The sequence below is a fragment of the Acinetobacter sp. YH01005 genome (assembly GCF_013420465.1).
Taxonomy (GTDB): domain Bacteria; phylum Pseudomonadota; class Gammaproteobacteria; order Pseudomonadales; family Moraxellaceae; genus Acinetobacter; species Acinetobacter amyesii.
The window spans coordinates 1-57,671 of record NZ_VOYA01000004.1; the positions used below are offsets into that span (position 1 = coordinate 1).

At 41.5% G+C, this 57,671-nt stretch carries 51 protein-coding genes and 2 rRNA genes; 42 read left to right on the top strand and 11 right to left on the bottom strand.

Annotated elements, in window-relative coordinates; genetic code table 11:
• The 9 genes from FTT72_RS02825 to hisC all read left to right on the top strand — a co-directional run.
• Positions 1-116, top strand: a 23S ribosomal RNA gene (locus tag FTT72_RS02825); the annotation flags it as partial.
• Between the two features lie 196 nt (positions 117-312).
• Positions 313-427 (top strand): 5S ribosomal RNA (gene rrf, locus FTT72_RS02830).
• Between the two features lie 286 nt (positions 428-713).
• Positions 714-2,168, top strand: coding sequence for an RNA polymerase factor sigma-54 (locus tag FTT72_RS02835; protein ID WP_180177830.1), 1,455 nt, complete (start codon positions 714-716; stop codon positions 2,166-2,168).
• Positions 2,169-2,336: 168 nt separating this feature from the next.
• Positions 2,337-2,669: a ribosome hibernation-promoting factor, HPF/YfiA family gene (gene hpf / locus FTT72_RS02840; RefSeq protein ID WP_078191195.1), complete on the top strand. Its 333-nt coding sequence runs from the start codon at positions 2,337-2,339 to the stop codon at positions 2,667-2,669.
• Between the two features lie 135 nt (positions 2,670-2,804).
• Positions 2,805-3,056, top strand: a complete 252-nt coding sequence (gene ibaG, locus FTT72_RS02845; RefSeq protein ID WP_078191194.1) for a BolA family iron metabolism protein IbaG — start codon at positions 2,805-2,807, stop codon at positions 3,054-3,056.
• Positions 3,057-3,062: 6 nt separating this feature from the next.
• Entirely contained in the window at positions 3,063-4,319 is a 1,257-nt protein-coding gene (murA, locus tag FTT72_RS02850) for a UDP-N-acetylglucosamine 1-carboxyvinyltransferase (protein WP_180177831.1), read from the top strand.
• A complete protein-coding gene (gene hisG, locus FTT72_RS02855; protein WP_180021457.1) occupies positions 4,319-5,020 on the top strand; it encodes an ATP phosphoribosyltransferase in 702 nt (233 codons plus the stop codon). Before murA ends, hisG begins: the two co-directional genes overlap by 1 nt.
• A 203-nt stretch (positions 5,021-5,223) precedes the next feature.
• Entirely contained in the window at positions 5,224-6,525 is a 1,302-nt protein-coding gene (gene hisD, locus FTT72_RS02860) for a histidinol dehydrogenase (RefSeq protein WP_180064984.1), read from the top strand.
• Positions 6,526-6,706: 181 nt separating this feature from the next.
• Positions 6,707-7,804, top strand: a complete 1,098-nt coding sequence (hisC, locus tag FTT72_RS02865) for a histidinol-phosphate transaminase (protein ID WP_180177832.1) — start codon at positions 6,707-6,709, stop codon at positions 7,802-7,804.
• Between the two features lie 118 nt (positions 7,805-7,922).
• Here the strand turns inward: hisC and pabB are convergent, their stop codons facing one another.
• Entirely contained in the window at positions 7,923-9,263 is a 1,341-nt protein-coding gene (gene pabB, locus FTT72_RS02870; protein ID WP_180177833.1) for an aminodeoxychorismate synthase component I, read from the bottom strand.
• A 255-nt stretch (positions 9,264-9,518) separates the two neighbouring features.
• On the opposite strand from pabB, the gene FTT72_RS02875 reads away from it, so the two are divergent.
• The 6 genes from FTT72_RS02875 to FTT72_RS02900 all read left to right on the top strand — a co-directional run bounded on the left by FTT72_RS02875 (position 9,519) and on the right by FTT72_RS02900 (position 17,849).
• Complete coding sequence (locus tag FTT72_RS02875; RefSeq protein ID WP_180177834.1) at positions 9,519-10,475, top strand: DUF6160 family protein; 957 nt, start codon at positions 9,519-9,521, stop codon at positions 10,473-10,475.
• A gap of 198 nt (positions 10,476-10,673) precedes the next feature.
• Entirely contained in the window at positions 10,674-11,507 is an 834-nt protein-coding gene (locus tag FTT72_RS02880) for a C39 family peptidase (protein ID WP_180059832.1), read from the top strand.
• A gap of 60 nt (positions 11,508-11,567) precedes the next feature.
• A complete protein-coding gene (locus FTT72_RS02885; RefSeq protein ID WP_180177835.1) occupies positions 11,568-12,767 on the top strand; it encodes a hypothetical protein in 1,200 nt (399 codons plus the stop codon).
• A gap of 12 nt (positions 12,768-12,779) precedes the next feature.
• Positions 12,780-14,444 carry an OmpP1/FadL family transporter gene (locus tag FTT72_RS02890; protein ID WP_180177836.1) on the top strand — a complete coding sequence of 555 codons (1,665 nt, stop codon included), beginning with the start codon at positions 12,780-12,782 and terminating at the stop codon, positions 14,442-14,444.
• 14 nt (positions 14,445-14,458) lie between these two features.
• Positions 14,459-15,811: a putative pilus assembly protein FilE gene (gene filE / locus FTT72_RS02895; protein WP_180177837.1), complete on the top strand. Its 1,353-nt coding sequence runs from the start codon at positions 14,459-14,461 to the stop codon at positions 15,809-15,811.
• A gap of 22 nt (positions 15,812-15,833) precedes the next feature.
• Complete coding sequence (locus FTT72_RS02900; protein WP_180177838.1) at positions 15,834-17,849, top strand: hypothetical protein; 2,016 nt, start codon at positions 15,834-15,836, stop codon at positions 17,847-17,849.
• A 67-nt stretch (positions 17,850-17,916) separates the two neighbouring features.
• On the opposite strand, the gene FTT72_RS02905 is transcribed toward FTT72_RS02900, so the two are convergent.
• Positions 17,917-18,465, bottom strand: coding sequence for an NUDIX hydrolase (locus FTT72_RS02905; RefSeq protein WP_078192366.1), 549 nt, complete (start codon positions 18,463-18,465; stop codon positions 17,917-17,919).
• 126 nt (positions 18,466-18,591) lie between these two features.
• Between FTT72_RS02905 and FTT72_RS02910 the strand changes: the two genes are divergently transcribed.
• From FTT72_RS02910 to FTT72_RS02950, 9 genes are all read left to right on the top strand, one after another.
• A complete protein-coding gene (locus tag FTT72_RS02910; protein ID WP_078192365.1) occupies positions 18,592-19,200 on the top strand; it encodes a CoA pyrophosphatase in 609 nt (202 codons plus the stop codon).
• 35 nt (positions 19,201-19,235) lie between these two features.
• Positions 19,236-19,766, top strand: coding sequence for a gamma carbonic anhydrase family protein (locus FTT72_RS02915; protein WP_078191181.1), 531 nt, complete (start codon positions 19,236-19,238; stop codon positions 19,764-19,766).
• A 162-nt stretch (positions 19,767-19,928) separates the two neighbouring features.
• Complete coding sequence (tsaB, locus tag FTT72_RS02920) at positions 19,929-20,594, top strand: tRNA (adenosine(37)-N6)-threonylcarbamoyltransferase complex dimerization subunit type 1 TsaB (RefSeq protein WP_180177839.1); 666 nt, start codon at positions 19,929-19,931, stop codon at positions 20,592-20,594.
• Positions 20,595-20,606: 12 nt separating this feature from the next.
• Positions 20,607-21,431, top strand: coding sequence for an undecaprenyl-diphosphate phosphatase (locus FTT72_RS02925; protein WP_078191179.1), 825 nt, complete (start codon positions 20,607-20,609; stop codon positions 21,429-21,431).
• Positions 21,425-22,243, top strand: coding sequence for a class I SAM-dependent methyltransferase (locus FTT72_RS02930; RefSeq protein ID WP_218945800.1), 819 nt, complete (start codon positions 21,425-21,427; stop codon positions 22,241-22,243). The genes FTT72_RS02925 and FTT72_RS02930 overlap by 7 nt, the downstream gene beginning before the upstream one ends.
• 125 nt (positions 22,244-22,368) lie before the next feature.
• Positions 22,369-23,760, top strand: coding sequence for a C13 family peptidase (locus FTT72_RS02935; RefSeq protein WP_180008554.1), 1,392 nt, complete (start codon positions 22,369-22,371; stop codon positions 23,758-23,760).
• A gap of 28 nt (positions 23,761-23,788) precedes the next feature.
• The gene (gene fghA / locus FTT72_RS02940) at positions 23,789-24,634 is read left to right on the top strand and encodes an S-formylglutathione hydrolase (protein ID WP_180177840.1); all 846 of its coding nucleotides are present in this window, start codon (positions 23,789-23,791) and stop codon (positions 24,632-24,634) included.
• Positions 24,635-24,764: 130 nt separating this feature from the next.
• A complete protein-coding gene (locus tag FTT72_RS02945) occupies positions 24,765-25,871 on the top strand; it encodes a YjgN family protein (RefSeq protein WP_180021429.1) in 1,107 nt (368 codons plus the stop codon).
• 14 nt (positions 25,872-25,885) lie between these two features.
• Positions 25,886-26,947, top strand: coding sequence for a M48 family metallopeptidase (locus FTT72_RS02950; protein ID WP_180021427.1), 1,062 nt, complete (start codon positions 25,886-25,888; stop codon positions 26,945-26,947).
• A 31-nt stretch (positions 26,948-26,978) separates the two neighbouring features.
• On the opposite strand, the gene FTT72_RS02955 is transcribed toward FTT72_RS02950, so the two are convergent.
• Positions 26,979-27,275 carry a DUF2218 domain-containing protein gene (locus FTT72_RS02955; protein WP_168378512.1) on the bottom strand — a complete coding sequence of 99 codons (297 nt, stop codon included), beginning with the start codon at positions 27,273-27,275 and terminating at the stop codon, positions 26,979-26,981.
• Between the two features lie 605 nt (positions 27,276-27,880).
• On the opposite strand from FTT72_RS02955, the gene rpe reads away from it, so the two are divergent.
• The 9 genes from rpe to FTT72_RS03000 all read left to right on the top strand — a co-directional run bounded on the left by rpe (position 27,881) and on the right by FTT72_RS03000 (position 35,381).
• A complete protein-coding gene (rpe, locus tag FTT72_RS02960; RefSeq protein ID WP_168378513.1) occupies positions 27,881-28,567 on the top strand; it encodes a ribulose-phosphate 3-epimerase in 687 nt (228 codons plus the stop codon).
• Between the two features lie 613 nt (positions 28,568-29,180).
• Complete coding sequence (locus FTT72_RS02965) at positions 29,181-29,696, top strand: hypothetical protein (protein WP_180177841.1); 516 nt, start codon at positions 29,181-29,183, stop codon at positions 29,694-29,696.
• Positions 29,697-29,742: 46 nt separating this feature from the next.
• On the top strand, positions 29,743-31,740 hold the full coding sequence (locus tag FTT72_RS02970; protein ID WP_180177842.1) for a multicopper oxidase domain-containing protein: 1,998 nt from the start codon (positions 29,743-29,745) through the stop codon (positions 31,738-31,740).
• Positions 31,727-32,746 carry a copper resistance protein B gene (locus FTT72_RS02975; protein WP_180177843.1) on the top strand — a complete coding sequence of 340 codons (1,020 nt, stop codon included), beginning with the start codon at positions 31,727-31,729 and terminating at the stop codon, positions 32,744-32,746. Before FTT72_RS02970 ends, FTT72_RS02975 begins: the two co-directional genes overlap by 14 nt.
• A gap of 300 nt (positions 32,747-33,046) precedes the next feature.
• On the top strand, positions 33,047-33,364 hold the full coding sequence (locus tag FTT72_RS02980) for a multidrug efflux SMR transporter (RefSeq protein ID WP_078191168.1): 318 nt from the start codon (positions 33,047-33,049) through the stop codon (positions 33,362-33,364).
• Positions 33,365-33,419: 55 nt separating this feature from the next.
• The gene (sugE, locus tag FTT72_RS02985; RefSeq protein WP_078191206.1) at positions 33,420-33,737 is read left to right on the top strand and encodes a quaternary ammonium compound efflux SMR transporter SugE; all 318 of its coding nucleotides are present in this window, start codon (positions 33,420-33,422) and stop codon (positions 33,735-33,737) included.
• Positions 33,738-33,774: 37 nt separating this feature from the next.
• Positions 33,775-34,257 (top strand): methylated-DNA--[protein]-cysteine S-methyltransferase, encoded by a 483-nt coding sequence (locus tag FTT72_RS02990; RefSeq protein WP_168378519.1) that lies wholly within the window; start codon positions 33,775-33,777, stop codon positions 34,255-34,257.
• 39 nt (positions 34,258-34,296) lie between these two features.
• Positions 34,297-34,950: a nuclease-related domain-containing protein gene (locus tag FTT72_RS02995; RefSeq protein WP_180177844.1), complete on the top strand. Its 654-nt coding sequence runs from the start codon at positions 34,297-34,299 to the stop codon at positions 34,948-34,950.
• A gap of 62 nt (positions 34,951-35,012) precedes the next feature.
• A complete protein-coding gene (locus FTT72_RS03000) occupies positions 35,013-35,381 on the top strand; it encodes an SseB family protein (protein WP_180023108.1) in 369 nt (122 codons plus the stop codon).
• Positions 35,382-35,473: 92 nt separating this feature from the next.
• Here the strand turns inward: FTT72_RS03000 and FTT72_RS03005 are convergent, their stop codons facing one another.
• Positions 35,474-36,406, bottom strand: a complete 933-nt coding sequence (locus FTT72_RS03005; RefSeq protein WP_180177845.1) for a tRNA-dihydrouridine synthase — start codon at positions 36,404-36,406, stop codon at positions 35,474-35,476.
• 449 nt (positions 36,407-36,855) lie between these two features.
• On the opposite strand from FTT72_RS03005, the gene FTT72_RS03010 reads away from it, so the two are divergent.
• Positions 36,856-37,065 carry a cold-shock protein gene (locus tag FTT72_RS03010; protein WP_067761877.1) on the top strand — a complete coding sequence of 70 codons (210 nt, stop codon included), beginning with the start codon at positions 36,856-36,858 and terminating at the stop codon, positions 37,063-37,065.
• A gap of 153 nt (positions 37,066-37,218) precedes the next feature.
• On the opposite strand, the gene FTT72_RS03015 is transcribed toward FTT72_RS03010, so the two are convergent.
• The gene (locus FTT72_RS03015) at positions 37,219-38,028 is read right to left on the bottom strand and encodes an inner membrane protein YpjD (protein WP_078191164.1); all 810 of its coding nucleotides are present in this window, start codon (positions 38,026-38,028) and stop codon (positions 37,219-37,221) included.
• 138 nt (positions 38,029-38,166) lie between these two features.
• Between FTT72_RS03015 and ffh the strand changes: the two genes are divergently transcribed.
• Entirely contained in the window at positions 38,167-39,570 is a 1,404-nt protein-coding gene (ffh, locus tag FTT72_RS03020; protein WP_078191163.1) for a signal recognition particle protein, read from the top strand.
• 283 nt (positions 39,571-39,853) lie between these two features.
• Positions 39,854-40,447: an alpha/beta hydrolase gene (locus FTT72_RS03025; RefSeq protein ID WP_180048990.1), complete on the top strand. Its 594-nt coding sequence runs from the start codon at positions 39,854-39,856 to the stop codon at positions 40,445-40,447.
• 143 nt (positions 40,448-40,590) lie between these two features.
• Here the strand turns inward: FTT72_RS03025 and FTT72_RS03030 are convergent, their stop codons facing one another.
• From FTT72_RS03030 to FTT72_RS03040, 3 genes are all read right to left on the bottom strand, one after another.
• Complete coding sequence (locus tag FTT72_RS03030) at positions 40,591-41,268, bottom strand: hypothetical protein (RefSeq protein WP_180113830.1); 678 nt, start codon at positions 41,266-41,268, stop codon at positions 40,591-40,593.
• 225 nt (positions 41,269-41,493) lie between these two features.
• A complete protein-coding gene (locus FTT72_RS03035) occupies positions 41,494-42,222 on the bottom strand; it encodes a type III pantothenate kinase (protein WP_180177846.1) in 729 nt (242 codons plus the stop codon).
• A gap of 22 nt (positions 42,223-42,244) precedes the next feature.
• On the bottom strand, positions 42,245-43,000 hold the full coding sequence (locus FTT72_RS03040) for a biotin--[acetyl-CoA-carboxylase] ligase (protein WP_180177847.1): 756 nt from the start codon (positions 42,998-43,000) through the stop codon (positions 42,245-42,247).
• A 29-nt stretch (positions 43,001-43,029) separates the two neighbouring features.
• Here FTT72_RS03040 and FTT72_RS03045 point away from each other — a divergent pair, with 29 nt between their 5' ends.
• The 5 genes from FTT72_RS03045 to ligA all read left to right on the top strand — a co-directional run bounded on the left by FTT72_RS03045 (position 43,030) and on the right by ligA (position 51,302).
• On the top strand, positions 43,030-43,842 hold the full coding sequence (locus FTT72_RS03045) for a sulfite exporter TauE/SafE family protein (RefSeq protein ID WP_180165024.1): 813 nt from the start codon (positions 43,030-43,032) through the stop codon (positions 43,840-43,842).
• 148 nt (positions 43,843-43,990) lie between these two features.
• Positions 43,991-44,686: a GntR family transcriptional regulator gene (locus FTT72_RS03050; RefSeq protein WP_078191157.1), complete on the top strand. Its 696-nt coding sequence runs from the start codon at positions 43,991-43,993 to the stop codon at positions 44,684-44,686.
• Positions 44,687-44,696: 10 nt separating this feature from the next.
• Positions 44,697-48,146 carry a chromosome segregation protein SMC gene (gene smc, locus FTT72_RS03055; protein WP_180177848.1) on the top strand — a complete coding sequence of 1,150 codons (3,450 nt, stop codon included), beginning with the start codon at positions 44,697-44,699 and terminating at the stop codon, positions 48,144-48,146.
• A 1-nt stretch (position 48,147) separates the two neighbouring features.
• Positions 48,148-49,170: a cell division protein ZipA C-terminal FtsZ-binding domain-containing protein gene (locus FTT72_RS03060; protein ID WP_180177849.1), complete on the top strand. Its 1,023-nt coding sequence runs from the start codon at positions 48,148-48,150 to the stop codon at positions 49,168-49,170.
• Between the two features lie 98 nt (positions 49,171-49,268).
• The gene (ligA, locus tag FTT72_RS03065) at positions 49,269-51,302 is read left to right on the top strand and encodes an NAD-dependent DNA ligase LigA (RefSeq protein ID WP_180177850.1); all 2,034 of its coding nucleotides are present in this window, start codon (positions 49,269-49,271) and stop codon (positions 51,300-51,302) included.
• 242 nt (positions 51,303-51,544) lie between these two features.
• Here ligA and FTT72_RS03070 read toward each other — a convergent pair whose 3' ends face one another.
• The 3 genes from FTT72_RS03070 to FTT72_RS03080 form a co-directional block, all read right to left on the bottom strand.
• Entirely contained in the window at positions 51,545-53,008 is a 1,464-nt protein-coding gene (locus FTT72_RS03070; RefSeq protein ID WP_180021403.1) for an amino acid permease, read from the bottom strand.
• Positions 53,008-54,042, bottom strand: a complete 1,035-nt coding sequence (locus FTT72_RS03075; protein WP_180021401.1) for a methyltransferase — start codon at positions 54,040-54,042, stop codon at positions 53,008-53,010. Before FTT72_RS03075 ends, FTT72_RS03070 begins: the two co-directional genes overlap by 1 nt.
• Positions 54,043-54,108: 66 nt before the next feature.
• Positions 54,109-55,479 (bottom strand): uracil-xanthine permease family protein, encoded by a 1,371-nt coding sequence (locus FTT72_RS03080; protein WP_078191151.1) that lies wholly within the window; start codon positions 55,477-55,479, stop codon positions 54,109-54,111.
• A gap of 173 nt (positions 55,480-55,652) precedes the next feature.
• Here FTT72_RS03080 and typA point away from each other — a divergent pair, with 173 nt between their 5' ends.
• Positions 55,653-57,488 carry a translational GTPase TypA gene (gene typA / locus FTT72_RS03085; RefSeq protein ID WP_111884800.1) on the top strand — a complete coding sequence of 612 codons (1,836 nt, stop codon included), beginning with the start codon at positions 55,653-55,655 and terminating at the stop codon, positions 57,486-57,488.
• Positions 57,489-57,671: the final 183 nt, after the last annotated feature.

A 57,671-nucleotide genomic window follows, 5' to 3' on the forward strand; every position in this document is an offset into this window, starting at 1 on the left:
CTTGGACTTTATGTCCACTAAAGAGCCGTTGAAGACTACGACGTTGATAGGTTGGATGTGGAAGTGCGGTGACGCATGAAGCTGACCAATACTAATTGCTCGTGAGGCTTGACTATACAACACCCAAGCAGTTGTATATATAGCATCAATTGATTCACTTATAATCAAAGCAACTTGATTTAGTTGAAAAGCTAGATAAAATGAACACCTTAAATTAACTCAAGTACTTCTGTTAATAACTCATTTGGTAGAAAACTTAGCACGAAGAGCACTGCTCTGAGATTAGACTAAGCAAGTATCCATAACAGTTGTGCTGGCGACAATAGCAAGAGTGAACCACCTGATCCCTTCCCGAACTCAGAAGTGAAACCTCTTAGCGCTGATGGTAGTGTGGGGTTACCCATGTGAGAGTAAGTCATCGCCAGCTCATTATTCGAAAACACCCCCTGACTAGTGCAGGGGGTGTTTTTTTATGCGTGAAGAAATAGGGAAAGATAAATGGATAGGGAAAGGGAATTAGATTAAAATTAATAATAAATCTAATTAAATAATTCATTTATAAGATGAATCGTTCCTAATAAAAGAATAAATTAGCTGAATAATGAGTCTAAAAAAGACAAAAAATCGGGCGTTCTCTTTAAAATTATGCTATAAAAAATAAAACGGCATAAAAATTGCTTATAAAGTGCGGTTAATTATAGGGGGAGTTATTAATGAAATTAGCGATGGGGTTAAAGGTTGCCAATTCCTTATCATTAACACCTCAATTACAACAAGCCATTCGTTTATTACAACTTTCAAGTTTGGAATTGGAACAAGAAATTCAAATTCAACTCGACAGTAATCCTCTATTAGAGAAAGTTGAAGAACAAAATACCGTTGAAAGTTTAAATAGCTTACAAGAACAAGAAAGGGAAAATAAAGACTTAACCAATGAATTAAATGCAGATCATTTGCCGGATGAATTACCGGTGGATACAGAGTGGGATGATGTATATACCCATCAACCGACAAGTTTAGGTGCCGCTGAGTTTGAAGAGCGCGAAGATAATCGGCAGGGTCATCAAAGTTTACAAGTGCATATGCTTGAGCAAGTTAATCTTTTACACTTTTCTATGATCGATAAATTAATTGCGCACTGTATTATCGATGCTTTAGATAACAAAGGGTTTTTAGATTGTGAATTAAATGAAATTACCCAATCGGTTCAGCATCTTCTAGACTCTATGGATTATGAAGAAGAAGTCGAAGATGACGAAGTTTTGGTGGTTTTAAAACATATTCAACGTCTAGATCCTGTTGGCGTAGGCTCACGCAATCTTGCTGAATGTCTAATGGTACAAGTTGAAAATCTTCCTGAGCATATAGAATATCGATATGAAGCTATTTTATTATTGAAAAATTATGAGTTGCTGATTACCAATGAATTACCCAAGTTGATTAAGCAAACGGGATTAAACACGGAACAACTTAAACTTGCCATTTCTTTATTAAAGACATTAAAAGCACATCCAGGGCAAGAGTTTGAAGATAAAGATTTAGACTATCAAATTCCAGATGTTGTAGTCTTAAAAAAGAATGAACATTGGTTGGTACAGTTAAATCCTGATGTAATGCCAAAACTACGGGTGAATTCTTTCTATGCCAATATGATCAAGCGTGCTGATCAAAGTGACGATAATCAATATTTACGTAATCAAATGCTTGAAGCAAAGAATTTCATTAAAAGTATTGATGAACGACATAAAACATTATTAAAAGTAGCAACTTGTATTGTTGAGCATCAACGAGCGTTCTTTGAGCAAGGTCCTGAGGCAATGAAGCCTTTGGTACTACGAGACATTGCGGAAGAAGTTGAACTCCATGAATCCACAGTTTCCCGTGTAACCACAAATAAATATATGCTCACACCACGTGGATTATTTGAGTTGAAATATTTCTTCTCAAGTCATGTTGGAACATCGTCTGGTGGGGAAGCGTCTTCGACGGCAATTCGTGCAAAAATTAAAAAGTTGATTGCAGAAGAAAATACACGTAAGCCTTTGTCTGATAATGCAATTGCAGTTTTGCTTAATGCAGAAGGTATTGATGTTGCTCGTCGTACAGTTGCGAAGTATCGTGAATCGTTACATATTCCATCATCTTCAGAGCGAAAAGTGTTGATCTAAATTTGAAAATCTGACTATTCTAGAGGTTCATTATGACGAAATAATGAATCTCTTTTTTTATAAGGAATGGCCGAAATGATCTGATTGTGTAAATGTATGCTTCGCATATTGAGTTGGATGATTCGGCTTGAACTTTTCCAGTCCTGAAAGAAGGTGAGGGATAGAATTATGCAGATTACAATTCGTGGCCATCATTTAACAATTACGCCAGCAATAGAAGAAAATATTCGTCTTAAATTTGCGGAAATGACCAAACATTTAGATCAGGTCAATAGTATGCAAGTCAAACTGACTAAAGATCATCAGGTTGATAAACGTTCAAAAAAAGGTAGTGATAATCATATCGCGGAAGCGATTATACGATTACCTGGGACAGAACTTTTTGCACAAGCGTGCGCTGATGATATGTATACCTCGATCAAAAAATTGTCTGAAAAATTAAAAAAACAATTACATAAACATCGAAAAATGCAGCTCATTTATATGCCTTTAACGGTTTAGATTGTAAATTGTACAAAAAGAGGTTTTTTATAACCTCTTTTTTTATATATATAATGTATGTGACTAATGAATTATTTTTTAGATTTATAGTAAAATGACGGGTTTTACACCGTTAGTCCTATATGGGGTCTTGTGATGAATAGTGAACAGCTCACTGAAATTTTAAAAGCTGCTTTTCCAGAAGCTGAGGTTGCAGTTAGTGGGCAAGGCGGCAAATTTGATCTACGCATTGTCGATGATCAATTTGAAGGCAAACGTCCTGTTGCTCGTCAACAATCTGTTTATGCACCTTTGAACTCCTACATTGCCAGCGGTGAAGTACATGCAGTAACAATTCGTGCAATGACCAAAGAAGAATGGCGCAAAGCAAGCTTATTCGGAGCTTAATAATTAATGGATAAATTTCTGATTCAGGGCGGTACTAAGCTCGAAGGTGAAGTTCGTATTTCTGGTGCGAAAAATGCTGCATTGCCATTACTCGCTGCAACTATCCTTGCGGATACACCTATTACATTAACTAATGTGCCAAATCTAAAAGATGTGAACACCTTAGTGAAATTGATCGCAGGTTTAGGTGTTCAAATCAGTTATGAAGGTGATACGGTTAAGGCTGATACTTCTAGCTTAGATAACCAATTTGCACCATATGAACTCGTGAAAACCATGCGTGCATCTATTTTGGTGCTTGGCCCGTTATTGGCGCGCTATGGTAGTGCAAAAGTGTCTTTGCCGGGTGGATGTGCAATTGGTTCACGCCCTGTAGATCAACATTTAAAAGCTTTAGAAGCACTTGGTGCTGAAATTGAAGTTGAAGCAGGTTATGTGCATGCCAAAGTGGATGGTCGTCTAAAAGGTGGCGAAGTTGTCTTTGATATGGTCACAGTTGGTGGTACTGAAAATATTCTAACTGCTGCGGTTCTTGCAGACGGTGTAACGACCATTCGTAACGCGGCTCGTGAACCTGAAATTACCGATCTTGCTAATATGTTGATCAAGATGGGTGCAAAAATCGAAGGTTTGGACACAGATACTTTGGTTGTTACAGGTGTTGAAAGCCTACATGGCTGTGAATATGCCGTTGTTGCTGATCGTATTGAGACAGGTTCTTATCTCGCTGCAGCAGCGATCACTGGCGGTAAAATCAAAACCACACATACTGATCCAAACTTGTTGGAGTCTGTGCTAGATAAATTTGAAGAAATGGGCGCGGAAGTTACGCGCGGTGAAGATTGGATTGAACTGGATATGATGGGTAAACGCCCGAAAGCAGTTAGTTTCCAGACTTTACCACATCCAGAATTTCCAACCGATATGCAAGCACAGCTGATGGCTGTGAATGCAATTGGTCGTGGTTTTGCCACAATTTCTGAAACGATTTTCGAAAACCGTTTCATGCATGTACCTGAATTAGCACGTATGGGTGCCAATATTCAGGTTGAAGGTAATGATGCTGTTGTTACAGGTGTAGAGAAATTATCTGCTGCACCAGTGATGGCAACTGATTTACGAGCTTCTTTCTCATTGGTTTTAGCAGCACTTGCAGCCGAAGGAGAAACATTGATTGACCGTATCTATCATATTGATCGTGGTTATGAAGATGTTGAAGCGAAGTTACAAGGTTTAGGTGCCCAAATTAAGCGAGTAAGTTAATGAGCGATATGAGAAACGATGATCCCAATTTTGACGTAATGGGCAATTTTGATCATGGTTTAACTTTAGCATTAAGTAAGGGACGTATCTTAAAAGAAACTTTGCCATTGTTGGAAACAGCTGGCATTAACTTATTGGAAGATCCGGATAAATCTCGTAAGTTAATTTTTCCAACGACCCATAAGCACGTACGTATTTTAATTTTACGTGCTTCTGATGTACCAACTTATGTTGAAAATGGTGCTGCAGATATTGGGGTGGCAGGTAAAGATGTGCTGATGGAGCATGGTGCACAAAATGTCTATGAACCATTGGACTTAAAAATTGCCAACTGTAAGTTAATGACGGCTGGTAAAGTCGGCATGGTTCGTCCGAAAGGTCGTTTAAAGATTGCAACCAAGTACGTCAATTTGACCCGTCAATATTATGCAAGCTTAGGCGAGCAAGTTGATGTGATCAAACTGTATGGTTCTATGGAACTTGCACCATTGGTTGGTTTAGGTGATTACATCGTCGATGTTGTGGATACAGGGAACACTTTACGTGCCAATGGTTTAGAGCCTTTGGAAGAAATCTGTAAAGTGTCTTCACGTTTAATCGTGAACAAGGCAAGCTTTAAACGTAAACAAACTTTGTTGAATCCAATTCTTGCACAGCTAGAAAAAGCCGTGGAAGAACGCGAGCAAGCAAAAAAAGCATAAGTCGTTAAATTCTTAGCGCTATGCTGACCAAACCGCTCAAATCTGGGCGGTTTTTTTATGAAAACTAAAAAATAATGATAAAACTGTATTTTCACTAATTTTAACGAAAGTTATTTTCAATAAAACTCCACATGAACACATGCGATAGATGTCCACAAGCTGCGCTAAAACAGGTAAACTAATCTTTTCCAATAGATTACCTTGTGGGTAAATTGATGCGACGTTTATCGACTCAAGATCAAAACTTCAAGCAAGCTTTTGCTGACTTGTTGGCTTTTGAAACTGTGAATGATCCAGAACTTTTAAAAACCGTTGACCAAATCATTGCTGATGTTCGTCAGCATGGTGATGCTCATGTTCTTAAATTGACACAGCAGTTCGATCGACATCCAGCGCATCAATTCTCAGAATTAGAGCTGACACAAGAACAGCTGAAAGCAGCATTTGATGGTTTAAGTTCAGAAGTGCGTGAAGCCTTAGAACTTGCTGCGAACCGTGTTCGTGAATTTCACCAAGCACAAAAGCAAGACGGCTGGACCTATGTTGATGCTTTAGGAAATACCCTTGGTCAAAAGGTCACACCGCTGGACCGTGTAGGTATCTATGTACCAGGCGGTTTAGCTTCTTATCCATCTTCTGTATTGATGAATGCTGTACCTGCGCATGTTGCTGGCGTGCCTGAAATTATTATGGTGGTGCCTGCGCCGAATGGTGATTTGAATCCATTGGTTTTGGCAGCAGCTTACTTAGCCGGCGTACACCGTGTATTTACCATTGGCGGCGCGCAAGCGGTTGCAGCATTGGCTTATGGTACAGAAACTATTCCATCTGTGGACAAAATTACTGGCCCGGGCAACCGTTTTGTTGCTGCAGCAAAACGTGCAGTATTTGGTCAAGTCGGTATTGATATGATTGCAGGGCCATCCGAAATTTTGGTCTATGCCGAAGGTCAAAACAATGCTGAATGGCTGGCAATGGATTTATTGTCACAAGCGGAACATGACACTGTGGCTCAAGCGGTATTTATTACGCCAGATGCAGAACTTTTAGATCAAGTTGAGCAATGGATTGAAAAGCATTTAGAAGCGTTACCAAAAGCGCATATTGCGCGTACTTCAATCGAAAACCGCGGCGCATTGGTTTTAGTCAAAGACCGTGCTGAAGGCGCCGAATTGATTAACCAAGTTGCGCCTGAACATTTGATGCTGTGCTTGGATCAAGCACAGGAAATGGCTGAAGATATCCGCCATGCCGGCGCGATTTTCATGGGTCGATATACACCAGAAGCGATTGGTGATTATTGTGCAGGTCCAAACCACGTGTTGCCAACCTCCGGCACAGCGCGTTTCTCATCACCGCTCGGTGTTTATGATTTCCAAAAGCGCTCAAGTTTAATCATGTGTTCTGAAGATGGCGTGAAAACTTTAGCGAAAACGGCTGATACATTAGCGCAGCAGGAAAACTTAGATGCGCATGCGAGATCTGCGAGATATCGTTACCAGTAATAAAATATAGACTAGGTGAAAAACTTAGTTTTCCAAAACTATAAACCTCTCCCTAACCCTCTCCTGAAAGGAGAGGGGAAATCTCATAAAATGAATATTCCTCTCCCTGAACGAGCTTTAAGGATTCCTTTAAAGCGAAGTGCAAGAGAGGTTAGGAGAGGATGAAAAAGAGCAAAATAAAATGCCAAATATTACCGCTGAACAAATGCGTTTTTGGAGCCCTGATGTACGTGAATTAGAACCGTACACACCGGGTGAACAGCCTAAAATCCAAAATATTTTAAAACTCAATACCAATGAAAACCCATATCCGCCATCGCCAAAAGTGGTGGATGCAGTACAAAAAGTATTGGCAAATTCTGCTGATGTTTTACGTTTATATCCAGATCCAGATGCGTCTGAGTTAAAGCAAGCGATTGCAAAACAGCAGCATGTACCTGTTGAGCAGGTCTTTGTCGGCAATGGCTCGGACGAAGTGCTGGCGCACATTTTTAAAGCCTTTTTTGTGCAAGAGCTGCCGGTTTTGTATCCAGATATTACCTACAGTTTTTATCCGGTTTATAGCCAATTTTTTGGCATTGCGGCCAATACTAAAATTATACCGCTCAATGATGCCTTTGAAATTGTGGTGGATGACTATAAACAGCCGAATGGCGGCATCATCATTACCAATCCGAATGCACCAACCAGCATTGCTTTAGGTTTGTCTGCAATTGAGGAAGTGCTGCAAGCTAACCCGAATTCAGTGGTTGTGATTGATGAGGCTTATGTCGATTTCGGTGCGGAATCTACTGTGGCTTTGGTTGCGAAATATGAAAACCTTGTGGTTTGTCAAACGACGTCTAAGTCGCGTTCACTTGCCGGTTTGCGCGTTGGTTTCGCGATTGCGCAGCCGCATTTAATCGCAGCGCTTGAAGCGGTAAAAAACAGCTTTAACTCTTATCCGATGGATCGTTTTGCGATTGCAGCAGCCGTGGCGTCATTTGAGGATCAAGCGTATTTTGAAGCGCAAAATGCCAAGGTGATTGTGAGCCGTGAAAAACTTGTAGAGCAGCTTTCTGAGCTGGGCTTTAAAGTATTGCCATCTGCGGCAAACTTTATTTTTGCCTCACTGCCATCTAAAGATGCAGGTGAGTTGGCTGCTGAATTACGCGAACGCGGGATTATTGTGCGTTACTTCAATAAGCCGCGGATTAATCAGTTCCTGCGGATCACCATTGGCACCGATGAACAAAATCAGCGCCTTGTGGATACGCTTAAAAACGATATTTTGGCTTGATTGCTGCAAGCTACTATAAATTTAAATCTACCCTAATCTTCCTTTCGAAAAGGTGAGAAGCACTGCTTCGCAAGGGGAGGGTTATAAAAAAGCGATTCAATTGAATCGCTTTTTTTGTTTAATCTGGCGTATACCAGGTATTTAACAAATCCAGCATCGCTTCGACTTTATCAAAACATTCTTGATATTCAGCATTGCAATCTGACGCGATGGTGATTCCGCCGCCGGCCCACAGCGAAACCTGATCTTGGTATTTTTGAATAGAGCGGATCAAAATATTCCAAGATCCCGTGCCGTCGTGATTAAAATAGCCCATTGAGCCGCAATAGGCGCCGCGCGGAGCGCCTTCAAGTTCTTCAATGATTTGCATCGCACGGATTTTGGGTGCGCCGGTAATCGAACCGCCCGGCAGTGCCGACATCAGAACCTCAAAAGGGTGTACATCTGTTTTCAGCACGGCCTCAACTTCACTGACCATGTGATGCACTTGATTAAAACTTTCAATATCAAAAAGTTTAGGTGTTTTTACAGAGCCTGTTTCAGCATAAACACTCAAATCATTACGCAGTAAGTCGACAATCATGACATTCTCAGCCATGTCTTTTTCAGATGATTTTAACCGTTGTTTTGACTGCGCATCTAACACTGGATCTTCATAGCGAGGCATCGTGCCCTTGATTGGCTTAGTAATAATCTTGCGTTCAGGTTTAAAATCTATAAAAAGTTCAGGCGAACAACTTAAAATTTCAAAATCATCAATACGTAAGTAGCCTGAATATGGTGCATCAGTCAGTGACCAAAATTCTTGAGCAGTATCTAAGAGTGAACCTTTAGCTTGAGCTGTAAATTCTTGGGTTAAATTAATTTGATAGCAATCGCCCGCTTTAATATATTCCTGAACTTGATCAAAGGCTTTTGTGTAGTCTGACTTGGACCATCTTGCAGTACATTTTTGTCTTAATTTAAATTGATTCTGAGCGATCTTGGTTTGAATTAGGTGATCAATGTAGTCGTAAATCTTAGCTGCAGAATGATCAGAACTATAAAAATACCAACCATCATTTTCTAGTCTTAAGTAACTAGAAAATTGCCCCAAAAACAAGCGAGGTTGGGCTTTGGCATGCAGGGAAATCTGTTGCTGCGTTGCATAATCATAGCTAATAAAACCAGCCCAGCCCCCAGAAAACCCACTGCCTAATTTTGAACATAAATCTTGGAAGGCGATATCTGGCAAGGGTTGAGTATCACATTCCTCATATTGATCTAAATTGGTACGGACATAAGTTTTAAGTTCATCATTCTTAAATTGCTGATATTGATTTGCCAAAAAGCAAATAACAGGTTGGTTTTGATCTTCTAAAAAAATCACATGTGACAAGGGTGCAAGCGCTTGCAAAATATTTTGAGCACTAACATTTTGTTTGAGAATAAATTTTTTAAAAGAAATCGGTTTTTGCATCAACAGAGAAATTAAATTTAAAGACTAAAATGGATTTTATACCATTCCTAATTCATTTGGTTTGCAAATACCGTTTATCGGTAAGAATTAGATTGCGACCAACGACAGTTGAACAAATTTCAGCTTGGATATAATTTAATCGAGCGAGCAAACAACTCAAGGAAAGATTTAACAGTTGTCACAAAATAATATTACAGCTGACTAAATCGAGTGGTTGAAAATCAAAAAAAATAAATACTCTTGGGAGAGTACCGTATGAAAAATTTCACTAAATTAGCTCTAGTTTCTTCAATCGCATTTAGTGCGAATGCTATGGCTATGCAAGCAATGGACGATGCTGCACTTAGTTCAACCACTGGTCAAGATGGTATTAACATCGGGATTGGTATTTCTAAAATTGAAATTGAAAAACTTTTCATTCACGATAACGACGGTTTAACGGATACAGCTAAGGGCGGTACAAGTACTGCTGGTGCGATCGTTATTCAAGGTAACGGTATTGCTGGTGATGCATTAGAAAACAAAGGTATCATCATTGGTGCAAACTATGATAACGGTGGTGCTTATCTTCTAGCTTCTCGTAATTTAGCTGATTTACGTATCGATACTGATGCGGGTACTGGTGCAAATGGTGCATTCATTAACATCGCAGCGGATGTGTCTGGTTTAGATATCAAAATTGGTGAAATTGGTGTAACAGCATCTGGTACAGCTGGTACTACAGGTATTCGCCGTGGTGGTGATGATAGCAACTACAATGCAATTTTATCTGGTCTTTCTCTAAAAACTGGACCAATGACTGCTAATGTTCAGTTAGGTGCTGCTCCACAAGGTGCCATGATCAAACTAAGCACAACTATGGTTGGCGGCTTAGAAATTAAAGATCTAGGTATCCTTGATGCATCAACTAAAACGGCTACACGTGAAGCAGGTGAAATCTTTATCGAAAGCATCAAGGTTGCTGATGCGGGTAAATCTGATTTAACCATTAACCAAGATGTCCGTGTTTATGGTAAAGAAGGCACAAACAATGGTTATATTCAAATGGTAAGCAACTCTGGTCCAATTGATAACTATGTGAAAGGTGTTCATTTAGGCAGTAAAGACGCTGGTTCAATTGGTGATATCGAAGTTCAAGGCTTACAAACATTCTACAGCCCAGCTATGGGTGTATATAACCAAGGTTCTGTAATTACAATTTCTAGTAAGTAATCTAGAATAAAAATAAGGCGCGTGTTGATCACGCGCTTTTTTTTACAAAAAAGTGCGGAATGACCCAATAAAGCATAAAAAAATGCTGTTTTTTTATAAAAAAAAAGGTATCTTGCATAATACATGGATGTAGAGCATTAGCTCTAAAAAAATAATGAAAAAAGGCACATCATTGCCGATAACTAAAAGTTAGAAGATATGTTAGAGATAGCTGTGGGCTCGGCATTGATGTATTACTTTGCCAAAGAGTCCTTCGAATTAAAAGAAAAGCCAGTCGGAACAGTTCACTATACCGAAACATTGGATTCACGAAATGATTCCTTTACTCGGATGCACCGTGAATCTGTAAAAATTAAACCTGCCATAGAAGATCAATTTCGAGGCATCGTTCGGCAAGCCTACGACTACAGTTGTGGTTCGGCGGCCTTAACTACTTTATTAAATGGTTATGTAGGTACACAGCTGACTGAGCAACAGACCATGAATGGTTTGCTGAAATTTGGTGAAACTGAAAAAATTATCGAACGTCGAAGTTTCTCCTTATTAGACATGAAACGTTTTGTCGCTGCTGTCGGGCTAGAAAGTGGGGGCTACAAAGGGGAGTTTTCAGATCTAGTTAAGCAAGGCCAACCTGCGATTGTTCCCATTTCATATGCTGGTTTTAAACATTTTGTGGTGTTTAAAGCCTATAAAGATGGGCGTGTTTATGTTGCAGATCCAGCACTGGGCAATATCAGTTTCGATGAAGTTCGATTCCAAGAAATATGGGAAAACAACACATTATTTTTAATCAATGTTGCGCCTGAGCAACGTAAAAATTTATTGGCTTTGCAAGATTCAGACTTGCGACATGTTGAAGATGCAACCGTGAACCGTTATGCATTGGTTGATATTCAATATCCGCAGTTTTACATGGAAAAAATTGCAGACAAGGCATCTACGATACGACTTGATAAAAATATGAATGAAGAGTCGGAATCATATGGTAAATCGAATTACAACTTTCTAAGGCTTTACTATAAGAGTAAATAATTAGATGAATGCGTATAACAAAGCGTCAGGATTAAAAAAATAAAAACGGTGGGAAGGAACATGAATCGTAAATGGATGAACAAAACACTACTAGCCATGAGTATTCAGGTGGTGATGGGGGTTGCCTATGCAGCTGAAGAGCCAAGCCTTGGAGAATATGATCCGGTTGAACAAGAGACAGCAGTAGAAGAATCTGTATCTCCTACTGCTGTAACCCAGGCTGATACTGTACAAGAAGCTGCTGCCGAGCCAGAAATTGGACAGTATGAATCTGTAGAAGAGCCCGTACAAGCTGAAATGCCACAATCCGAAGTCGCTACTGCCAATGAAAAAGCATCGACAGCACTTCAGCAACAAGAAGGTGATACGAGCCAAGAAGCGAATTTACAGGAAGTATTTAGCTCGAATGAACGTCAGTATTCATTGATTAAAAAAGGTGAAATATCATCTTTTTACGATATAGATTACACCTATTACCGTGATACACAGCTTGATATGGAAATGGCACAAGGCCAGCTTTATCAACTACGTGTACAAGAAAATGCAACACATTCGATGACCAATACATTTACCGTGCAATACGGTGTAATGGATAATTTGACATTCTCTGCATCTTTGCCTTTAGTGGCGAAAACTGATTTATTAAAAGATACTTCAACTGCAGGTTTAGGGGATATTTCTTTAGGCGCACGCTGGGAACCATTCCCACTGAAGCAAGGTCGTTTGCCTCTTATTTTATTTGGTAATTTGTCCACGAAAACTGGTGATAGTCCATACGAAATTAATGCTGTAAATGATCTAGCAACAGGTAAAGGTTACTATTCTGCAGGTATCGGTGCCAGCACACGTAAATATATTGATCCCGTTGTGTTGTTTGCATCCGTCTCGGCAAACTATGGTTTCAAAGAAACTGACTTAAACCAACGTCGTGGTTCGCGAGTCATTGAAGAGTTTGAACCGGGGATTAGTGGCGGTTTTGCATTCGGTTTTGCATACTCGTTTAACTACGATGTTTCCCTTACCATGTCATATCAACAAAGTTTCAATACCGGCGCAGAATTTACGTATAGCAGTGGCGAATCCTATTCACCTGCAGACCAAACCAGTTCAACTCTAGCGATTTCTTTAGGTGTACGTGTATCTCCAGAGACCATTGTGAATGGTACGGTGGGGTTAGGTTTAACTGAAGATGCACCAGATGTGTCATTAGGGTTGTCTTTCCCGTTGGATATTCTAGGTTTTGGAAAAAAACTTCGTTAAGAGGGCTGTCGTATGCGTAAAATTCGACTCAGCCCACTTGTTAGTGCGATCGTTTTAACGGGCTGTTCTAGTGCTGCTTTTGCACAATTGGGTACCAACCTTTCAGTTGATGTACGGTCACTTGCATTAGGTAATGCAGTAACTGCGGATCCTCCAGGGATTAGTGCCGTGCATTTTAACCCTGCAGCATTAACCAAAATTGAAGGTTTGCAAACCGATATGCAGGGGATCATTGCAAACTTTGATATTCAACGTGAATTTACCGTTCCTGCGGGTTATAACGTCTTTGGTTATTCTGATGACCCAATGGTCTGTAATGATGGCCCTGAAGTAACGGCAGATATCTGTACGGACTTTAAAGATAAGGTTTCTGGTGATGTTGAATATGCATCCCTATATGTACCTGTCTTAAAAAAGATGGTGGATTTTGGTGCTGGACAACCCATTGCCGCGCCAACGATGGGGATTGCCTACAATCCACCGGGTTCTAAAGCAACATTCGCATCAGCTGTTTATGCACCTTTGATTGCGGGTTTTGGTGCTGAAAATGGTAACCCAGGTAATTTCATGGGACAACAAGTTGCTCTAGAGCGTATTACTTATCTATCGCCAACAGTAGGCTATCAAGTCAGTGATGAGCTATCGATTGGTGGTGGTGTGGGGATGTCCTATCAAGCCATTGGATTGAAATCTGACCTGCGATTTCCCAATGAATTGATCGGCATGTTAAGGATGATTGATGAAGTCGTCTGTACACCATTTAAGGAAAATTCGGACATTATTACCGACATCTTGCTATTGGGGATGTGTAATACCGAAGAAGGGATGAATCCATTTGGCAAATTTGGTCAGATGGAATTGGCTTTAGAGCAGTCACTGAGCCCAAGTTACAACTTAGGGGTTTTGTGGGAGCCACGCGAAGATTTTAGTTTTGGTATGGTGTACCAAAGTGCAGCGAAAATGCGCATGAAAGGTCGTTATCGCATACAAAATGCGAAAGCACCTCAGGAGATGATTAAGGGATTAATGTCATCACCAACAGGTCAAATTTTAGCTGCAATTTTAGGTTTCCCAAATGCTGTGCCAAACTCGGAGTCGGGTTTGGTTTCGATGGATTTTGAATATCCACAGCATGTACAGGCGGGGATCAAATATAAGGTTATGCCTGATTTACAAATCAATTTTGATGTGGGCTGGACCGATTATCGTGCTTGGGACAAATTCCGTTTTGAATTCGACCGTCAAATTTCAGCGCTGAAAATTGCAAAATTATTATCTGAAAATGTGACCGATAATTCTTTGGCCTTACCTTTGAAATTTACGTCGCCTTGGAACTGGGGCATCGGTATTGAATATTCAGCAACAGATCGTTTGAAATTGCGTGCAGGCTATGAACCACGGAGTACCTCTATTCCTGACGGTAAGCGAAATACCATGGTACCAATTAATGGTGCGCAACTCTTTGGTATGGGGATTGGATATCGTTTTGATGCAGATACGGATCTAGATTTATCAATCGGCTTTTTACGCAGTAAAGATAATATTCCAGCGAATGGTAGTAGTCTGGCAAACTTAACCGGTGTGAATAACATACTTTTAAACCCATATGCTGGAATGAATGTAAAAACCGATACGAAAATCACCATCCTAGGATTAAATTACAGAACTCGTTGGTAGGATAAGCAGACAGAATGAAAAGGATTTTATTCATAAAAACGTTACTTGCACTGTCTGTGGTGCAAGTGTCGTATGCCTATGCCGGGGCGTTTCATACCATTATTGGGCCGGATGGGCGCCCAATGGTGGTACAAATACAAGAAAAAGCTGTAAAGAAACTCAAAGAAAGTTCTATAGCTAAAATGATTGATTCACCATCTGTACAGCAACACGTTACTCAACCATCTGTAAACATTAGTCCGTCTCAAACCAAGACACCGATGACGCGTCGAACGAGTCCAACAGCACAGGCTGCTGAACCGGTGAAGTTTCAGAGTTTAAGTACACGTGAGCCGGAAAAACGGGATGATAATAAAGCTGTCGCAGTCGATAAAATTAAAGAGGTCTCAGGTGATAACGTTCCCAAATCTGAAAAATCAGTACAAGAGTCAGGTACTTCAACAAAAGTTGTACCTTCAACCATATGGACCGAAAAGTTACAGCAATCAGAGCTAACCCAACCTAGTGCTCCGTATCAGGCCAAAGTTCAGGCTGAAAAAGATAAACCTATCGTCGAAAAAAAGATCCTTGCTGAGAAAGTTGTTAGCACTGATAAAGCCGTACAATCTTCAGGTGAAAACTTAGAAAATCATCCTTCAAAACAATCGGCTAAGGCAAAACAAGAGCAAGGCTTTTCGACGATGGCTGGTGAAAAGTATGTCAATAATGAATATCTTGAAGATAAAGAGTTTAACTTAGAAGGCAAAAAGCGCTTTTACACCATGCCCGAAGGCGTTATTGATAGCAAGATGGGGCAAACGCGGATGCAAACCATTGAACGTGAAAAAGGTGTCAGTCGCTCCGTCATTGATAATTTATTTAAACGTAATCAACCCGAAGATACAGGCCCAATCACTTTAGCCACATCATATTATCGGGTGTCACAAGCTGATACCATTCAAGGTTTAGGTCAGCAATGTTTTTCAAATAAAAAAATGAAGAAAGCCAAAGAGCTTGACTTGGCACAAGATATTAATTTATGGCCTCGAGCGCCTTTATCAGACGAATTTGACTATGAAGTCGTAAAACTAAAATCACCATTACAAAATATTCGTATACATTCATTTGCATCCAAAGTACAAAATCCTACATTTTATTGGCCATTTGCGGTATTTTTAGACAAAAATGGATGTGTCATGGAAGGCGCAGGTGGATTCAAAAATAACCAAGGTGAAGCGGATCATCTTTACCATGAAAAAATTGAAGGCGTGATTCAAGTGCCTAAAGGTAGCCAGTATTTATTTTTAACGCCTTTAGCAACAGCAATTGACGTCGATGGTCGCGTATTAACCAATCAAGGCCAACTTAAATTAACAGCAATCCGTTAAGGACATAAAAAAGAGAATTAGGATGAAAAATAAAATTTTATTACCGTTTGCTTTAACGGCATTGGTTGCAGCGCTCAGTGGCTGTGGCGGTGAAAGTGCAAATGTGAATCCTGAAATTTATGATACCAGTACGACCAATGGTACTTGTAAAAGTAATACCGAAGGCTGTGTTGAGTTCGTTTTAGATTATCCAATTGAAGGTCTGAATTTTAATTGTTCGAGCGACGTTAAAAATACCTACATTACTTTATTTGATCTAAAAGAAGGTGTTTCGACAGGTGCTTGTAAGATTGGCGATACGGTAACTTTCTTTGTCCAAGGTGAAAAATCACGTCGAATTGATTTGGGTAAAGTAGATTTGAAGCAAATTTCCAATGTAGCCAGTGGTACGACACCTCCACGCTTGACCTTATTGGATTTGGCAGCTGGCATCGTGGGTAAACCTGCTGCAACGATTGCAAATACCGACGCAACGGTTAAAGTGGCCATGCGTTTGGCTAAAATTATTCAAGCCTTGGCTTTGAAAAATAACAGCGCAGTTACAGCTACAGATATCCAAGCGGTTTATATCAACAATGCAGATAAAGTATTGATTGATCAAATCACTCGAAATGTCGCGACAGCAGATTTCAGTATCAGTTCAGATACGGAATTTAATGACTTGTTTACACCTTGGCTAGACCTGTCCGAAGTCAGCAATGAAAATGCATTTACCTTAGTTTCAAAACTCATGAATATCTCAACGGCTGCGGTATATCAGCCTGAGTTTGCGTTATTTTCAACTGATGGCGTAATTACCAATGCCAGTGGTTCAAATGGACTGGTCGGCTGTGACAAAAATGAATGTTTGCCGACCGATAGTTCAAAAGTCAATTTATTTGGTCATTTCATGTTAATGACGGACCGCCAAGGTATGACTTTTGGTAGTGGTTTACAGTGGAAGGGCAAAGTTGATCAACAGTTGAGTACCATTGGTGGTGTGAATGTCTTGCTCTTGACACAGGTACGACCAACACGTTTAACAGCAACGCCACAGGACAATTGGATTGATCCGCTTACCAAGCAAATTGATAGACCTGGCATTCTGGGTTTCCGTTTTGATGCAGAAGAAGCCAACTCTGGCCCTTTGATTATTAAACAAGGGACGCTACTTGCTGACAAAATGGTGGTCGGTACAGGTGGAAGTTTATATAAAACGTTAATGGCTAAAAAAGATGATTATGTTCTGACGGCCGATGATAAGAAAAAATTAGGTCTTTGGGAGCAAAACATTAACCAAGTGCAATTTAAAGGCACGATGGATTTATACAAGCTTTATCCGCTGTCGTATTTAGACAAAAAAGTCTTTAAGTCTGTTGAAAATGTTGCTGCTGGACAAAATTATATCTTCCCCTTGTATGCAGATTTAACCTTTAAATTTACCGATACTTCGATTAAAACAGTGAAATTGGGTGTGGTGATTGACCGTAATGGTGATATTCGCACAAATATAAAATCTGGCGTGCCAGACGATGTATTTACTCGTCAAGATAGCCAAATTGTCGACTTGTCTACACACGCGACGGAAGGCTGTAGCGGAAAAGATGTGCTTGACCCACTGTTAATGAAAGATGACAAAGGTGTACAGCAATATCGTATCGGAACGACAACCCGTACCTTTACGCCTGAAGGAAATATCAATCCAAATACCATTTCGATTCGTATGATTTTAGCTGACCCATATTTCCATACGCTTGATGGCGCGCTGATTGGAATGAACTCAAGTGTGAAAACTTCAGCGGATACATCAATGGTTGTAGGCGGTGCTTTAGTGCAGTTACACAATATGATCAATGCCAATGCAGGCACACGTCCCTCTGGCGTTGCGTTGACGGATTCGGATAATAAAGTGGTGAAGTGGGGGAATAGTTTGGCCAGCTTTAGTTATATTTATAGCTTAAAAAATCCAAATGATACAGCTGCGGCTCAAACGGCGAAGTTAAGCGGTGGTGATATTTCTTTAGAATTGGCTCCTTGTTACACCATCAAGGCAAAATAATCGTCAAATATGAGTAAAATAAAAAAGCCCATCAGTGATGGGCTTTTTTAATATTGAGAGCAGCAAATTAACCAGTGTGATCGAGTCGCGTACCAAGGGTTTCGAGATGCATTTCAAACTGACCTGTTTTGCGGTCAGCAAAATAATGCCGCAGCGTTCTTTCCACACTTGGAAAGGCTAAATCATCCCAAGGAATATCTTCTTCACTAAACAATCGTGATTCAATGGTTTCATCACCCGCACCAAATTCACCATTGATTAGTTCAGATTTGAACAAGGCATAAATTTGCCCAATACGGGGAATGTTATACATGCAATATAGTTGCTCAATGTTGACTTCTGCTTCGGCTTCTTCGCGAGTTTCACGCGCTGCACCTTGCTCCATTGTCTCATAGAGTTCCATATAGCCAGCGGGTAATGTCCATAGCCCATAACGTGGCTCAATCGCACGACGGCAAAGTAAAACTTGATTGTCCCAAACGGCTAAAGCACCACAAATGACTTTAGGATTCACATAATGAATAAACCCACATGCGGTACAAATACGGCGTATCTGATGATCTCCAAGCGGGATCGCTTCTTTTGTTTTTTGTCCGCAGTTTGAGCAAAAGTTCATATTCATCGTCATGGATTGTGTGAACCGTCAGAATAACTTAAAAATAAAACTTTGGCATCATTTCTAACCAGCTTGGCCGAAATTCAGCTATGATGAAAATAAGATAATTATAAGGATGTAATGTGGATGGATGAGGGTTTATTGACTCAGCGATTGCAGCAAAGTTTACGTTTTTCTAAGCGTATTCAACCCGCGCATGCTGCTGTATTGATTGCGATTACCCAAGAAGATAATCCACGTATTTTATTGACCCGCCGCTCACTCTATATGAATAATCATGCCGGTGAAGTGTCCTTTCCCGGTGGCAAACGTGATGCCCAAGACACCAGTAATATCGTGGTGGCGTTAAGAGAAGCCCAAGAAGAAACCGCTCTAAATCCATTTGATGTGCAACTTTTGGGTGATTTGCCAATGCAAAAAGCACGGAATGGGATGTTGGTTAAACCGATCGTGGGGTTGATCCCGCCTGATGTAAATTTGATACCTCAACCCACTGAAATTGACCGTATTTTTTTTGCATCATTAAGACAGCTTTTAGAAACACCGCCAACGCCATATGAAGTTCGTTTTGCCCAGCAATCGCTTTATTTTCCCAGTTTAAGAATCGAAAACGAAATCGTATGGGGCTTGACTGCACGGATGTTGATTTCCTTATTTCAATATGGTTTGAATTATCAAAAAGAATGGCCTTTTTTATTAAATTCTCCTTCATTTCATTTGGGCCGTGAGCCATAAATCATTTTTAGAAAGTCAAAATAGGATGTTTGATCATGTTGTACAAATTTCAAGGATATAGCCCGAAAGCCACGCATCAACCTTGGGATGGTTGGGTTGCAGAAAATGCAACGGTCATTGGGCAAGTTGAATTAGGCCGAGAAGTGAGTGTCTGGTTCGGAGCCGTCATTCGAGGGGACAACAGTCGTATCAAACTGGGTGATTTTACCAATGTACAAGAAAATGCGGTGTTGCATACCGATGCAGGCATTGAAATGACCATTGGCGATTATGTCACGATTGGGCATCAAGCCATGCTACACGGATGTACCGTAGGTGATAATAGTCTGATTGGAATCAATGCCGTGGTCCTAAATCATGCCGTGATTGGTAAAAATTGCATCATTGGTGCGAATGCTTTAATTCCAGAAGGGAAGGTGATTCCGGATAATTCTGTTGTGATGGGTTCACCGGGTAAGGTTGTTAAGACTTTAGATGAACAAGCGGAAGCACGTCTAAAAATGAGTGCCATGCACTATGCCGCTCATTTTAAACATTTTACTCAACTCGAAGTCGCTGAACTTTAGAACGCTATACATGGCAAGCAAAAAAGCCTCGAAGTTTGTCGAGGCTTTTTTATGGATTAAATGCAGAAAGCGCTGTGTCTGAGGTGGAAAATCTCGCGAACTGCGATGGAGTGGAGTATCATATTCAACGTTTTTTAAGATTAACTTTAATTAAGGTTGCGCATGAAATTACTGGCATTGGAAACTGCCAATGAGCAGTGTTCCGTCTCGATTGTAGATGAAACTCAAGAGCTTTATTTTCAACTCGATTTACGGGCAAAAGCGCAGACGCAAACCATTCTCCCAATGATTGAGCAAGGGCTTAATCAAACTGCTATTGAGTTAGCGAATTTAACTGCGATTGCCTTTAGTCGTGGGCCTGGCTCATTTAGTGGTGTTCGTATTAATGCAGCGGTAACACAAGCCTTGGCATGGGCCAATGACGTACCTGTTGTTCCAGTATCGACTTTACAAGCTTTGGCTCAAGCGGCGCATCGTCTACATGGTTTGACTGAAGTAACGGCAGTCCTTGATGCTCGCATGCAAGAAGTGTACATCGCCAGTTATCAACTCGATGCCAATGGCATTATGCAAGCTGTAGATGAAGAACAACTATTAAGCTACGCAGATGCCACACCACAGATCAAATTTACCGTTGTGGGTTCTGGTAGTGAGCTCATTCAATCAGAACAAACACAATACAAAGACTTAAGTGCAACAGCACAAGATATTGCTACTATTGCCCGCGAAGCGGCGCAAAGAAAAGCATGGGTGAGTGCTGAACTTGCATTGCCCGTTTATTTACGAGATAACGCCTGGAAGAAAATTTCAGAACAAGGCAAGCCATAATTAGGGTTATATATGGATCTTCTACTGCTGCTCAAAGCGGCAATCATGGGTATTGTTGAAGGTATTACCGAATTTTTACCGATTTCAAGTACAGGGCATTTGATTCTAGCCTCAGAATTAATGAACTTCTGGACCAAAGAAAAAAGTGATGTTTTCGTGATCGCGATTCAAATGGGTGCGATTGCTGCGGTAATTTATGAATACTGGGGCCGCCTGTGGGGCGCAGCAACCGGTATGGTGACGGGTGAAGAAAAAGGTCGCCGTTTAGGTTTTGGCTTAATTCTCGCTTCGATTCCAATCGTGTTGATTGGTTTGACGTTTGGTCAGACGGTGAAAGAGCTGCTGTTCAATAACATTGCGATTGCTATGGGGTTGATTATCGGTGGTTTGATCATTATTTGGATCGAAAAAAATCCACCGCAAGTGCGTGCCAAAGAAGTAGAAGATTTAACCATTAAAGATGCGATTTGGATTGGTTTAATTCAAGTTTTATCTTTAATTCCTGGGACTTCACGTTCAGGTGCAACTATTATTGGTGCCATGTTCTTAGGGGTTTCTCGTAAAGCAGCCACTGAGTTTTCATTCTTTTTGGGTATTCCGGTTATTGTCGGTGCAGGTTTGCTGGATTTATATCAAAGCTATGATGTATTTCAAGGCACTCAAGATTGGACTGTGATTGCAGTCGGTTTGATTGTTTCGTTTGTCTCTGCATTGATTTTAATTCGTGCGCTTGTCGCTTATGTGGCAAAACGTGATTTCATGATTTTTGCGTGGTATCGAATTGTTTCAGGTTTATTGATTTTATTGTTCGCATTTACAGGCTGGAAATTATGGTAAGCGAAATCCGCTTATACACAGAACAAGAGTTTCATGAGAAAGCACAGCAGTATTCTGCTGTGCTTTCTTCACGTGGTGTATCTGTAAATATTGAATTGATTGAAAAATTAAACGCGCGTTTTTTACGTTTAAACTCTGAACTCAGTTTGTGTGTCGATGCAGATGGTTTGTGGTTAGCGGCCAATGGCATGAAGATGCAACCCGATTGGAAAGCAGAAGTGGGGCGTTTAAAGCGAGCATCCTTAAAGTCTGAGATGATTGCACGTGCGTGTAATTTGGCTGAAAAACCACAGCTTGTAGATGCAACCGCAGGGCTAGGGCATGATAGTTTATTGATGGCCCATTTGGGTGCGCATGTGACCCTTGTGGAACGTCATCCAATTTTATTTACCCTATTGGAAGACTCACATCAACGTGCGCAGCAAGATGCATTTTTAAGTTCGGTTGTAGCTCGAATTGAATTGGTCTTTTCAGATTCGGCAGATTATTTGAAACATTTGTCGACGACCAATCAAATCTTTGACGTGGTTTATCTCGATCCGATGTTTCCGCAGCGAGATCAAAACCAGCAAGCCGTCAAAAAGCAAGCTCAGGTCAAAAAACAAATGCAATTATTGCATTTGCTGTTACCTGAAGATGGTGAAATGGATTTAGGTGATAATTTACTGGATTTAGCACAAAAAATTGCTAAACGTGTTGTGGTTAAACGTCCACGATTGGCGGTTTTTTTAGCGAATCAAGAGCCGCAACATCAGTGGCAAGGTGATGCTTGTCGCTTTGATGCATATTTCCAACATGATCTTGTGACTTAAAATGATATTTGCTTCAATATTGTTCAAAGATTTGTTATATAGTTAAAAAATAGCATTGCTAAAAACGACATCAGGCATAAAATTATTTGTGCAATTAAGCGAGCCAAGGCCACCATCAGAACTCTATGATTGATTTCAAACCCTCCATCAATTTTTGGCATGATTTTAAAAGCAACCAAACTGCGGGGATGTGGTTATTTTTGGGGTCTCGTCGTTCTTTACAAATCGTTCGACCATCGATTTTACAATTGGTGTTTTGGGGGATTTTAGGTGGTTGTGCCAACAGTTTATTTAGTTGGCTCAGCACGGGGCGTATTGGCGAATTTAATGCCCAAGGTCTCATTAGCTACGCATTGTGGCCATTTATTGCTTTAATCGTGGGGATTTTCCTGTCACAACGTGTGAATAATCCACGGTTAATGTTGGTCCCAGCATTGCTTTGGTTGGTGCTTGATACGCACATCATGTTGTTTCAATGTTTGATTCAATATTTGGGAGATCTCGATTTTCTTCCATACTTCTTGTACGACTACATTCCAACGTTATTCATTATTCTATTTGTTTGGCAAAGTCTGGCTGTCGTTTGGGTATTTTCACGTGAGCTGAAATGGCCATGGTGGGAGCGGGCACTGATTATGGGTGCGACGCTATTTACTTTGGTCGTGTGGCAAGTCTCAGTCAAAGATCAGCCGATTTGGAAAGTAGAAGAAGTTCCACCAAGCTTTGCTGAAGATGCCTTCTATGCACAAAGCCGTTTGCTCAATAAGTCTTTAGACGCAGTGGAATATGGTGAGTTTGCCCAATCCCATTGGTACTTCTTAGGGGTGGCGGGTGCGAGTTATCAAGATGTCTTTAAACTGGAAATTGAACGGATTAAAGAACAATTTGATACACGTTTTGGCACCTATGGGCGTTCGGTTGAACTTATCAATAACCCTGCAACGCGCACTGAAATTCCGCTAGCATCTAAAACCAGTATGGAGTTGGCGCTGCGCCGTATTGGTCAGCAGATGAACCGAGAAAGTGATGTCTTATTTTTATATATGACCTCACATGGTTTACCGAATGTCTTTGAAATGGAAAATGCACCTTTGGATTTGGCGCAAGTCGATCCTAAATGGTTAAAAGAAGCCTTGGATGCATCCGGAATTCGTTGGCGTGTAATTGTGATTTCTTCATGTTATTCAGGCAGTTTTATTCCAGTGCTACAAAATGATAATACTTTAATCATTACTGCATCGGCAGCAGATCGTCAGTCTTTTGGCTGTTCGAATGAAGCTGAATACACCTATTTTGGCCGTGCGTTCTTTGATCAGGCGATGCGTGAGCAGACCAGTATTCAAGCGGCATTTAATGAAACCAAAGCGACTGTAGCGAAATGGGAAGCAGCGCAAGGTTTCGAACCTTCTGAACCGCAGTGGTCGATGGGGAAAAACATGGCATTAATGTTGCCTCAATTAGAACAACGATTGTTCCCGCCGACGACTACTGCACCGGCTACGACGGTTACGCCTTAAAAGATAAAAAAAGTTTAGGATAAAGATCATGGAATTAGTACAACGAAATACTTGTTTTGCGGGTGAGCAGCGCATTTATCAATTGGATTCTTCAAGTCTAAAAAACCCAACAAAGTTCGGTATTTTTCTGCCGGAAGCAGCCTTGCAAGGCCAAGCGTGTCCTGCATTGTTTTATTTGGCGGGATTAACCTGTACTGAAGAAACCTTTGCCATTAAAGCGCATGCACAGTGTTTAGCTGCGCAGCTCGGCCTGATTTTAATCAGCCCTGATACTTCTCCACGTGGGGAACAGGTGGCGCAAGGCGATCATTGGGATATTGGGCAAGGCGCAGGCTTTTATATTAATGCAACGGAACAACCTTGGGCCGAGCATTATCAAATGGAACGTTTTATCACTGAAGAATTGTATTCGTTGGTACAGGCTGAATTTCCGGTACAAAAGGGTGCGATTGGCATATTCGGACATAGTATGGGCGGTCATGGTGCATTAACTTTAGCGTTGAAGCATCCTGACCTGTTTAAATCGGTTTCTGCTTTTGCACCGATTTGTGCGCCGAGTCAGTGTCCTTGGGGCGAAAAAGCCTTTAGTCAATATCTAGGTTCAGACCGTCAGCAGTGGCTTCAGCATGATGCTACAGCTTTAGTGCAATCCAAAGGGGCTTTGTTTAAAGCCATTTTGATTGACCAAGGCATTGATGATCAATTTTATAGCCAGTTAAATCCGGCGTTGTTTCAGCAAGCGTGTGAGCAAGTTGGGCAGCCACTCGAACTGCGTGAACATGCAGGCTATGATCATGGTTATTATTTTATTCAAAGTTTTATGGATGATCATTTGCAATTTCACGCTGTCCAATTGCAAACAGTAGTTCATTAATCTAAAAGCCAGTAGTTAAAAATATTGAGGCATAGCTTGCTTTGATATACGTATAAATAAAGCATGGTGATGAGCATTGCCATGCAAATGAATAAATTCGACATACCAAAAAAAATAATTTAGGGTACTTATGCAAAATTCACAAATGGAAACGCCGCTTCCGCCAGAGCTGCCCGTGATGAATCCACCGAGTCTATTTGGTGAGACAGAACAGGCTGATGTTTTGGGAAGAAATTATCATTTTAGGTTTAAAGGTAATGCGTCTGAATATTTCGGTATTTGGATTGTGAATATCTTACTGACGATTGTCACGCTTGGACTTTATGCGCCTTGGGCAAAGGTCCGCCGTTTACGGTATTTTTACGGTAATACTTGGGTGTTTCAGCGTTGTTTTGACTTTACCGGTTTGCCTACAAAAATTTTAGTCGGGCGAATCATTGCGCTAGTGGTCTATGGTGGTTTCTCTTTTGCTATAAATTATTCTTGGGAAGCTTTCTTAGCGGGCTTTGTCCTAATCTTCTTTGCGGTTCCTTGGCTCATTCGATCTACGATTCGCTTCCGTGCCCGTAACAGTAAGTTTAGTAATAGCCGATTCTTTTTTTCTGGGACGAATAAAAGCGCGTATTGGTGTTTTGTCAAATGTCTTGCGGTGGTTGTCTTTACCCTTGGATTGTTTACACCAGTTGCGGTCTGGCTATATAAACGTGAATGTCTGAATCATTTGTATCTGGGGCAGTTGAAATTTAATCTGAATAATACGTGGGGCGATTATATGCGCGCCATGTATGTGCCTTTATTTCTGTTTATGGGCTTTGGTGCATTGCTGGCAGTAATCTTTGCAATACTGTTTGGTAGTTCAGATGGTTTAAATGACGCATCTTATGTCTTCATTATTTTTGGTATGTATTTGATTGGCTATATGTTTATTTGGCCACTCACAGCTGCACGTATTTTTATTACCACTTGGAATAACACCACGTTGAGCCGCAGTCAGTTTCATACGGACTGTAATCAATGGCGCTATGCATGGATTGTCTTGAGTAATTGGTTGGCTAAAGTGATTAGCCTCGGTTTACTGACACCATGGGCAGTTGTGCGACTATATAAATATCAGACGGAATCTTTGCATTTAATGTTGGTCGATGATCCAGACCAATTACAAAATCAAATGCAGCAAGATCACAATGCAATTGCTGAAGAATTATCCGATATTTTTGACCTAGATATTTCCTTATAACACAGGTGAATTACATGAAAACATCAGTAGTGAATGCAACCTATTATGATGGGAAAGTGTCAAAACCCTTTGTTGCTCAAATCAGCGCAGATGGGGAACATGCCGTGATTGTGCGTTATGGTCAAGACCTAGAACAAACGCAGCATTACACCTATCAAGATATGACGCTGATTGGAGCGTTAGGTGATATTCAGCCAGTGATCGAGTTAAAGGACGATGCTCGTTTAGAGTTTCATCAACCCTTGCCGGAGTGGTTTAATCTCGATGTGAAGTCGCGTTGGCATTCGATTTGGAAATTAGAGCGTTCACCTTCTCTAATCATTTTTAGTGTGATTTTTGTGGTGGCTTTTGCTTTTGTCTTGATTAAATGGGGCATACCTGCGGCGTCACATGTGGTGGCCAATCAACTGCCTGAGACCGCTTTAACGAGTTGGGGCGATCAGGCGGAAAAATATATTATCGATATGACTGAACCTACAAAATTGCCACAAGCACGCCAAGACAAACTGAAACAAGAATATCAACAATTGGTGGCTGAAAATCGTCCTGCGAAGTTGTTATTCCGCGGTGGTGGTAGCATCGGTGCAAATGCATTGGCGATACCCAATAACACCATTATCGTGACAGATGAGTTGGTTAAATTAGCGAAAAATGATTATGAGCTCATAGGTGTGCTTGCACATGAGCAGGGGCATTTAGTTCAACGCCATAGTTTGCAGCAAAGTTTGTCAGGTTTAGGCATCAGTATTATTTTGTTGATGATTACAGGGGATGGCTCTGACATTCTCACCAGTTTGCCAGTGGCTGCGGTGGGTGCGAGTTACTCACGAGACTTTGAATCAGAAGCAGATTTATATGCCTTAAAACAACTTTCAAAACATCAAATTCCAACGGCACATTTTGCAAACTTCTTACAACGTATGGAAGATGAAGCTGATGGTGAAACAGCAAAAGAGAAAGGTACAAGGGATGAAACTGCCAAAGATCAGAGATCTTGGACAGACTTCTTTGAGTCACATCCAGCGACGAAGGCTCGTATTGATGCAGTTAGAAATTATCAATCACATCAGCATTGAGTGAAAGGCTTTGACAATATGGCGACGTAGACTACGGTTCGCGTTGCCATGTTGCACTGAGTTCTTCTTGTCCCATGCGGATTAAATGATCTAAAACCACATGTTCCAATTGATCTAGATTTGCACTTGGATCTTGGGCTGAAATTACTACATCTAAAAAAGCAGCTTGTGGTAAAAGATTGACCTCTGCAGAGGGTAGTTGAATCTTGAATGCAGTATTTTCTCCAATGAGCTGTTCATTGACTTCAAATTTATGTTTCCAATGATTGACTAGGCGTTTAGCAACACGCGCTGCTTGGGCGGTGGTGATGTGTGTTGAACTTTTCATAGATGCAATTTTATTGTTAAGTCGTCAGTCCTTTAACTTAGCAAAGTACATAGATGCCCGTTAAGTCTAAAAATGCAACGCTGTGTTTCTATCCCTGAGATCTTTATCCATATTAATCACTGATGTTACGCACGCAAAAAATAATTTTGCATTTTTAAAATGATATTTAAGTCAATTCGACTGAGTCTTACATCTAGGGCTTAAATAAAGGGATTAGCCTTCGGCTGGAGGTACTCTTACGAAACGATGATTCTCATTAGGCAAAATGAGAAGCGAAGCTTCGCAAGGAAACCATCTTGCAGAGCAATGCTCCTCACCGCAAAACTCGCTTTCTAGCGTCTATTTAATTAAAGTATTGCAAAAACATTTTTGATTAGAAGTCGTGCTGTCTCAAACAATTGCGGATGACGTTACCGCGTATCGTTCTTTTATTTGAATCAAATTTCGGTTCTGATGTTACTGCGTAATATCAGTTCATCCTAGGTTTCTTTATTATAGAGATCTCAATCATCGGCATCGAAAAAACGACTAAGGGCATGGGCAGCGAATAGGGGGACAATTTGTTATAATGCGTCAATCACTTCCTTTTCAAAGCTAGGTTTTTCATGTCCAAGCCATTCTTAATCGCACCTTCAATTTTGTCAGCAGACTTTGCGCGCTTAGGTGAAGAAGTTGAAAATGTTCTAGAAGCAGGTGCAGATGTTGTTCATTTCGATGTCATGGATAATCATTATGTACCGAACTTAACTTTTGGTGCGGGCGTTTGTAAGGCATTGAAAAAATACGGTATTAAAGCACCGATTGATGTACATCTAATGGTTTCACCAGTAGACCGTATGATTGGTGATTTCTTAGACGCTGGTGCAGATATCATCACTTTCCACCCAGAAGCGACTGACCACATTGACCGCTCTTTACAGTTAATCAAATCTGGCGGTGCGCAAGCAGGCTTGGTGTTTAACCCTGCGACACCTTTGCATTATTTAGACTATGTTTTAGATAAAGTTGACCAAGTCTTGTTGATGAGTGTGAACCCTGGTTTTGGCGGTCAAAAGTTCATTCCAATGACTTTAGAAAAGCTGCGTCAAGCACGAAAAATTATTGATGCTTCAGGCCGTGATATTCGCTTAGAAGTGGATGGTGGTGTTACCCCAGCCAATATCCGTGACATTGCTGAAGCCGGTGCAGACATGTTTGTTGCAGGTTCAGCGATTTTTGGTAAGCCTGATTATAAAGCTGTGATTGATGACATGCGTTCTGAGTTGGCAAAAGTGCATGCTCAAGAGGCTTAAGCCTTTGGGTATAAGTTATTCATGGCTTGTGGATAACTATATGGATAACCGTATGGATATCTGTGTAGATAACTATATGGATAACTTGGATAAATTATAAACGATTATGCATCAATGGTTTAATAATTAGACGTATTAAGTATAAAAAGGACTCAATTGAGTCCTTTTTTTATGGGGTAAAGTGTTTGAAATGCTGTATGTTTATTAATCTATGGTAAATAATTAATCAGTTTAAAAAATAACTTTTATGTTTTAACTGGAAGATATGCGCTGATTTTTATGACAGCGCAATAAATTTAAAACTGTTGTGAATAACTGCACAATTAATTATGCTGTTAGCAACTATTGAGATACGCTGTGACTGGCAAAACACATCATCGATCGCACTAGCTCGTGCTTTTAGATATTTCTGAATGTATCGTTCATGATGGATAAATAGGTCGAGCTGAATGTCATGTTGATACGAATGTCATGTGATTGAGTTGAGTCATAAATAACATCATCATGGTGTTTCATGCGGATTTCAGCTGAGCTGATCGCGTGATGTTTTTAAAGATGTGTTAATAGGGACATGTTGTCACAGTGCATCATTGGGTTGAATTAGGGTACTAAATTGTTCAATTTTTTGCGTAAGCATCTTGGCTTTGTTTGGCTCATGGCGTTCGTCATGGGGTGGAGCAGTGTGGTCAGTGCACAGCAAAATTTTCAACATCAACAAATGATGACTGCGAATGCCCATCAGGCATCATTTCATGCAGCACATACTGATCCTTCACATTTAACTATGGCAAATTGCCATCAAAATCAGCGGCAAGCTGTTCCTGAGCATGCAGCACATCATGGCAAGCAAGCAACACCTGACGTCATTTCAATGATGGACTGTCATCAATCTTTAGATTCGCCATCTGCACTGCAAGATGGTCAGGTGCATCATTCAACAACACAAAGTACAGACTGTCAGGACTGTACACTCGCACATTGCCAAATCAGTACCTCTTATCTCGATAGCGCATTGGTTGCATTGCAAACCGTCAATGTGCATCTTTATGCAGAACCTCCTCGTTTTATTTTTGCTGGACAGCATTTAAAAGGCTTTTGGCAAGAAATTCTAAGACCTCCGCAAGCTTAACCTGAGTTTTAAATACGTTTTTTCGTTATTTTATAAAGGTTAAGTCATGTCTAATTTATTTAAGTCAGGCCTCGTGCTCGGGGTGTGTCTGCTGTCTCCAACGTGGGCGTTTGCAGCCATTAAAGAATATCATCTGAATATTGATGAAAAGACCATCAATTTGACTGGTAAAGCGGTCAAGAAAATCAGTGTCAATGGTCAGTTTCCAGCCCCTTTACTGGAGTTTGAAGAAGGCGATGATGCGGTCATCTATGTGCATAATCAGCTCAAAAAACAAAATACCTCGGTGCATTGGCATGGTCTATTGCTGCCCGGTTTAATGGATGGTGTACCCGGCTTTAATGGTTTCAATGAAATTCAGCCGGATGGTAGCTTTACTTATAAATTTAAAGTCCGTCAAAGCGGAACGTATTGGTATCACGCGCATTCCAAAGGCCAAGAACAAGACGGATTGTATGGCGCTTTGGTAATTTATCCGAAAGGTAAACAAGCACTTGCCGTACATGAACAGACGCAACGTGATTATGTGGTCATGCTGTCGGATTTTCATGAATCATCTAGCGCTCAGATCATGGCAAATTTGAAAAAGTCTGCCGAATACTATCAAAATCAACGTGAAACAGTTTCAGATGTATGGACGCAAATTAAACGAACGGGTTTAAAAAACACTTGGCAAGATCATTCGATGTGGAATCAGATGCGTATGCTGAAAACGGATTTGTCTGATGTCACGGGTTATACGTTTTTAGTGAATGGCAAAACACCACAGCAGAACTGGACGGGGATGTTTAAGCCCAATGAAAAAGTCAGACTTCGTTTTGTAAATGCTGCGGCTATGTCGTTTTTTGATGTGCGTATTCCTCAGCTCAAAATGACGGTGGTCAGTGCAGACGGTCAAGCGGTCAAACCAGTCGATGTTGATGAATTCCGTATTGGTGCAGCGGAAACCTACGATGTGATCGTAGAGCCTAAGTCTGCGCATTATCAGATTGAAGCTGAATCGATTGATCGGACAGGATTTGCGATAGGCACTTTACATGATGAAACGCAGCCTCAGCACTCAGGCATTCACATGCCAAAAGCTCGACCACGCGCTTTGTTGACCATGGAAGATATGGGCCATGGTTCAATGTCAGGTATGGATCATAGCAATATGGGACATACTACTACAGGCTCAACCCAAACTTCAGCAATCCAGCAAGCGAATGCTCATGAGCACAACGCGCATACTGAAAATCAGTCAAAGATTCAGCCGAATCAAGTACATGATCATGCCGCTATGGGACATGACATGGACCATTCCCCAGTGACTGCACATATTGCTATGCAACATCCAGACATTCATAAACAGAACATGTCAGATACGGCGCATGCCAATATGGATCATAGTGTGATGGATCATTCATCAATGAACCACTCTTCAATGAACCACTCTTCAATGGATTCATCCATGAAACATGATACGCATGCAGCGATGGATCATGCACAGTCTAAAGGAGAGATGCATGCAGTTGAAAATTCAGCAACGGTTATGGGTTGGGCCAATGCTTCAACACCTGTCGGTGATAAGGCCTTGCAATATAGTGATTTAAAAGCGTTAACCCCGCAGCCTGATACACGTGAAGCGACGCAAGATTTGGTTATTCATTTGGGTGGAACGATGGAACGCTACATGTGGACCATGAATGGCAAAAAATTCAGTGAAGCCGAACCACTGCAGGTGAAATATGGTGAGCGAATTCGATTGAAATTTGTCAATGACAGCATGATGGCGCATCCGATGCATTTACATGGCATGTTTATGCAATTGGAAAATGGGCAAGTGTCTTCTGAAATGCCAAATAAACATACGGTGATTGTGCCGCCGGGGAAAACTGTCACGGCTCTGTTAACGGCCAATGAATTAGGGGAATGGGCGATTCATTGTCACTTGCTGTATCACATGTCTGCAGGGATGATGAATAAACTTGTGGTCGCAAATGTCGCGGAGAATACTAAAACAGCATCTGTGCCGAAAAAGGAGGTGTCTCATGCGCATCATTAAACCATGCACATATACAGTACTGGGTTTAGCTTTGGCATCTGTCACTCAAATGACCATGGCGCAAGATGCACATCACAGCATGCTGATGTCAGCTCAACATGAGTCGCATTCCTCACATGATTCGTCGCATCAAGAGATACAAACAGCGATTGAATCGAGCCAGATGGAGCATACTGCAGAACATGCAGAACATGCAGAACATGCAGAACATGCAGAACATGCAGAACATGCAGAACATGCAGAACATGCAGAACATGCAGAACATGCAGAACATGCAGAACATGCAGAACATGCAAATGTATCATCTATTGCGTCACGTGCTGCTTCTGCGCAGCATCCTGTTGATCATAAGCGTGAACATGGTGGACAGATTTATCAAGCGACTGAGATCGACAGTCGATGGCTCAATAATGCCGATGGTCGTGGAAGTTTAAAGACTGAAATTGAGAGTCGAATCGGGACCGATGAAAATAAGCTCTTCATCAAACTACATGCCGATAAAGCAGAATCTCAAGACGCTGATTATGCGGCTCAAGTGATGTATAGCCGTATGATCTCTGACTTTTGGGATGCGCAAATTGGCGCACGTTATCGTGTCGATGAACATCAAGTGACGGACAAGGAACAGTTAGATGCTGCGGTGGGTCTGCATGGTCTGGCACCTTATTTCTTTGAAACCGATGCTTATTTATATCTTGGTGCAGAAAAACAGGTCAGTTTTTCTTTAGAAACCGAACGTGATCTGCTGCTGACGCAAAAATTGATTTTAAAACCGTATCTGAACCTAGATGTGGTGCTGAGTGATGATTCTGCCTATGCACAAAAAACAGGACTCAGTGCTGTATGGCTAGGGCTAGAAACACGCTATGAAATTAATAAAAAGTTGATGCCATTTATCGATGTTGCTTACAGCTATGAAAAAGGAAATCAGCATACGGCATGGCAAGCTGAAACTGGAAGTGAAAAACAATGGTGGTATGGCGCAGGTGTACGTCTGAAGTTCTAATCGGCGAATAGACCAAATAAAGAGGGCATCATCAACAGGTTTTGGTGATGCCTTTTTTATTTCTGAATCTGTCCTTTGAACAGACATGCTATGTTTTGGCGCAATTCATCTGCACAAGTTTTTTCCTTAACGGAATAACGCCCTGAATTTGGTCAAAAAATGTAAAGACTGCACTAAAATTCAGCATATTTGCTATACTGAGACAATATTCGGAGGAACGACCTCCCTTACATCTTTGATCAAAGCCAGTAAGAAAAATCGTCAGGACGACCTGACTCTACTAATATGGAGGAAGGCATCATGGCCTGGGTTGTTCTAGTATTCGCTGGTATTTTTGAAATCGTTTGGGCCTATTCGATGAAGCTCTCAGAAGGCTTTACAAAACTTGGCCCAAGTTTAGTCACTTTATTTTTTATGATCCTGAGCTTTGGTTTATTGGCCTATGCCATGAAAACGTTGCCTCTGGGAACAGCTTATACCATTTGGACAGGAATCGGCGCGATTGGCTCATTCCTCGTGGGTATTTTTATACTCGGTGAGCCTGCAACTGCCATGCGGATGTTAGCCGCAGTACTGATCATTTCTGGTCTAATCTTGATGAAATTATCTTCAAGTTAATATGTTCTAAAGCACAGAGGTAAAAGCCTTTTGTGCTTTTTTTATGGGTAAAAATATGGCTTGGGTTTTATTAATTGTAGCGGGATTGCTTGAGGTGGTCTGGGCATATTGTATGAAAGTCTCTGAAGGCTTTAGCAAACTGACGCCAAGTATTTTGACCATTGTTTTCATGATCGCAAGTTTCGCTTTGTTGTCTTATGCAATGAAATCCTTACCGCTGGGTACAGCATATACAGTGTGGACAGGCATTGGTGCAGTGGGTTCATTTATCCTCGGCATCGTTGTATTGGGTGAGCCTGCCAATGCCATGCGTATGCTAGCTGCGGTCCTGATTATTTCAGGACTAGTCTTGATGAAATTATCGTCCTCCTGAATAATGAAGTGCTGCGATTTTGAGCTTGGAGTATCTCATGCAACTTTCATATCAGTTTTTAGATTCACCCGTTGGACAATTAAAACTTGTTGCACATGAAACCGCATTGGTGGCTGTCCTTTGGGAAAATGAAAATCCAAATCGTGTGCGATTGGCGGCTTTGGTTGAAGATCTACAACACCCGATTTTGCTCAAAACCGCACAGCAATTAAATGAATATTTTGCAGGTAAAAGACAGCAATTTGACTTGCCGCTAGACTTTGAAGGCACCGCATTTCAGCAACAAGTTTGGCAAGCTTTACTGACGATTCCTTTTGGAGAAACTCGCAGTTATAAACAAATTGCAGAGCAAATCGGCAATGTCAAAGCCGTACGTGCTGTCGGTGCAGCCAATGGTAAAAATCCAATTTCAATTATTGCACCTTGTCATCGTGTCGTGGGCGCAAATGGAAAATTAGTGGGTTTTGCGGGTGGTCTAGAAAATAAAGAAATATTGTTAAAAATTGAGAAATTACAATAAAATAGAAAATATACTTATTTAAAATAATGAATCAAATTAATGAATATTTCTCAAATCTTTGCACCCTTCATTTCGACGTTGTGGTGGCTAATTCCATTGTTACTGATTGTGGGGGCAATCAAAGCATTTAAACCTTATTTAAAGGGGAAAATGGGGGAGTTTGCTGTCGCCGTTCATGTCAAACTTTATTTGAAAGACCATTATATATTGTTAAATGATTTGACCTTACCAGATGGCGAAGGAGCTACAACTCAAATTGATCATCTTCTTTTAAGCCCATTTGGTGTGTTTGTGATTGAAACTAAAAACTATAAGGGCTGGATTTTTGGGAGCGAGAGACAAAAACAATGGACGCAAAAGATTTATAAAAAAAGTTTTAAATTTCAAAATCCAATTCACCAAAATTATAAACATATGAAAGTGTTAGAACAGGTGTTGAGCGATATTGTGGATAAAGACAATATGCATTCTGTGATTGTTTTTATGCCTGAAGCAGTGTTTAAAACAGAGATGCCGTCGAATGTATTTCGGGGTGCAGCTTGGGTGGACTATGTTCAAACCTTTCAGCAACCCGTGGTCTCTGAAATGAAACTTAAACGAATACAGTTGCGTTTAGAAAAAGAAATTTTAGAAAAATCGTGGAAAACAAATCGACAGCACGTTGAAGATTTAAATCAACGGCATAATTCATAAACTTCCTGTATGCTGTGGATTGTGAACAGTATCTGACTGATAAAAATAGACGGACAATAACAATGAACGACACGCTTCAACATCTTTATGAATCGACTTTAGATCATCCTGAGCAATACCAAGACTTTTATCAGCAACTTTTAGCCAGCCAAGTATATTGTTTGGGTGAGCGTGATACAGAGCAGCATTTACATTTTCAATTGATGGAAACGGAGCAAGGCGAGCAAGCCATTCCATTTTTTCTGAGTCTTGCGATGCTTCAACAGGATGTTGGTGCAGATGCAGAGTTTGTCATGATCAGTGCTGAAAAATTATTTGCGATTACCAAAGGCGCAAGCTTGGTGATGAACCCGACTTCGGAACATCCTAAAGAGTTCTTGGCAGATGAGATCGACGCAATTTTAGAGTTTGCCAAACAACAAAGCCTTTGAACACTGTAGGTATAATCAAAGGCTCTGCGGCTACGCTTAGATAGGTGTTTTCACACTTTTTCGTTTTCATATTGGGCGATGTGCTTTAAAACTTACATACCGGCTTTGAGTTTTTGCACGATTTCATCAAGTGGTTTGACACGTTTTACTTCATCCCAAAGGAGTTTGGCTTCTGGATAGTGCTTCGACATCATGCCGAGCCATTGTTTATAACGACCGACCATATTCATTTCTTTTTTATACGAGCCATTTAAGAAACGAATTTGTAATCCAAGTAGTTCATGCCATGTAATCAGCGGTTCATCGGTATTACGACGGATACACTGTGTAATGTCAGGAGTGGTCACCGCAGCACGACCAATCATTAGGTCTTCACAACCGGATTCGAGTTGGCACTGTTTGGCATCGGCATTATTCCAAATTTCACCGTTGGCAATCACATTGATTTTCAATGCTTCACGAATGGGTTGCAACTGATCCCAAAAGGCAGGCGGGGTATAACCATCGGCTTTGGTTCGCGCATGGACTGTAACCCATGCAGCTCCGGCATCTTCGATGGCATGCGCATTTTCCATAGTGAAGTTACGATCCATATAACCCAAACGCATTTTTGCTGATAAAGGAATATGACTCGGAACAGCATCACGCACAGCTTTGACTAACTCATACACCACTTCTGGCTCATCCAGCAAAACTGAACCACCACGGTGGCGGTTGACGGTTTTTGCAGGGCAACCAAAGTTCATATCAATTGCAGGGGCACCAAGTTCTACCGCGCGTACAGCATTTGCCGCGAGCATAGTGGGATTGTTACCTAAGAACTGCACATGAACCGGTGTTCCTGCTGCAGTTTTGCCCTCATTGTTTAGTTCAGGACAATAGCTATGATAAATATGGTCGGGCAGGACAGAGTCCGTGACACGGATAAACTCGGTTACACACCAGTCAAAACTCCCCACATGCGTCAACACATCTCGCATAATTGGGTCGGTTAAGCCTTCCATCGGCGCAAGAACAAGTTTCACGGTCACACAGCCAAAAATTGAAAAACGGAGTTATACGTGGTTTTGAAAGGGATGTCTAGGTTTTGTGCTTCTGGTGACGCGGAATACGAAATCACAAAATTTTATGTAATTATTTGGTGAAATTAGGACCAAAGTCGTAAAGTCTTGACTGACATAAAACTTAAACAATAAAATGAGTAAATACAGATGGATAGTAATAATAAGAAGATGGCTTTTACTGTTGTTTTTTAATGGAATCAACAACATATACTGTGCTTGAATCTTTTAAGATTTCATGTATGATGGCTGCAACTAGAAAAAAAGTATTGTTTCGTAAATTTTCTTTAAGTATCGCAGTGTTAGTCATAATCCTTCGTTTTTTACAGAAATGAAGTTCAATTCTTTATTATTTTCCAAGTTATAGTCAGTCATCATCCAATGGCTAAATCAACAAATTAATAGGTATTATTATGTCTAATACAGTTACTGGTACAGTTAAATGGTTCAACGAAACTAAAGGTTTCGGTTTTATTGCACAAGACAACGGTCCTGACGTTTTTGCTCACTTCAGCGAAATCACTGGTTCTGGCTTCAAAACTTTGCAAGAAGGCCAAAAGGTTTCTTTCAGCATCGCTCAAGGTCAAAAAGGCCCGAATGCTGTAAACATCGTTGCTCTATAATTTAGACGTAATGAAAAAAAAGCGCTGTATAGCGCTTTTTTTATGCCTGTTATTTCTGTGTGAATAATCAAGCTATAAAAAAAAAGAGAGCCTTAGCTCCCTTCGTAATAAAACTTACTTCTTTATAAAACTTAAAATCGTTTCATCGTCGACTTAGCGGCCCAAAACCATTTCTAAAATAAACTTAGATCCAATAAAGCCGACTGCCAAGAGACAAAAACCAATAATGGTAAAGCGAATAGCTTTTTGACCACGCCAGCCGAATCGATAATGCCCAATGAGCAAGGCACCATAGACGAACCATGAAATAATGCTAAAGGCTGTTTTATGCGCCAAATGCTGTGCAAAGAAGTTATCGATGGTGAAGAAACCAAACCCAAGCGCCACGGTCAGTAGTGCAAATCCAGCAATCAATAAATCAAATAGCAAAGATTCCATGGCTTGGAAGGATGGAAGCAGACTCACCCATACACGCTTTTTCTGCTTGTTTTTTAGTTCACGGTCTTGTAAACGCAAAATAACCGCTTGAATAGTTGCCATCAGCAGGACGGCATACGCGGAAAGCGACAAAATAATATGGATGTCTAAACCCAGCGAATGTTGTTCTATAAATTGATTTTGTCGACTAAATGCAAAGCCTAAAATCAACCCTGTCGCTGCGACAGGAATGCCTAACAGGTTCATTGCCAGCACAGGTCGATAGGTACTAAATAACACACTGAGTAATAGCATGAGACCTGAAGTAAATGACATCAGGTTGAACACGTCATAGTTCACACCCATAGGCGTCAACATGTCGTTATATAAAACACCTGCATGCAATAACATGCCTAAACCAAGTACAACACCAATAAACCAATGGTTCGGCGCACGTTTAGACATTAAATGGCTGAATAAATACCAAAAAGACGTGGTATAAGCGATTAATGCTAGGATCGTGTAAACCAAGGGGAGACTGATCATGTCAAACCTTTTTCAGGATGTTGAATATTCATTTATATAAATTCTGCAAGAACTAAAGTATCCTATAGCATTCTATGCATAAATTTTCTATTTTAAGAAACAATTTTTTGCTCATGGCTATTTTAAGCGGATTTTGCAATGTTTGATACCTTAACAGAACGACTCACGCAGAGTTTAAGAAATGTTACTGGCTCAGGGCAGCTAACCGAAGACAATATTAAAGATACGTTACGCGAAGTACGTATGGCACTTCTTGAAGCCGATGTTGCGTTACCTGTAACTCGTGAATTCATCGCGAAAGTTAAGGAAGAAGCATTGGGCCAAGAAGTGATGACTCAGTTATCACCGGGGCAGGCTTTCGTCAAAATCGTTCATGACGAATTGACCAAAATGATGGGTGAGGCGAATGAAAGCCTAGACCTAGCGGCAAAACCACCAGTTGTTGTGCTTCTTGCAGGTTTACAAGGTGCGGGTAAAACAACCACTGCGGCAAAACTTGCACGTTTCTTACAAGAACGTCAAAAGAAAAAAGTAGCAATGGTGTCTGCCGACGTTTATCGTCCAGCAGCGATTAAACAGCTACAAACAGTTGCGGGTGAAGTTGGCGCGATTTTCTTTGAATCTAGCGCAGACGAAAAACCGATTACCATCGCAAATCGTGCGATTGAGCAAGCAAAAATTCAATTTGCTGATGTCTTGATTGTCGATACAGCAGGTCGTTTACATGTAGACGACGAAATGATGGATGAAATTAAAGAGCTTCATGCAGCGATTAAGCCGACTGAAACATTGTTCGTGGTTGATGCCATGACCGGTCAGGATGCGGCGAATACGGCAAAAGCCTTTAATGATGCCTTGCCTTTGACGGGTGTGATCCTGACAAAAACGGATGGTGATGCACGTGGTGGTGCAGCACTTTCTGTTCGTGCTATTACTGGCAAGCCGATTAAATTCTTGGGTATGGGTGAAAAACTCGATGCCCTAGAGCCATTCCATCCTGAACGTATCGCACAGCGTATTTTGGGTATGGGTGACGTACTTTCTTTGGTCGAAGAAGTTGAACGTAAAATCGACAAAGAAAAAGCCGAAAAAATGGCGAAAAAACTGCAAAAAGGCGGTAGCTTCAACTTTGAAGATATGCTGATGCAGTTTGAACAAATGAACAAAATGGGCGGCATGATGGGCTTCCTGGATAAACTTCCAGGCATGAGCAACTCAGGGATTCAAGATGCAATTGCACAAGCAAATCCTGAAAAGCAAGTGAAGAAAATGGAAGCGATTATTCAATCGATGACCATTAAAGAACGTCGTAACCCAGACTTGATGAATCCAAGCCGTAAAAAACGTATTGCAGCAGGCTGTGGTATGGATGTTGCGGAAGTGAATAAACTCATTAAGCAACATGCGCAAATGGCGAAAATGATGAAGAAGTTTGCCAACCCAACAGGTATGGCAAAAATGATGAAATCATTGGGCAATATGCAAAAACAATTTGGCGGCGGTGGCATGGGTCCATTGTTCGGCAGTAAAGATCCGAAGTAATTTGGACTGAAAAGAAGGCGCTTTCTGCGCCTTTTTTTATGGCTGCAATTTGACGAGACTGTGCGTTCAAGTAAAGTGGTAGGGTACATTTGATAGCAAGTACTGGATGAAGGAATCTTGCTATACCAGCAGATAGATACCGAACTGAGCTAAATCATTACAAAAAGATGCCAAATTGACATTGAGAGCGTGTAGGTGACAGGTTTAAAACAGAGGTGAAAATTTGCCGAACTGCAAATTGAAAGCTTCACTAAAAATAATCACCTAAAATAAGAATCAAATCATGAATACACCGCATACGCCAGAAAGCCAAAAGATCTATATTGTTCATGGTCATGATGCATCGCCGAATGATCATTGGTTTCCTTGGTTGGGACGAAAGCTGCAGGAAGCAGGACATTATTCTCGACGCATCGTGATGGCAAATGCGGCACAACCTGATTTTGACCATTGGCAGAAATTTCTAGCGTTGCAAATGCCTGATTTGGATGAAAATACCATTGTGATTGCCCATGGTTTGGGGTGTTTAACCACGCTGCATTATCTCAATCAATATTTTGAAAAGCATGGCACACGGATTAAAGCGGGCGTTTTTGTATCGGGTTTTAAAAGTAGTTTACCGACACAACCTGAATTAACCGCATTTATTCAACGTGCAAAAATGGATAGTGGTGTTTTACAGACCTATATGCCGATTTGTATCAGCTTGATTTCATCCAATGATCCTATCGTGCCGCCGCCGGTTGCGATCCAATTGGGCAATTTTATAAATGCACAAATTTATGAGGTGAAAGAAGCGGGGCATTTCACAGCACAGGATGGCTTTTCTGAGATTCCACAACTGTGGCACGTGTTAAAGCCGATTTTAACGGCTTAGCTAGGTTCTGTGCGCGTGTTTAATAGATCGCGTGTTTTGTAGATAAGATATTTAGTGAAAACCAAAATTGATCATGCAATAGGTGCAATTGAAGATAAAAAAGGCGCAATCTGCGCCTTTTTGTTTTGCGATCTGTTGATAGATCAGTCGAGTTCTAAAGCAACACGTTCACGAATGTCGTCAATGTCGTCATTGGCTTCACGACCATCTTCCTGCCAAGCTTTATAGCCACCAACATATTCACCGTCGGTATCGACCACATATTCAGCCGCAATTTTTCCTGAGGCATACCATAAGCGATAGGCGTCATTACCATTTTCATCGACTTTATACGCTGCGCCACGTTGTCCTGTTGGATAAAATTCTTCGCCTTGGATGCTCACGCCATCTTGATTCACAAAGGTTGATTCTACTTTGCCGTTTTTGCGATAAAGTGTTACTGGGCCTTCGATGTCACTGCCACTAAAACTAAATAGTTTCATCGGATCTTTGACCCAAGCAGGTGAGGATTGAGGGGTTTTGGTTTCTTGGTAAAAATCTTGAACTAAAAAATCTCCTGTGGCATTACGACCTAAAAGTACACGGTAATAGCCGTCTTTGACTGGGGTCATGTAATAACTTGAATCAATATACGATACGCAGCCGCAGTAATCGGGATTATCTTCATCTCCAAAATAGCCCAAAACTGCTTCAGAGGTGCTGAGCTGAGATTTGATTTCGGCAGGGATTTTAGAGTTGGCTAGATTTTGTGTGGTGGTACAACCGCCGAAGAATAATGTAGAGGCGAGCAGGCTTAAACCCAGTAAATTCTTAAATTTCATATCTATACTCTTCGTCTTATATTCTATCTTGAAAGACATTTTTAAATTATAAAGTTGCTGATGTATCTGTCGATCATCGCAGGCTATTGTAATTCCTTGGACGAAAAAAGGTCATGAATCGCGATACAATTTGTAACCACGCTTATATGAAATGACCATCAATAAAAAAGCGTGATCACCATTGGTCATCACGCTTTCACAGTTTGCTATCAAAAGATGGCTAAATTACACGCCATTTACATAACTTTGTAGGCCTCGAAGCAGCAAATCTGCTTCGACAGCTGGCTGATATTGTTCTAAATAGCGTGCAAATAGCGCAGCATCGCCACCGGTTAAAATCAACTGACTTGGATATTTGTCGAGAACCTTTTCAATGGTGCTGACCAAGCTGAGCAAGATGCCATGATGAACAGCGTCTATGGTGTTTTTACCAGGAGACAGCTCATCAAAGGTGGCATCTGGAATTTTAATGCCTTTGGTGTTTTGGATGAGCGAATCACGTTGCAAATACAAATTTGGCAAAATATAGCCGCCTAAATGTTGTAAGCCATCCGTTAAGTCAATGGTGAGTGCCGTGCCACAGCTAATGACACAGTATTTTTGTGTAGGGTCTTTGACCACAGCCAGCATTTGCAGCCAACGGTCGATCCCGAATTTACTGGTGTCTTCATATGCACAGCGTAAGCCCGCATATTCGGCATGTACTTTGGCAATAGTGACAGGAACGGCTAAAAATTTAAGAATTTTTTGAATCCGATCATTATTTTTTTTGTCGAGTACCGAGGAAATCCCGACCTGACCTAAGTCCAAACTTTTAAAGTGCTGGATTAAACCGAGTAGGAGTTCGGCAGGCGACTGTAAATGCAGTTCCGCAGTATGCTCTATAATTTGATCATGTTCGGTAATCCAGTATTTCAGCCGGGTATTACCGACATCGAGCCATAATTTTTTCATCAGTAGGCCTTTGCAATCCTGTTTATGATTGATCTGCTAAACGTAAGCGACCTTGGAAATGATTTTCTAAGCGCTGTGACGTTTGGATGTTGATCGAACCATCATTTTCAATACCGAGAAAGCGACCTTGGCTTTTGCCTTGTAGGTGTTCAAGCTCAACAGGCTGTTGCATAAATGCAGCATAATGGTTGAATCGTGCAGCGAGGTTATAGCAGTTATGATCGAACCATTCACCTGCAAGTTGAATCGCTGCATAGAGTTCAGCGATTAACTGTAACCGGTTTGGCGAGTGAAGTCCGAGTTCAGATAACGACGTTGCGCGTTGCTCAATTCCTGTGGATGGAATCGGAAATAAGTTCATCCCAACGCCAACAATTGCTTGATGTGGCGAAATCGGTTCAATCAAAATCCCGCCCCATTTTCCTTGTGGACTATATAGGTCGTTGGGCCATTTCACTTGTAATACGAGATTCTGCAAACTAGGCATTTGTAAGATATTTAAGGCTATTTCGAGTGCAAGCCGCCCATCTATAGCTGTCTGTAAATTCAGCAATGTGCTTAAATAGATATTACCAACGGGTGAGACCCATTGATGATCGCGTTGCCCACGCCCCTGAGTTTGCTCTTCACTGCATACCAAAACATCTTGAATGCCTTTTTTGGCAATCTCACGGACATCGTCATTGGTCGATGTGGTAATGGGCTTCAGTAATAAAACTTCAGGCGGCTGAGGTACTGTGCTCAGCAATTGCTGTAAGTGTCTGGTCTCTAAATCCATTTGAATCTGAGAGTTGTGGAATAATATTGATGGAGTTAATCATATATTTACTGATTGGTGCAATCGCTGGTTTTGCTGCGGGGCTATTTGGTGTTGGCGGTGGCCTGATTATTGTGCCGATTTTATTCATCGTCTTTACCCAACTTCAGTATGATCCCAGTGTGATTATGCACATGGCGGTGGGCACATCTTTAGCCACGATTATTGTCACCTCACTTAGCTCGGTTTCGGCGCATCATAAAAAAGGTGCTGTGCTGTGGAATGTCTTTCGGAATTTGTCACCGGGTTTGGTGATCGGTTCATTTCTCGGTGCAGGCATTGCAGATTATTTATCAGGGCAGGGTTTGCAACTGTTAATTGGCTTTTTTGCGGTCTGGGTGGCCTTTAAAATGTTTCGCGGTGCAGCGACACCAGTCGATCCGAATAAACATTTACCCTCACAAGCCATGCAAATGGCAGCAGGCGGCGGCATTGGGATTGCTTCTGCGATCTTCGGTATTGGTGGTGGTAGCTTAACCGTCCCGTATTTGAATAAAAACGGCGTCATTATGCAAAAAGCAGTCGCGACATCTGCTGCATGTGGTTTACCAATTGCGATTGCTGGGGCCCTCGGCTTTATGTGGTTTGGTCATCAAGCCGATATCGTGGTTCCCAATACCATTGGTTATATCCATATTTATGCATTTATCGGGATTAGTGTAATGAGCTTCATCACTGCGAAATTGGGTGCGAAAGTGGCTCATATGTTGTCGCCATTTATGCTAAAACGTTGTTTTGCATGTTTATTAACAACAGTTGGTTGCTATTTTATTTACCAAGGTGTGCAAGCCTTTGGTGCTTGATTGTCCGTTTTGACTGGCAAAATTGGCTTTGTTGACACAAGATTGTCAGACAATGTCATGTTCAATTAGGTTGCTTATCGTTTCTAATGCAAATAGATTGAGTGTAAATCTGAACATTGCATCTTATAAAAAAAAAGATAGGAACAGTATGCAACAACAAGAAGCGGACAGTTTGTCAGAACAAATTGCCAAACACATCGGTGAACAAATCATTCGCGGTGAGTTGGTCGAAGGCGAGCGTATTCAGGAACTCAGAATCGCGGCCGAATTGGATGTGAGCCGTGGCTCTGTACGTGAAGCTTTATTGATTTTAGAACGGACTCAGCTCATTGAAATCTACCCACGACGTGGCGCCTTAGTCTCTGAAATGTCGGCTTTACAAGTGCGCTCATTATTTGATATTGCAGCATTATTGTTGGGTCAAATTGTGCATCGTATGGCGGAAACGTGGCGCAGCCATGAAGCTGAGCGTATTCAGTTATTACTTGAACAATTAGACGTGGAAACTCGCCAAGGCAATACCGAAAAGTTTTATGATCTGATTTTTCAGGGCATGGCTCGTCAGCATGAAATGGTGGGAAATACTTACCTGATGCGTTATTACCAAGAATTGTTGCCATCACTCAGACGTAGTTATTTCCTGACACTGAATATTTCACGACGTGAATTACAAGAATCTTTTGATTTGTTTAAATTAGTGACTGATGCAGTTTTAATCAGAAAATCACATCAAGCCACTTTATTTATGGAAGATTTTTGTCGACACTTACGCAACCTTGTGTTGGAATCACTAACACGGATGAAACAAATCGAATTAGCGTGGGCGAGACGTTCACGCCGCTGATCAGGACATTATGCGTTTAAGCAGTTTAAAACTTTCCGGCTTCAAATCTTTTGCCGATAGCACAACTCTAAAATTTGAAGGCAACCGTAGTGCGGTTGTTGGACCGAACGGCTGTGGTAAATCCAATGTGATTGACGCCATTCGCTGGGTTATGGGTGAATCCAGTGCCCGTCAATTGCGTGGTGGCACCATGCAAGATGTTATTTTTACCGGAACGGCAAAGCGCAAACCTGTCGGGATGGCGAGTGTTGAGCTGCGTTTTGATAATACCTATGGCAAGCTAGGTGGCGCTTATAATGCCTATACTGAACTAGCAGTTCGTCGTCAGGTCAATCGTGATGGTAAATCCGAATATTTCCTCAACGGCACCAAATGCCGCCGTCGTGATATTACCGATATTTTCTTAGGTACCGGTTTAGGTCCACGTTCGTATGCGATTATTGAACAGGGCATGATCAACCGTTTGGTCGATGCCAAACCTGAAGAAATGCGCGTGTATATTGAAGAAGCCGCAGGGGTTTCTCGCTATCAAGCCCGTCGTCGTGAAACGTTGCAGCATCTAGAACACACCACTCAAAATTTAGAACGTCTCGAAGACATTGCATCAGAACTGAAGTCTCAGTTGAAAACCTTAAAGCGTCAGTCTGAAACGGCGGTGCAATATAAAGAATTAGAAACCCAAATTCGTACTATTAAGATCGAAGTGCTGTCTTTCCAATGTGAACAAAGCACGCGTTTACAGCAAGAATACACGCTTCAGATGAATGAGCTCGGGGAAACCTTCAAACTGGTGCGTTCTGAGCTGAATACTCTAGAGCATGACTTATCTTCCACCAGTGCTTTATTTCAACGGCTTATTCAACAGTCCACCCCATTACAAAGTGAATGGCAACAGGCGGAAAAGAAACTGTCTGAGTTGAAAATGACGCTGGAGCAAAAGCAGGGTTTATTTGCACAAAATTCGGCAAGTTTGGTGGAGCTTGAAAAGCAAAAAGCCCAAACCAAAGAACGTTTACAGTTATTGGAGTTACAACTGGAAACGCTGCAAGAACAGCAAGATGGATTTGTTGAGCAGTTACAGCGCCAAGAAAGCAGTAGTCAAGATCAGACTCAACAATTAGCCGATTTAAAAGCTCAGCATCAACAAGCGGTTCAACAATTTGAACAATGCCGTGGGCAAGTCGAAAAGCAGCAACAGCAAAAGCTACAGATGTTGGCGCAGAGTGAACAATTGACCAAAAATATTGGTCGTATTGAGCAACAACGTGAGACCCTGCAACAGCAAAGAGGTCAAATTCAGCATCAGGCGCAGCAAGATGAGTTGGAGCAGTATCAGCAAGATAAGCAACAGCTCGAACAACAAATTACGCAACAAGAGCAGGTGATTGCCGAAACGCAGACACAGCTTGCAGCTGCACAAGAACAGCAGGCACAGCACAAAAATACGGTGCTGCAGTTAAAGTCAGAAATACAGGTGCTGTTGTCCGAGCAGAAAAACCTAAATCAATTGATGATTAAAGCCAGTCCAAAGCAGCAAAGCCAGCGTCAACATTTAATGCAGCAGTTGCAGTTGAGCACGCAAGGTAAACAGCATGCGCAACTGGTCGAGAAATTTTTGTCTAAATGGCTGAGTGCTCAAGTCTTGGGACACAGTGATAATTTTCAAGACAGTATTGCACGTCAGGTCAAAGGCAGTTATCACACAGCAGCACAAATCGTTGGATTAGACGCTTTGGCGACGTGGATTGAAGCACCACAACTTTCGATCTGGCAGCAGGTCGCGATTGCTGAAACATTGACGATGGCATTGAGTCATCAGGCTAAACTGGCTGTTGGTCAGTCGATACTCACGCTCGATGGTTATCATGTCGGTGTGGATTGGGTGATTGGTCTAGACTATGACGAGGACAGCCAAGCAGGGCAAGGTGCATTGAGCCACCGTATTCGCTTGGATGAATTGATTGAATTACTTGCAGAGCAGCAGCCAAAGCTAACGCAACTAGAAGGCCAATTGCCTGAGTTGCAAAATGCCGTACAAGCTTTACAGCAAAATCTGCAACAGCAACATAGCCAATTAAAAAATTGGCAAAAAGACATTCAAAATGCTGATGTTGCGATTGCGAAGGTACAAAGTTCCCATCAGGCTTTTGCATTACAAAAGCAGCAGTTACAAGATCAATTGCAGCAACTTGAAGCACAGCTTGAAGAAGATGCCATGCAAAAAGATGATTTGGAAATAGATCTGCATGCGCTGACGATGAAGCTTGAGCAAGCCTTGCCCAATTATAAAACCTTGCAATTCCAAGTTGAGGAATTGAGTCTAGCGCTGGAAAGTGCTCAGCAAGTGGCACTACACAGTCAGCAAGAATTGGAAATCGTGCGTCGTCAGTCTGTACAGACGAAACAACAGATTGAATTATTAGAAAAAGACACGGTCTTTTTGAAAGCGCAAACTCAGCAAATTATTGGACAGATGGAACAAGCAAAGAAATTTGTCGATCCGGTACAGTTAGAATTGCCTGCGCTTGAGTCACAGTATTCAGAGCAAGCCCAAGTCACTGAACGTTTACAAAAAACCTGGAATGACTGGCAGCTTGAACTGAATAATGTTCAGAGTAAACAACAGACATTGACTGAACAACGCCATTCACATCAACAGCAAGATGAAAAATTGCGTACGCAATTGGAAGAAAAGCGTCTAGCTTGGCAATCCGCGCAGTCTGATTTGCAGCATTATTCAGAACAATTGAAAGAAATGAACAGCGAAATGCTGACAGGTTTAAGCATTGATGTGGTATCCCATCAGCAAAAACTAGAAAAAGCACAGCAGCAGTTTGATAAATTGGGTGCAGTCAACTTGGCTGCGGCAGAAGAATATATTGAAGTTTCTAAACGCTTTGATGATTTAAGCCACCAAATTGATGACTTGCAAAAGACCGTTGAACAACTGCAAGCCGCGATGAAAAGCATTGATCAGGAAACGCGAAAGCTGTTTATGACCACCTTTGATAAGGTCAATGCAGAGCTTCAAGAGTTGTTTCCGAAAGTATTTAATGGTGGTGAAGCAAGTTTAAGCCTTGAAGATGGTTGGCAATCGGGTGTAAAACTGATGGCACGACCACCGGGTAAACGAAACAGCTCTTTGGCATTATTGTCAGGTGGTGAAAAGGCACTGACCGCATTGGCTTTGGTTTTTGCGATTTTCCGCCTAAATCCTGCACCATTTTGCGTTTTAGACGAAGTCGATGCACCTTTAGACGATGCAAATGTAGGAAGATTTTGTAATCTTGTAAAAGAGCTTTCAGAACAAGTGCAATTTATCTACATTACACACAATAAACTGGCTATGACAATGGCAACTGACTTACTTGGTGTGACCATGCCAGAACCAGGAACTTCAAAATTAGTGACTGTGAATATAGAGCAAGCCAAAGAATACGGTTTAGCTGCGGAGGCATAACATGGAAATCACCACTATAGCTGGGATTGTAATCGCTGTAATTATCATGGTTGTGGGCATTCGAATGATGTTTCGTAAACCTGCAGATGCAGCGCCATCACTTGACACCGAATTACATATTGATCCTGATAGTCAGCAACCTGTTATTCCGCGCCATGTACGCAATCAGTTAAATACACCTGAAACCACGCAACGTGTAGAGCCGACTTTGGCTGAGGAAAAAGTCACAGCGGTTGAAACGACTGAAACTGTTCAAGCAAATGTAACGCCAGAAGCAACGGCAACGGAACAAGCGGAGCAGAGCGTTGAGGCTACGGCAAAGACTGAGACGACAACGACGGATCCCGTTTCAGTTGAAAACGCTCAAACTGCAACAGAATCTACAACGGTTACATCTGTAGCAGATGTAGCCAATGAAATCGCGATTCCTGTGGCGGATGTTCAGGCTGAGGTTGTCCCTGCAGAAAAAGCCCCGGAATTTAGTGTAAATAGCGCAATTGAAAAAGCTGAAATCAGCGATTTTGATGAAGAAAGCAGTATTTTGGATGCTCATTTACATGAACAAAAAATTGTTGATGAAGAAAGTGCTTTAGCAACTGCGGAAACTTATATCGCCTTAAATGTTTTCCCAGATAGCCGTGCATTGTCAGGTGAAAAAGCATTAAAAGTTTTACTCAAATACGGCCTGCGTTTTGGCGAAATGGCCTGTTTCCATCGCTATGATGAAGAAGGTACAAAGTTATTATTCTCTGTATTGCAAATGAATAATGATGGCGCTGCGCAAGGTTTTGATCTTGAAACTTTATCGACTGAAGAAGTAAAAGGTTTGGCTTTCTTCTTAGCGCTGCCACACAGCGATGTACAAAATGCCTTTGATACCATGGATAGCATTTCACGTCTAATTGCCCGTGAAATTGACGGTACTGTGTATGATCAAAATAACCAAGAATTTACACCGCAGATGCGTGAACATTGGCGTCATCAAGCCATTGATTATCGTCAAGGTCAAGCTATCGAAGTCTAAGCGTCTTTGATTGAAACTCACCGAGTGGGTTTCTATAATAGCAACAGATAATGAAATTTGAGGGCGGAGCATGAACCGCCCTTTTTTATGGTGAATGTATGACACAACAATCCACTGTCGTTGCACAGATGCGACAACTGATTCAACTCTTGGCGAAGCATAACCATGCCTACTATGTCATGGACACGCCAGAAATTGAGGACAGTGAATATGATCAACTTTTTCACCAATTAAAAGCTTTAGAAGAGCAATACCCTGATTTAGTACAACCTGATACACCAACTACAAAAGTGGGTGGAAAGGCCTTATCTAAGTTTGAATCTGTAACCCATGCAGTGCCTATGTTGTCATTGGGTAATGTATTTAATGCAGAAGATTTATTTGCCTTTGCCCGTCGTGCGGAAGAACGCTTACCGAATCAAAAAATTGAATATGATGTCGAATTAAAATTTGATGGACTGGCGATTTCTCTTTGGTATGAAAATGGCATTTTAGTCCGTGGTGTGACACGGGGTGATGGTGAAACAGGGGAAGACATTACCCAAAATGTAAAAACCATTCGTAATTTACCTAAAGTACTGACCTCTACACAGACTGAAATTCCAAGTCTGCTTGAAGTCCGTGGTGAAGTTCTGATGCCAAAATCAGGCTTTGAAAAGCTTAATGCTGAAAACGAAGCCAAAGGTGAAAAAACCTTTGCCAATCCACGAAATGCAGCAGCAGGAAGCTTACGTCAACTCGATCCTGCAATTGCGGCTTCGCGTCCCTTGGCTTTTTATGCTTATGGCATTGCACAGTGCGAACCACATCATGGTCAAACCACCATGTCTGCAAGTCTTGAGTGGCTGACACAGTTTGGTTTTGCTGTCGGTGAACGTCACTTTATATGTGACAGCATTCAGGACGTACAAGCTGCGTATGAGCAAATGATCATTGATCGACCAAGCCTGAGTGTTGAAATTGATGGCATGGTGATTAAAGTGAATAGTTTGAAACAGCAGCAAACACTGGGCTTTTTAAGTCGTGAACCGCGCTGGGCAACGGCATATAAATTCCCTGCAATTGCAGCGCTCACGACGGTTGAAAATATTGATTGGCAAGTGGGGCGTACAGGGACTTTGACCCCAGTCGCGCGTTTAAACCCTGTGGCAGTCGGTGGGGTAACAGTTTCCAATGTCACCCTACATAATATTGGTGAAATTCATCGTTTAGATGTACGTGTGGGTGACACGGTCAGTGTATACCGTAGTGGTGATGTGATTCCAAAAGTGGAAAAAGTATGGCCTGAATTCCGCCCTGTAGATACGGTAGAAGTTCAGTTACCTGCATGTTGCCCAGTCTGTGCATCTCCTGTCGTGATGCCAGAAGGTGAAGCCTTGGCACGTTGTTCAGGTGGTTTGTACTGTGCTGCACAGCGTATTGAGGCGATTCGTCACTTTGTATCGCGTAAAGCTATGGACATTGAGGGCTTAGGTGACCGTTGGGCGGAATCACTTTTACATTTGGATTTGCTCAAAGATGTTGCTGATATTTATAGCTTGCCAGAGCATCGTGAAAAATTACTGACCATTGAAAAAATGGGTGAGAAGTCGGTTCAAAACCTCATCGATTCTATTGAAAATAGTAAGAAAACGACACTAGGTGCATTTATTTATGCACTCGGCATTCGAGGCGTGGGTGAAACCACGGCACGCATGCTCGCCAATACCTTCCAAACCTTTGATGCGATTCGTCATGCAGATCTCGAATCCTTGAAAAAAACGCCAGACGTTGGTGATATTACCGCTGAATGGATTGTCGACTTTTTCCAAGCGCCGCATAACCTCGAAGTGGTTGATCGTTTGTTGGCAGCTGGGATTCATTGGGATGCACCTGTTGCACCAAGTCGTCAGCCGCTGAATGGCGAGAGTTGGGTGATTACTGGAACATTGAGTACCATGGGGCGTGATGAAGCGACGCAAATGCTTCAAGCCTTAGGCGCACGTGTCAGTGGTAGTGTTTCGGGTAAAACCAAATGTGTAGTTGCAGGTGAAAAGGCAGGTTCTAAATTAGAAAAGGCTGAAAAGTTGGGTGTACCTGTGATGAGTGAAGAGGAGTTTATTTCCTTTGTACAACAGCAAAATGCTTCTTAAGTATTGAAAATCAAACCTGAAAAGGTGGTTAATTTTGAACACATGCCTGATGCATTGCATTGGGCGTTTTTATTTTGCTGCTTAACATGATTGAGTGAGCGTATCAGTTGTTGGTGATAGATCAGACAGTATTCCTCAACATTACTCACGAAATATTTTGCTAAAGCGTGAATGTATTGAGATACAATTTTAGCTATAAAAAAAGCAGCCCTTAGGCTGCTTATTTTTATTCAGTGATCACATTATTCTTGATCAACTTTCATCGGTTTTACATCCATTTCTTGATAGGAAACCAACTTAGTTTTGTGTTTCCACTTATAACCGAACCAAATGGCAAGGAATAAGAAAATACCAATATAGGTAGAAACAACGGCTAACCACTCACCATCTAAAACGGCTTGATAGTTCTGACCAAGGACCACGATGGCACACAAAATAAAGGCAAACCAAGGTGCAAATGGGAAGAATTTTGCACGGTAAGCAAGATCTTCTAATTTATTGCCTTGAGCCAAGTAGCCTTTACGGAAGCGATAATGTGAAACTGCAATACCAAGCCACACAATAAAGCCACACATACCTGACATGTTCAGTAACCAGTTAAATACCGCTTGTTCACCGATAAAAGTGGTTAAGAAGCACAGTGCCGCAATCGCCGTTGTTGCATAAAGCGCATTCATCGGTACGCCACGTGCATCTAAGCGACCAAAGACTTTCGGCGCACTGCCTTTACGTGCCATATCAAAGAGCATACGAGTAGAGGAGTACATACCAGAGTTACCCGCTGATAAAATCGCAGTCAAGATCACCGCATTCATCACCGATGCAGCAAAAGCAAAACCTGCTTTTTCATACAGTAAGGTAAATGGTGAAAGTGCAATATTTTCAGTAGATGCTGCTTGTAATAAACGTGGGTCATCATAGGCAATGAGAGTGCCGATAATGAAGATACACACGATATAAAACAACAAGATACGCCAGAAAATTTGCTTGATGGCAATAGGAATGGTCTTTTCAGGATCTTTCGATTCACCTGCAGCCACACCAACCATTTCAGTCCCTTGGAAAGAGAAACCGGCAATCATGGCCACACCAATCAAGGCAGATAAACCGCCGACAAATGGGGCTTCACCCTTGGTCCAGTTGGCAAATGTTTCTACGCCCGGTGTCAGCATGATTTTGCCAATCATAAACAGGCCGATAATGATAAAGGCAACAATTGCGAGCACTTTAACAAGCGAGAAGAAGAATTCGGATTCACCGAAGCCTTTTACGGTCAGTGCATTAATGGCAAAGACGATTGCGAGGAAAATCGCACTCCAGTAGAAGCCCGGAATATCTGGAAACCAGAATTTCATAATGAATTGGACAGCAACCAATTCAAATGCCACGGTAATTGCCCAGTTATACCAATAGTTCCAACCCAAAGCGAAGCCGAAACCACCCTCGACATACTTTGTGCCGTAGGTAAAGAATGCACCCGAAGTTGGATTATGTGTTGCAAGCTCACCTAGACTGGTCATCAAGAAGTAAATCATTATACCAATTAAGCAGTATGCAAGCAGGGCGCCACCCGGGCCTGCATTGGCAATGGTTGCACCTGAGGCAAGGAATAAACCTGTACCAATTGATCCACCAATTGCAATCATGTTGAGATGGCGAGCACCCAACTTACGCTGAAGCTGAGCTGGTTTTTGAGTTTCGCTCATCATTGTTCCTTAAGATTTTTTTGCGTGCTCGCAAACAAGACTTTAAATCCTTGTTGGTCGGCTTTGATTGTACATTGACCATAATGTTGCTCAATTAAAGTCGGATAATTGAGGAATCGATTGGCTACAATCCAAAGTTCGCCCCCAGACTTTAAATGTCTGCGCGAAATTTTGCATAGATTTTCACTGGCATTGTAGTCGGTTTGAATCCCTTGATGGAAGGGTGGATTGCTGACTATGGCATGTAAAAATAATGGAGCATCCTCGATTCCTGTGACCGCTTTAATCTCAAGTTGTTCAGGTTCAAGCAAATTTTGTTCAAATGTCATTTGTGTAGACGCTAGTGCAAAGGCATCTACATCCATGGCAAAGATACGATTTTTAGGATTCAGTTTGGCTAAATAAGCACTGATAACACCCGCACCACAGCCAAAATCTGCAATTTTGCCCGAAGTCATCTGTGATAAATAAGGCAATAAGGTAGCCGTACCCACATCTAAACGGTTCTGGCTAAAGACACCCGGCAGTGCGCAAATCGTAAGCTCACCATTTGGGGTTTCAACTGGATATTTTTGCACCCAATCTTGCAGTGGCTTCAGTGTGACAGTTTTTTCCAATAGGGTTTGCCACATTTGACAGTGACGCGCGCTATCAATTTTTAGTGTTTTACCAAAGGGCTGTAATTGTTTTGCAGCGCGTTCAACACCGCCTTTTTTCTCACCCACGAGGAAAATAGATGCACCTTGAGCAAGATGACTTGCGACATTGTGTAATAAATAATTTAGCAGTTCTTTTGATTTCGGAACAAAAATAACCGCTTGATCAAACTGACCTTCAGGAAAATCGACACCAAAATGGACGTTTGACTGTTGATTTTGAAAGTACTGAAAATCATTAAAATTCCAGCACCAAATCGATGGCTTAATATTGTCATTCAATTGACTGAGTAAGTCATCTGTCGGTGCATTTACGAAAAGCACGCGATCTTGTAATAAATCGATCTGTCGTATAACGACTTCACTTGTGAGATCCATAGATTTCTCCATCATAAAAAACACTGCCTAGGGCGGAACCTAGGCAGTGTTCTTTGACAAATGAACTTACTTCTTCACTTCAGGAAGAACAATATTCAAAATAAGGGCAGCGATACCACCAGTGGCAACGCCTGAACTGAAGATATTACGGAACAATTCAGGAAGATGTTCAAGGATTTGTGGTACTTGTGCAACACCTAGACCCAATGCCAATGAAATCGCAATGATTAATAGTGCGCGGCGGTCTAAATGAATGCCTGACAAAATATTAATACCAGAGGCAGCCACAGCACCGAACATCACCATCACAGCACCACCAAGTACGGCTTGTGGAACCGCCTGAATGACACCTGCAACAGCAGGAAGTAAGCCTAAAATAACCAATAAGGCAGCAATCCAAATCCCCACATAGCGGCTTGCTACACCTGTTAACTGAATGACACCGTTGTTTTGCGCGAAAACAGAACTTGGGAACGTGTTAAAGATACCGGCAAGGAATGAATTTGCACCATTCACCAATACACCACCTTTAATACGCTTCATCCATTCAGGACCATCTACAGCTTGATTTGAAAGCTTAGACGTTGCGGTAATATCGCCAATCGCTTCCAAAGAAGTCACAAGGTAGATAAATGCCATTGGAATAAACAAGCTCCAAGAGAAGCTCAGGCCAAAGTGCATCGGTGTTGGAATTTGAACCAGTGGCGCATCTTTTAAACCATCAAAGTTTAAATGACCCATAAAGCCTGCAAGGATGTAACCCACGACTAAGGCAATTAGGATGGCAGAACTTTTTACCCATGTAATACGCACACGGTTCAATAAAATGATCAGTGCCAAAACGGTACATGACATGATGAGGTTGTCTGCATTGGCAAATGTTTTATCGCCCATGGCTTGATAACCACCACCCATGCTGATCAGGCCTTCTTTAATTAAAGTCAGACCAATCAATAGCACTACAATACCTGTTACCAATGGGGTAATCAGTTTTTTCACCCACGGTAAGATCCGTGACACACCCATTTCAATGAATGAACCCGCGATCACTACACCAAAGATAGATGCCATGACTGCTTCTACAGGTGTGCCTGCCGCAACCATCGCAGAACCAATACCGATAATAGGACCAATAAAGTTAAAGCTGGTTCCTTGTACAATCAGGAGACCTGCACCAAATGGGCCGACTTTTTTACATTGTAAAAAAGTTGCGATACCAGAGATCACCAATGACATCGACAGAATCATATTGGTGTCTTCTTTTGACACACCAAGTGCCAAACAGATCAGCAGACCCGGCGTCACAATTGGGACAATAATGGCCAATAAATGTTGAAACGCAGCGAGAAAAGCAATAAAAGGTTTTGGTCGATCATTCAATCCATAGACTAAATCGAGTTGATCTTTTGCTTCGGGAGATTGGTTTAAATCAGACATGCGGCACTGAAAATTAAGGCTAGGTGGCGCTATTCTAATCTGTTTACACAGCTTTACAAAACCAAAAGCGTACCAGTCGTCAAAAAAAATGCGATTGTCAATAAACTGTCACTACTAAAATCTATATTTTTTCTGTATAATTTGCCCTCAAACTTTAGGCGTATCGAATTCACATGTCAGATATTAAAACTCTCCGTAACATTGCCATCATCGCGCACGTCGACCATGGTAAAACTACTCTTGTAGACAAACTTTTACAGCAATCAGGTGCTCTTGGCGATCGCGCAGGCGAGATCGAACGTGTAATGGATTCGGGCGCTATTGAAAGTGAACGTGGTATTACCATTCTTGCAAAAAACACTGCAATCAAATGGTTAGACAAGCGTACTAACACTGAATACCGTATCAATATTGTGGATACCCCGGGACACGCCGACTTCGGTGGTGAAGTAGAACGTGTAATGTCAATGGTTGACTGCGTACTTCTTCTTGTTGACTCTCAAGAAGGCCCAATGCCACAAACTCGTTTTGTAACGCAAAAAGCGTTCGCACGTGGTTTGAAACCAATCGTAATTATTAACAAAGTCGACAAGCCAAACGCTCGTCCAGACTGGGTAATTGACCAAGTATTCGATTTGTTCGACAACCTTGGTGGTTCTGACGAACAGTTAGACTTCCCAGTTGTATATGCTTCAGGTCTTCGTGGTGTGGCTGGTCCATCTCCAGAAGAACTTGCTGAAGACATGACTCCATTGTTCGAAACAATTGTAGACATCGTTGAACCACCAGCGGTTGACGTTGACGGTCCATTCCAAATGCAAGTGTCTTCACTTGACTATAACAGCTTCGTAGGTGTTATCGGTGTTGGTCGTATTCAACGTGGTTCAGTGAAATTAAACACTCCTGTAACTGTAATCGACAAAGACGGTAAAACACGTAACGGTCGTATCTTAAAAATCATGGGTTACCATGGTTTAGAGCGTATCGATGTTGAATCAGCTTCTGCTGGTGACATCGTTTGTGTAACGGGTATCGATGAACTTCATATCTCTGACACAATCTGTGATCCAAAAGCAGTTGAAGCTTTACCTGCACTTTCTGTAGACGAACCTACAGTATCGATGACTTTCCAAGTAAACAACTCACCGTTTGCTGGTAAAGAAGGTAAATTCGTAACTTCACGTAATATCCGTGAACGTCTAGATCGCGAATTGATTCACAACGTAGCATTACGTGTTGAAGATACTGACAGTCCTGACCGTTTCAAAGTATCTGGTCGTGGTGAGCTTCACCTTTCAGTTCTTATTGAAAACATGCGTCGTGAAGGCTTTGAAATGGGCGTATCACGTCCACAAGTAATCATCAAAGAAATTGATGGTGAAAAACAAGAGCCATACGAAAACGTAACGTTTGACGTTGAAGAGCAGCACCAAGGCGCTGTAATGGAACAAATGGGTCACCGTAAAGGTGAAATGACCAATATGGAAGTTGACGGTAAAGGCCGTATCCGTATTGAAGCAACTGTTCCTTCACGTGGTTTGATAGGTTTCCGTTCTGAATTCTTAACTATGACTTCAGGTACAGGTATCATGACTTCAAGCTTCTCGCACTACGGTCCAATGAAACAAGGTACTGTTGCGAAACGTCAAAACGGTGTGTTGATTTCTATGGTTCAAGGTACTTGCTTGGGCTATGCATTGTTCAGCTTACAAGACCGTGGTCGTCTATTCGCTAAACCTCAGTTAGAAGTTTACGAAGGTATGATCGTAGGTATTAACTCACGTTCAGACGACATGACTGTTAACCCAACTAAAGCGAAACAGTTAACTAACGTACGTGCTTCAGGTACTGATGATGCGTTGACTCTTGTTCCGCACATTGAATTTACGCTTGAACAAGCGCTTGAATTCATTGAAGATGACGAATTAGTTGAAGTAACTCCTAAGTCAATTCGTATCCGTAAACGCTGGTTGACTGAAAACGAACGTAAACGTAACCGTAACGGTTAATTTTACAGTTTCAAAAAAACCGCTGACTTAGGTTAGCGGTTTTTTTATGCATGGGTGTTTTGAATAAAAATGCAAAAATTGAATGACTTTATTCATTTGATCCGACATACAAAATTTTGATAAATCCTTTTTAATAGAGTGAATTACTATAGTGAAAAATGTTTTGTGTGAATTTTTATACAT

Bases quoted from the DNA above. Each gene is read 5' to 3' on its own strand.
- FTT72_RS02835 (WP_180177830.1), top strand. From the start codon at position 714: ATGAAATTAGCGATGGGGTTAAAGGTTGCCAATTCCTTATCATTAACA.
- hpf (WP_078191195.1), top strand. From the start codon at position 2,337: ATGCAGATTACAATTCGTGGCCATCATTTAACAATTACGCCAGCAATA.
- ibaG (WP_078191194.1), top strand. From the start codon at position 2,805: ATGAATAGTGAACAGCTCACTGAAATTTTAAAAGCTGCTTTTCCAGAA.
- murA (WP_180177831.1), top strand. From the start codon at position 3,063: ATGGATAAATTTCTGATTCAGGGCGGTACTAAGCTCGAAGGTGAAGTT.
- hisG (WP_180021457.1), top strand. From the start codon at position 4,319: ATGAGCGATATGAGAAACGATGATCCCAATTTTGACGTAATGGGCAAT.
- hisC (WP_180177832.1), top strand. From the start codon at position 6,707: ATGCCAAATATTACCGCTGAACAAATGCGTTTTTGGAGCCCTGATGTA.
- pabB (WP_180177833.1), bottom strand. From the start codon at position 9,263: ATGCAAAAACCGATTTCTTTTAAAAAATTTATTCTCAAACAAAATGTT.
- FTT72_RS02875 (WP_180177834.1), top strand. From the start codon at position 9,519: ATGAAAAATTTCACTAAATTAGCTCTAGTTTCTTCAATCGCATTTAGT.
- FTT72_RS02880 (WP_180059832.1), top strand. From the start codon at position 10,674: ATGTTAGAGATAGCTGTGGGCTCGGCATTGATGTATTACTTTGCCAAA.
- FTT72_RS02885 (WP_180177835.1), top strand. From the start codon at position 11,568: ATGAATCGTAAATGGATGAACAAAACACTACTAGCCATGAGTATTCAG.
- FTT72_RS02890 (WP_180177836.1), top strand. From the start codon at position 12,780: ATGCGTAAAATTCGACTCAGCCCACTTGTTAGTGCGATCGTTTTAACG.
- filE (WP_180177837.1), top strand. From the start codon at position 14,459: ATGAAAAGGATTTTATTCATAAAAACGTTACTTGCACTGTCTGTGGTG.
- FTT72_RS02900 (WP_180177838.1), top strand. From the start codon at position 15,834: ATGAAAAATAAAATTTTATTACCGTTTGCTTTAACGGCATTGGTTGCA.
- FTT72_RS02905 (WP_078192366.1), bottom strand. From the start codon at position 18,465: ATGAACTTTTGCTCAAACTGCGGACAAAAAACAAAAGAAGCGATCCCG.
- FTT72_RS02910 (WP_078192365.1), top strand. From the start codon at position 18,592: ATGGATGAGGGTTTATTGACTCAGCGATTGCAGCAAAGTTTACGTTTT.
- FTT72_RS02915 (WP_078191181.1), top strand. From the start codon at position 19,236: ATGTTGTACAAATTTCAAGGATATAGCCCGAAAGCCACGCATCAACCT.
- tsaB (WP_180177839.1), top strand. From the start codon at position 19,929: ATGAAATTACTGGCATTGGAAACTGCCAATGAGCAGTGTTCCGTCTCG.
- FTT72_RS02925 (WP_078191179.1), top strand. From the start codon at position 20,607: ATGGATCTTCTACTGCTGCTCAAAGCGGCAATCATGGGTATTGTTGAA.
- FTT72_RS02930 (WP_218945800.1), top strand. From the start codon at position 21,425: ATGGTAAGCGAAATCCGCTTATACACAGAACAAGAGTTTCATGAGAAA.
- FTT72_RS02935 (WP_180008554.1), top strand. From the start codon at position 22,369: ATGATTGATTTCAAACCCTCCATCAATTTTTGGCATGATTTTAAAAGC.
- fghA (WP_180177840.1), top strand. From the start codon at position 23,789: ATGGAATTAGTACAACGAAATACTTGTTTTGCGGGTGAGCAGCGCATT.
- FTT72_RS02945 (WP_180021429.1), top strand. From the start codon at position 24,765: ATGCAAAATTCACAAATGGAAACGCCGCTTCCGCCAGAGCTGCCCGTG.
- FTT72_RS02950 (WP_180021427.1), top strand. From the start codon at position 25,886: ATGAAAACATCAGTAGTGAATGCAACCTATTATGATGGGAAAGTGTCA.
- FTT72_RS02955 (WP_168378512.1), bottom strand. From the start codon at position 27,275: ATGAAAAGTTCAACACACATCACCACCGCCCAAGCAGCGCGTGTTGCT.
- rpe (WP_168378513.1), top strand. From the start codon at position 27,881: ATGTCCAAGCCATTCTTAATCGCACCTTCAATTTTGTCAGCAGACTTT.
- FTT72_RS02970 (WP_180177842.1), top strand. From the start codon at position 29,743: ATGTCTAATTTATTTAAGTCAGGCCTCGTGCTCGGGGTGTGTCTGCTG.
- FTT72_RS02975 (WP_180177843.1), top strand. From the start codon at position 31,727: ATGCGCATCATTAAACCATGCACATATACAGTACTGGGTTTAGCTTTG.
- FTT72_RS02980 (WP_078191168.1), top strand. From the start codon at position 33,047: ATGGCCTGGGTTGTTCTAGTATTCGCTGGTATTTTTGAAATCGTTTGG.
- sugE (WP_078191206.1), top strand. From the start codon at position 33,420: ATGGCTTGGGTTTTATTAATTGTAGCGGGATTGCTTGAGGTGGTCTGG.
- FTT72_RS02990 (WP_168378519.1), top strand. From the start codon at position 33,775: ATGCAACTTTCATATCAGTTTTTAGATTCACCCGTTGGACAATTAAAA.
- FTT72_RS02995 (WP_180177844.1), top strand. From the start codon at position 34,297: ATGAATATTTCTCAAATCTTTGCACCCTTCATTTCGACGTTGTGGTGG.
- FTT72_RS03000 (WP_180023108.1), top strand. From the start codon at position 35,013: ATGAACGACACGCTTCAACATCTTTATGAATCGACTTTAGATCATCCT.
- FTT72_RS03010 (WP_067761877.1), top strand. From the start codon at position 36,856: ATGTCTAATACAGTTACTGGTACAGTTAAATGGTTCAACGAAACTAAA.
- FTT72_RS03015 (WP_078191164.1), bottom strand. From the start codon at position 38,028: ATGATCAGTCTCCCCTTGGTTTACACGATCCTAGCATTAATCGCTTAT.
- ffh (WP_078191163.1), top strand. From the start codon at position 38,167: ATGTTTGATACCTTAACAGAACGACTCACGCAGAGTTTAAGAAATGTT.
- FTT72_RS03025 (WP_180048990.1), top strand. From the start codon at position 39,854: ATGAATACACCGCATACGCCAGAAAGCCAAAAGATCTATATTGTTCAT.
- FTT72_RS03030 (WP_180113830.1), bottom strand. From the start codon at position 41,268: ATGAAATTTAAGAATTTACTGGGTTTAAGCCTGCTCGCCTCTACATTA.
- FTT72_RS03035 (WP_180177846.1), bottom strand. From the start codon at position 42,222: ATGAAAAAATTATGGCTCGATGTCGGTAATACCCGGCTGAAATACTGG.
- FTT72_RS03040 (WP_180177847.1), bottom strand. From the start codon at position 43,000: ATGGATTTAGAGACCAGACACTTACAGCAATTGCTGAGCACAGTACCT.
- FTT72_RS03045 (WP_180165024.1), top strand. From the start codon at position 43,030: ATGGAGTTAATCATATATTTACTGATTGGTGCAATCGCTGGTTTTGCT.
- FTT72_RS03050 (WP_078191157.1), top strand. From the start codon at position 43,991: ATGCAACAACAAGAAGCGGACAGTTTGTCAGAACAAATTGCCAAACAC.
- smc (WP_180177848.1), top strand. From the start codon at position 44,697: ATGCGTTTAAGCAGTTTAAAACTTTCCGGCTTCAAATCTTTTGCCGAT.
- FTT72_RS03060 (WP_180177849.1), top strand. From the start codon at position 48,148: ATGGAAATCACCACTATAGCTGGGATTGTAATCGCTGTAATTATCATG.
- ligA (WP_180177850.1), top strand. From the start codon at position 49,269: ATGACACAACAATCCACTGTCGTTGCACAGATGCGACAACTGATTCAA.
- FTT72_RS03070 (WP_180021403.1), bottom strand. From the start codon at position 53,008: ATGAGCGAAACTCAAAAACCAGCTCAGCTTCAGCGTAAGTTGGGTGCT.
- FTT72_RS03075 (WP_180021401.1), bottom strand. From the start codon at position 54,042: ATGGATCTCACAAGTGAAGTCGTTATACGACAGATCGATTTATTACAA.
- FTT72_RS03080 (WP_078191151.1), bottom strand. From the start codon at position 55,479: ATGTCTGATTTAAACCAATCTCCCGAAGCAAAAGATCAACTCGATTTA.
- typA (WP_111884800.1), top strand. From the start codon at position 55,653: ATGTCAGATATTAAAACTCTCCGTAACATTGCCATCATCGCGCACGTC.